The following is a 56537-nucleotide window of genomic DNA, read 5'->3' as shown; positions in this document are numbered from 1 at the left end:
CCACATCGAGACCGAGTTCTCGTTCCGTACCCGCATCCTCGACTACCTCTGGGCGGGGCTGCCCATGGTCGTCACCGAGGGCGACCACTTCGCGGATCTCGTCGAGGCGCGGGGGCTCGGGATCGCCGTCCCCGCCGAGCAGGTCGAGGTGCTCGCCGACGCCCTCGAGCGGATGCTCTTCGACGACGAGCGTCGCACGGCGGCGATCGAGGCGGTCGCGCGCGTCCGCGAGGAGTCCACCTGGGAGCGGGTGCTGCAGCCCCTGCTGCGTTTCGTGGCCGACCCCGCCCCCGCGCGGGACCGGGTCGCGGGCGTCACCCGGCGCGCGGCGCCCACCCGCCGCAAGCGCGCCGGCGTGCGGCACGACCTCTCGCTCGTCGGGTACTACCTGAAGGCGGGCGGGCCCTCGCTCGTCTTCTGGAAGGTGCGCAACCGGCTGCGCCGGAGATCCGGGTGAGCGACGCCCGGGTCGGCGGATCCCGCGACGACGAGGTGTCGGTGGCCATCTGCACCCGCGACGGCGAGCGCTACCTGCCCGCGCAGCTCGACTCGATCCTCGCGGGGAGCGAGCTCCCCGCCGAGGTGGTCGTGATCGACGACACCTCGACCGACGGCACCGTCGCCATCCTCGAGCGGTTCGCCGAAACTGCACGGGCCAGGGGGATCCGCGTGGTGCTCGAGCGCAACCCCGCGCCGCTCGGGGTCACCGCGAACTTCGAGCGCGCCATCCGGGCGACCACGGGCGGGATCGTGGTGCTGTGCGATCAGGACGACGTGTGGCACCCCGAGCGGATCGCCGTCGCGCGCGAGGCGTACCGCGCCGATCCGGAGCTGCTGTTCCTCCACGGGGACGCCGTCGTCGTGGACGGCGCCGGCGACGCCGACGGCACGACCCTCTTCGCGCGCCTCGAGGTCTCGTCGCACGAAGCGGACGCCGTGCGCCGGGGGGACGCGTTCCCGGTCTACCTCCGCCGCAATCTCGCCACCGGAGCGGCCTCGTCGTTCCGGCGGCCGCTGCTCGACGACGCCCTGCCGTTCCCCGCGGGGTGGCTGCACGACGAGTGGCTCGCGACCCTGGCCGCCGCCCGCGGCGGCCTGCGGATCGACGACCGCGCCCTGATCGACTACCGGGTGCACGGCGGCAACCAGGTGGGTGCCGCGGCCCCGACCCTGCGGCACAAGATCTCCCGGGTCGTCGACACCGACGCGGAGCGTAACGCGCTGCTCGCCCAGCGCGCCGACGAGCTCGCCGAGCGCCTGGCGGCGCGCGGCCTCCCCGCGCCGCTCGTCGAGCGCTCCTGGCGGAAGGCCCGGTTCGAGCGGGCGCGGGCCGCGTTGCCCCGACACCGCTGGGCCCGTGCGCCGCGGGTCGTCGGGTGGCTGCTCACGGGCGAGTACCGGGCCCTCGCCAGCCGCGGCTCGTGGGACGCCGTGCGCGATCTGCTGCGCCGATGAGAGCCGGATCGATCACCCGGGCAAGTCAACTACGGTGGAGTCCGACGTCACCGTGACAGGAGGAGACATGACCGCACTCGGAACGGTGCTCGTGACCGGGGGCGCCGGTTTCATCGGATGCGCCCTCGCCCAGCGATTCGGCGACGCGGCGGAGCGGTGGGTGGCGGTCGACTCGCTCCACCCGCAGGTGCACGCGCGGGCCGAGCGCCCCGCCGACCTCCCCGCTGCGGCGGAGCTCGTGGTCGGCGATGTGGCGGTCGCCGAGGTCTGGGACGGACTGCTCGCGGACGTGCGCCCCGACCTCGTCATCCACCTCGCCGCCGAGACCGGCACCGCGCAGTCGCTCAGCGAGGCGACCCGTCACGCGACGGCGAACGTCGTCGGCACGACGGCGATGACCGACGCCTTCACCCGGCACGAGATCCTGCCCGGGCACATCGTGCTGTCGAGCTCCCGCGCCGTGTACGGCGAGGGCCGCTGGCGCGCCGCCGACGGGTCGCTCGTCGACCCGGGTCAGCGGGTCCACGAGCAGCTCGCCGCCGGGCAGTGGGACTTCCCGGGGGCGACCCCGGTGCCGAGCGAGTACGGCGTCACGCCGCCCGCCCCCACGAGCGTCTACGGCGCGACGAAGCTCACCCAGGAGCTGCTGCTGCGGGCGTGGACGGGGGCCTTCGAGGTGCCGCTGACGATCCTGCGCCTGCAGAACGTCTACGGCGACGGCCAGTCGCTCATCAACCCGTACACCGGCATCGTGTCGCTGTTCTCGCAGCTCGCGCGCGACGGCAAGTCGATCCCGGTCTACGAGGACGGCGCGATCGTGCGCGACTTCGTCTACATCGCCGACGTCGCATCCGCCTTCGAGGCCGCGAGCCGCGCCCCGCAGCCCGGTGTGCGCGGCTTCGACGTCGGATCCGGCGTGGGCACGACGATCCTGCAGCTCGCCGAGACGATCGCCGCCTACCACGACGCGCCGGCGCCGCACATCACCGGAGCGTTCCGCGAGGGCGATGTGCGGGCCGCGTCCTGCCTCATCGGACGCACGATCGAGGGGCTCGGCTGGCAGCCCGAGTGGGATCTGGCGCGCGGTGTGGCGGCGTTGCAGGACTGGATCGAGAGCAATCGGTGAGTGACCGGCCTCCCCTGACCCGCGGGGCGAGGATCGCCGCGAGGTACCGGTCGCTCATCGAGCCGACGATCTACGGGCTCCCCAACATCCGGGTGCTCGCGTGGTTCCCCCTGCTCGTCGGGGTGGGCGCCCTCGTGCTGGTCGTGCTGCAGGTGTCGGGCACCTCGTCGGGCGCCTATTGGACGCTGTTCGGCACGGGCGAGGATCCGGACCTGCTGATCGGCGGTCCGCGGATCATCCGCTCGGACGAGTGGATCGTGCACCAGGGGTGGGTGATCTCGCAGTGGCGGCAGGGCTTCCCGGTCGTCAACGAGACGTTCCCCGGCGGGATGGCCACGACGCTCGGCTTCGATCTGCCCGCCTGGGACTGGTCGATGATCCTGCGCCCGCAGCTGTGGGGCTACCTGCTGTTCGGTCCCGATGCCGGCATCGCCTGGGAGTGGTGGACTCCCGCATTCCTGCTCGTGGCCTCGACGTACTCGCTCGTCGTCACCCTGCTGCCGCGTCGGCCGATGATGGCGGCGTTCGTCGCGTGCGCCGTCTTCTTCACCCCGATCTTCCAGTGGTGGTATGGCTCGACCAGCATGTTCGCGGGCGCCTGGCCGATCCTGGCGATCACGGCGACCCTCTGGATGCTGCGCGCCCCGCAGCTCTGGGTGCGGATCCTGTGGGCGGTCGCCGCCGGCTGGTTCGGCGCCTGCCTGGCCGCGACGCTCTACGTGCCGTTCATCCTGCCCGGGGCTGTCGTCTTCCTGTTCTTCTTCGTCGGAGCGGTGCTGCAGGAGCGGGCGCGCACGAAGGCGGCCGTGATCTCGCTGGTGCGCCGCCTGTCGCCGCTCCTCCTCGCCGGGGTGGGGGCGCTCGGGCTGGTGCTCGCGTGGATCGCCGACAACCGCGCCGCCGCGGTCGCGATGACGTCGACGGTGTATCCGGGGCAGCGGTCGGAGAGCACGGGCGCGCTGCTGCTGCAGGATCCGCATGCCATCGGCTTCGCGGGCGCCGTCTGGGGCCAGACCTTCGCGACGACCGATGGTCCGAGCGTGCTCGGCCCCAACGCATCGGAGGCGGCGACGGCTCTGCTCATCGGCGTGTTCCTGCTACCGGGCCTCGTGTGGTTCGTGATCCGCAGCGCGCGGCGCGGGCGCGTCGACTTCGTGCTGCTCATGGTCGGTGCGGTGGTGCTCCTCGTGCTCGCGTACCTGTTCGTCCCCGGCTGGGACCCGCTCGCCCGCCTGCTGATGTTCGACCGGGTCACCGCGAGCCGGTTCCGCATGGCGTTCGCGGTGCTGATCCCCGTGGTGTTCGCGCTCGTCGCGCGCGAGGCGGAACGCCCCGAGGAGCCCGCGTGGGGACCGCGCACCACCCGCTGGGTCGCACTCGGGAGCGTCCTCATGACGGCGGGGATCCACGTCCTGCTGCTGCTCGGCATCATCGCCGCCGACGACGGCGTGCTGGCGGTCGCGGTGCTCTGGCCGGTGGCGCTCGTCGCGTTGCTCGTCGCGATCGGTCTCGTGTTCTTCCGCACCGCCCTCACCGCGGCCGCCGCCGCCCTGCTGGTGGCCGCCACCGTCACGGGTGCCGCGGTCAACCCGCTCTACCTCGGCGCGTTCGACCTCGGCGGCACCGACGTCGGGTCGGCGGTGCTGGCGACCGACGCCGAGGAACCCGGCACCTGGGTGGGCATCGGCTCGGATGTCGTGATGGGGGTGCTCATGGAGACGGGCGTGCGCGCCTACGCGGGCGTGCAGCCGTATCCGCCCACCCGGATGTGGCAGGACATCGATCCGGGCGGCGACCAGGAGCAGGCCTGGAACCGGCTCGCCCACGTGCGGTGGACGTGGGGCGAGGGGGAGCCGCAGCTCTCGAACCCCTACCCGGACGTGGTGCTCGGCACCTTCGACCCCTGCTCGGACTTCGCCCAGCAGCACGTCGACTACGTGCTCGCCGAGGAGACGATCTCAGGAGGCGACTGCCTCGACCCGATCGACGACATCGTGCAGGGCGCGTCCCGCATGCAGCTGTTCCGGGTGGTCGCCCCGGCTGAGGCGGTCGCGGGGTGACCGAGACCGCCGCGCGGCCGTCCGCGAGGGGTGCCACGACGCTCCTCGTGGCGACGCTCGTCGCCGGCGTCGCGGGCTACCTCGTGACGTGGTTCGCGTTCCGCCTGACCGGTCCCGCCGAGTACGCCGGCTTCGCGGTGTTCTGGGCGTCGATCTACCTGGTGGTCGGCGCCCTGGCGGGCGTGCAGCAGGAGATCGCGCGGGCGACGCATCCGGTGCGGGGCGACGAGGCCGTCGGCCCGCGCACCGCCCGCACCTTCGGGCTGGCGCTCGCCGTCGTGGTGGCGCTCGCGATCCTCGGAACGGCCCCGTTGTGGGGGGCGGCGGTGTTCCCCGAGGCGACCTGGGGGTTCGTGCTGCCGCTCGCGCTCGGCGCCGCCTCCTACGCCGTCGTCGCCGTCGTCGCCGGGTCGCTCTACGGGGTGCACCACTGGAACCACCTCGCCCTCATGATGATCGCCGACGCGGTCGTGCGGCTCGTGGCGGTCGTCGTGGGCGGGATGCTGGGCCTCGACGCGCAGGGGCTCGCCTGGCTCATCGCGATCCCCTTCGGGCTCGTGGTGGTCGTGCTCTGGCCGATCCTCCGGGTGGGGCTCGTGAACCGCACCCGGCTCGACGTCGGGATGAGGGCGCTCACCGGCAACATCGCGCGCACGCTCGTGGCCTCCACCGCGACGGCGCTCATGGTGAGCGGATTCCCGCTGCTCATCTCGACGGCGTCCGACGGGGCGCACGCGGCGCTGCTCGGCGAGGTGATCTTCGCGACCACCCTCGTCCGTGCGCCGCTCATCGTCGGGGTGATGTCGCTGCAGAGCTACCTCGTCGTGCGGTTCCGCGCCGACCCGCACGCTCGGCGCTCGATGGTGCTCCTCGCGCTCGTGATCCTCGGTGTCGGCGGGGTGCTGGCCATCCCGGCTGCGCTGCTCGGCACCCCGGTGCTCGCGTTCATCAGCGGTTCGACGCCGATGGTCGAGCCGTGGTTCTACGCCGTGCTGGTGGTCTCGTCCGCCCTCGTGGCCGCCCTCACCGTGACGGGCGCGGAACTGCTCGCGGCATCCCGGCACCTGGCCTACTCGGCGGGATGGGCGGCGGCGGCCGTCGCCACGATCGCGGCGATCGTCGTGGCCGACGGGGTCGTCCAGGCGGTGACGCTGGCGTCGATCGTCGGCCCGATCCTCGGGCTCGTCGTGCACGTCGGGCTCGGGCTGACACCCAGTCGCGACTAGGGGCGGGCGGGCTCGGGCTCCTGGGACCGGCTCAGGACGCCGTACAAGACGCAGCCGACGCAGAAGCCCGCGAAACAGAACGCGCCGATCAACCAGACGTGCATCGGCCCGATCGGCACATCCCACCACCACTCCGCACCGGCGTTCAGATTGATGCCGTGCGCGTCGAGCCCGGTCACGAACCGGCGCAGGGTGACCCACTGGATGGCGGCATCTGCGGCGAGCGCGACGATGGCGATCAGCGTCATCTGCAGACGCGTGAGCCCGGCGCGCACTCCGTCATAGCCCACGAGGCTCATCGTGACGAAGACGATGATCAGGGGGTAGAGGTACCTCGCTTGCACTCCTTGGCCGACGAGGATCTGGTCGCGCATCAGCCAGATCATCGGCAGCGCGGTGAGGAGCAGCGCGATCGCCGCGAGCGAGATCGACTTGCGCCAGTCCAGTCGCCGCAGACCGAAGAACACCAGGCCGCCGACCACGAGGACGACGGGAACCCAGACGATCCCGGGGGCGACCGTGCCCAGCCACAACGCACGGCCCGCGACGGGCGCGCCGAAGGCTCCCGCCCACAGCTCGGGCAGCCGCAGGAGGTTGTCCCACAGCAGTGAGATCCAGGTCTGGTTGTCTTCGGTGGGGGCTGTGATCTCGAAGCCCGGGTTGATCGAGTTGGCCTGCCCCGCGCTCAGGAACCCGATGACCGCGACGACCGCCAGCACCGCCGGCAGCATGGCCATCCTCAGGAACGGGCGGGAGAGATCCCCCTTCAACAGGCTGACGAGACCGATCGCGACGACGGCATACGCGGCCGCGTCGGCGCGGGATCCGACGGCCATGAGGACCGCAGCGCAGGCGAGGACCGCCAGCCCGATCCGGCGGGTGGTCGTCCGAGCCTCGTAGTACCCGAGAAGCGCGATCCACAGCGTCGACGCCGAGATGACACCCCAGCTACTCGGATTGACGCTCGGGATGAGGAACATTCCGAAAGGCGCCATCGTCGCGAGCGACCCCCACACCAGCAGGCCGCGACGTCTCGCCGGGATCAGGAGGAACAGGGCCGACATCATGACCACGTAGAGCAGTGAGTTGAGAACCCGCATCGCGATCACCGAGGCCGAGATGTCCGCGCTCACGAGGAGACCCATGACGGCGTAGAACCCCTGGGGATAGACGCCCGCGAAGTTGCCCCGGTCGGTGTCCATCATGACCGAGGATGGGTAGCCGGGGCAGGCGGCCGACTGCTCGGGCTGGTTGTCGAAGCACTGGTTGGCGGTCAGCAGTTGCCGCGGCACCGTCCGGTGTACGTCCGAAGACCCCTCTTCGCAGTAGCCGTCACGCAGGCCGTCGCCGCACCAGATGCTCGCCAGGTGGAAGTCCTCGTCGGCGCTCGAGGCGACCGGGGACGACACGCTCCACGTGACGAACGCGCCCAGCAGCGCGAGGACGACGGCGCCGAAGGCGAGAACGCGGACGAGTCCGGCGTCCCGACTCATTCCGGCGTCCGAGGGGAGTCGGCGGCGTCCGCGGGAGGTGCGTCGTCGCGCACCTCGAGCTCGAGCAGCGCCACCCGCTCCGCGAGCGCCCGCGTCTTCGACTCGAGTGCCGTCAGCTCGACGCTGTGCTGGATGCACACCAGGAACAGCACGGCGAGGCTCACGAAGAAGACCAGGTTGATGGGCACCTCGACGCCCACGAGCACGGCGGCCCAGGTGAGCACCGTCGGGACGAGGCTCACGACGAGGGCCATGATGCCCGCGACGAGCCACCAGATCGCGTGCCGCTCGCGGAGGCGCCGGCGGCGCAGCAGGTCGACCACGACGACGAGCGTCACGAGCGCCGCGGCGACGCTGAAGAAGTAGGCGGTGAGGCTCATGCGAGCACCTCGCGCGGTTCGAGCGGCACCCGCGGGCGGGTGAGCGCGAAGACGAGCGCCATGCAGGCGCGCCCGAGGTAGGCGGCCGCCTTGAGCGGGTTGTGCGAGGGGCGCCCGCCCGCGCGCGGCCGCATGGCGACCGGCACCTGCTCGATGACGCAGCCGGAGCGGATGGCGATCACGAGCGACTCGATCGTGTCGCCCAGGTACTCGGCCGGGTAGTTCGCCGCGAACAGCGTCACCGCCCGGGGACCGCTCGCCCGGAATCCGGAGGTCGTGTCGGTGAGCGTGGTGCGGGCCATCCGGGTGAGCGCCACCGACAGCACCTTCATCGCCCACTGGCGCGGGCCGCGCACCCGGTACTCGCCCTCGCCGGCGAACCGGGCGCCGAGCACCACATCGGCCGTGGTCAGCCGCTCGAGCAGGAGCGGCACCCCCGCCGGATCGTGCTGACCGTCGGCGTCGACCTGTACGACGTTCTCGTAGCCGTGCTCGACCGCGTAGCGGAAGCCCGTGCGCATCGCGCCGCCGACACCGAGGTTGAACGGCAGGACGGCGACGATCGCGCCCCCCGCCCGGGCCTCCTCCGCCGTGCGGTCGCTCGAGCCGTCGTCGACCACGAGCACCGTCACACCGGGGAGCTTCTCGAGCACCTCGGAGACCACGGAGCGCACCGACTCGGATTCATTGAACGCGGGCATGACCACAAGCGTTCGCTCGATGGCGCTCGACACGGTGCGATAGTACCAATCGGCTCGGAGGTCAGCGGGTGCGCAGCTGGTCGAGGTGCTCCAGGTACCAGGCGTAGGTCTCGGCGATCCCGTCGCGCAGCGCGATCCGGGCGTGCCAGCCGAGGTCGTTGAGGCGCGACACGTCGAGCAGCTTGCGGGGCGTGCCGTCGGGCTTCGTCGCGTCCTGCACGAGGCGCCCCTCGTAGCCCACGACCTCGGCGATGAGCTCCGCGAGGTCGCGGATCGACAGATCCTCGCCGACGCCCACGTTGATGGTCTCGGGGGAGTCGTAGTTCTCCAGCAGGAACACGCTCGCGTCGGCCAGGTCGTCGACGTGCAGGAACTCCCGCAGCGGGGTTCCCGACCCCCAGATCACGACCTCCGGCTCGCCCGCGACCTTCGCCTCGTGGATGCGGCGCATGAGCGCCGGCAGCACGTGCGAGTGCTCGGGGTGGAAGTTGTCGCCCGGCCCGTACAGGTTCGTGGGCATCGCCGAGATCCAGCGGCGTCCGTACTGCTTGCGCGACGCCTGCACCTGCATGATGCCGGCGATCTTGGCGATCGCGTAGGCGTCGTTGGTGGGCTCGAGCTCGCCCGTCAGCAGCGAGGACTCCTTGATGGGCTGCTCCGCGTACTTCGGGTAGATGCACGACGATCCGAGGAACAGCAGCCGCTCGACCCCCGCGGCGTTCGCCGCGTCCATGAGGTTCACCTGGATCTGCAGGTTGTCGCTGAGGAACTCCGCGGAGTAGGTGTCGTTCGCCTGGATGCCGCCGACGCGGGCCGCGGCGTCGACGATCACGTCCGGCTTCTGGTCGCGCACGAACGCGAACACGGCGTCCCGGTCGCGCAGGTCGAGCTCGGACGAGGTGGCGCCGATCAGCTGGTCGTAGCCCTCGGCCTCGAGCCGCCGCCAGATGGCCGAACCGGCGAGCCCGCGATGCCCCGCGATGTAGATGCGGTCGTGCTTGTTCAAAGGGCTCTCCGGACCTGCTCGTGATACTGTCGGCGACTGGCCGCGGCATGCGGGTCCGTGCTCGGATCTCCCGCCGTCAGGCGCCGCCCCACCTCCCCTGAATGCTAGCAATCGAGGAACGCGCATGCCCGATCCCGAGATCCTCGTGGTGCTGCCGACGCTCGGTGACCGGCTGGAGACGCTCGAGGAGACCCTGCACGCCGTCGAGGCCCAGCGGGAGGACGTCGCGCTCACCCTCGTCGTCATCGCGCCGCCCGGTGCGACCGCCGCGCGCGAGCTCGCCGCGCGGTTCGGGGCGGTCGTCGTCGACGATCCGAAGGCGGGCATCTCGACCGCGATCAACCGGGGCCTCGACGCCCGCACGACCGAGGAGTTCTACGCCTGGATCGGCGACGACGACCTGTTCCGCGTCGGCGGCCTCCGGCGCCTGCGCGACATCCTGGGGCGGCGTCCGGATGCCGTGCTCGCGTTCGGCGGCTGCGAGTACATCGACCCCGCGGGTCGCGTGATCGGCACGAGCAACGCGGGCGGGCTCGCGACGTTCCTGCTGCCGTGGGGTCCCGACCTCATCCCGCACCCCGGCACGATGGTGCGCCTCGACGCGCTCGAGGCGATCGGCGGGTTCGACCCCGAGCTGAAGTACGCGATGGATCTCGACGCGTTCCTCTCGCTGCGGGCCTATGGCCGATTCGCCTGGACCCGCGAGGTGGTGTCGGCCTTCCGGTGGCACCCGGACTCGCTCACCGTCGCCAGCCGCATCAACTCGAGCCGGGAGTCGGAGGCGGTCAAGCGCCGTCACCTCCCGCGCGCGCTGCGCGGCATCAGCGTGCTCTGGCAGTACCCGATCCGCTGGGCCTCCGCGTTCGCCGCGAACCGTGTGAGCGCCCGCGCCCGCAAGCTCGCCGCCGGGTGAGGGTCGCCGCGGCTCGCTGCGGTAGGCTTTCGGAGTCTCGGCGCCGTCTGACGCGCCGCGCCTGCCGATGCAGACTCGCACCCACCGGAGCACTTCCATGACCGAAACCACGGCCGCCAAGCGGGCCATCATCACCGGCATCACCGGCCAGGACGGCAGCTACCTCGCCGAGCTCCTGCTGAGCAAGGGCTACGAGGTGCACGGGCTGATCCGTCGATCCTCGACGTTCAACACCGACCGGATCGACCACATCTACGAGGACGCGCACACCGACCACCCGCGCCTGTTCCTGCACTACGCCGACCTCACCGACGGCTCGCGGCTCGTCACCCTGCTCAGCGAGATCCAGCCCGACGAGGTCTACAACCTCGCCGCGCAGTCGCACGTGCGGGTGAGCTTCGACGAGCCCGAGTACACGGGCGACGTGACGGGCCTCGGCACCATCCGTCTGCTCGAGGCGATCCGGGCGATCGGACTCGACACCCGCTTCTACCAGGCCTCGAGCTCGGAGATGTTCGGCGCCACCCCGCCGCCGCAGAACGAGGAGACCCCGTTCTACCCGCGTTCGCCGTACGGCGTCGCGAAGCTCTACTCCTACTGGATCACCCGCAACTACCGCGAGGCGTACGGCATCTTCGCGACCAACGGCATCCTCTTCAACCACGAGTCGCCGCGCCGCGGCGAGACGTTCGTGACCCGCAAGATCACGCGGGCGGTCGCCCGCATCAAGGCCGGGGTGCAGTCGGAGCTCTACATGGGCAACCTCGACGCCGTGCGCGACTGGGGCTACGCCCCCGAATACGTCGAGGCGATGTGGCGCATGCTGCAGCACGACGAGCCGACCGACTTCGTGGTCGCCACCAACACGGCGTACACGGTCAAGGACTTCCTGCAGCTGTCGTTCGAGCACGCCGGCCTCGACTGGGAGAAGTACGTGCGCTTCGACGAGCGCTACCTGCGCCCCACCGAGGTCGACTCGCTCATCGGCGACCCGGCGAAGGCCGAGCAGCTGCTCGGCTGGAAGCCCACCATCCTCACGCCGCGGCTCGCCCAGATCATGGTCGACGCGGACGTCGCCGCGCTCGAGCTCGAGGGCGGGCACTACGTCGACACGGTGCAGACCGCCTGACCATGACCGACGCGCCCGAGGTGGCACTCTCGATGCTCACCCTCGTGCCGGGGGCGATGGGCGGCAGCGAGACCTACGCCCGCGAGCTCACCCGGCAGCTGGCCACGACCGAGCAGGTCGCGGCCACCGCCTACGTGCCGGCCAACGCCGGCGGATTCAGCCGCGGCATCCCGGAGGTCGTGGTGCCCCAGGTGCGCACGGGCGCGTCGACCACCGAGCGCCTGCGCGCCGTGGCGACCGCGACCCTGCGCCGCCCCGCCCTGCCGGCCGGGCTGCGCACCTCGCGCATCGTGCACTACCCGTTCACCATCCCGGTGCCGCGCCCCGCCGCGTCGCAGGCCTTCGTGCAGACGCTGCTCGACGTCCAGCACCTCGACCTGCCGCAGCTGTTCGGCCGCGCGGAGCTCGCCTTCCGTCGCCGCTACTACGAGGGCGCGGCGAAGCGCGCGGACGCGGTGATCACGATCAGCGAGTTCGCCCGCACCCGCATGATCGAGCTGCTCGGCATCCCCGCCGAGCGCATCCGGGTCGCCCACCTCGGCGTCGACGCCGACGACTACACGCCCTATGTCGGGCCGCGCCAGGAGTTCGTGCTCTACCCCGCACGCGGGTGGAAGCACAAGAACCACGCCCGTCTCGTCGAGGCGATGCGCGAGGTGCGTCGCGAGCGCCCCGAACTGCGACTCGTGCTCACGGGGGGCGGGCTCGACACCCTCGGCGAGCTGCCCGAGTGGGTCGACGTGCGCGGTCTCGTCTCGGGCGAGGAGCTGCGCGAGCTGTACCGGAGCGCGTCGGTGCTCGCGTTCCCGAGCCTCTACGAGGGCTTCGGTCTGCCGCCGCTCGAGGCGATGGCGTCCGGATGCCCGGTCGCGGCGACCGACGCGGGCTCCGTGCCCGAGGTGTGCGGTGATGCGGCCGTGCTGTTCGACGCGGGCGACCCCTCGGCGATCGCGGCGGGGATCCTGGAGGCCCTGGGGCGCGCCGACGAGCTGAGCGCGCGCGGGCTCGAGCAGGTGCGGCTGTTCACCTGGCAGCGCTGCCTCGACGCCCACCTCGACGTGTACCGTTCGGTGGCATGAGCAGCCAGCGGCACCTCGTCACCGGGGCGAACGGTCAGGACGGCGGGTATCTCGTCGCGCGGCTGCTCGAGGCGGGGCACGAGGTGCACGCCATGTGCCACAGCCGCGACGGCAGGGAGCGGCTCGCGGTCGAGCAGCCCCGCGTGGTCGGGCACGTCGCCGACCTGGCGGACGCGACCGCGATCGGGCGCCTGATCGCCGACATCGCGCCGAGCCGCATCTACAACCTGGCAGGCAACACCTCGGTCGCGCGCTCCTGGGAGTACCCGGCCGAGACCGCGGACGTGCTGGGTCTCGGGCCCGTGCGGATCCTCGAGGCGGCGTGGCGGCAGGGCCTGGTCGGCTCGCCGGTCCGCATGCTGCAGGCCTCGAGCGCCGAGATCTTCGGCGACGCCTCCGAGGTGCCGCAGACCGAGCAGACGCCGCGCAAGCCCGTCACCCCCTACGGTGCCGCGAAGTCGTTCGCCCACGAGATGGCCTCGATCTACCGCGCGCGGGGCATGCACGTGAGCAACGCGATCCTCTACAACCACGAGTCTCCGCGCCGGCCCGCGACGTTCGTCGCGCGCAAGATCGCGATCGGCGTCGCGCGGATCTCGCTCGGGCTGCAGGACGAGCTCGTGCTCGGCAACATCGACGTGCATCGCGACTGGGGGTACGCCCCCGACTACGTCGAGGCGATGATCCGGATCGTGGAGCAGCCCGAGGGCGGCGACTACATCGTCGCGACCGGCGAATCGCACTCGGTGCGGGAGTTCGTGGCCGAGGCGTTCCGACACGTCGGCATCGAGGACTGGGAGCGCTACGTGCGCACCGACCCCGCCTTCTACCGCCCCGCCGATCCGCAGGAGCTCGTGGGCGACCCGCGTCGGCTGCGCGACATCGGCTGGCAGCCGACGGTCGGATTCACCTCGCTGGTGCACACCATGGTGGGCGCCGAGCTGGTCGCGCTGGGCTCAGCCGTCTGACGGTTCGTGCGGCAGCTCCGCGGGAGCCACGGGCGCGAGCGCGGACCGCCAGCTGAGCTCCCGCGACGCGGTGACGCAGCACACGACGAAGGTGAGCCAGCCGAACTCGCTGAGGATCGCGCTCTCGGCGAGCGAATGCAGCAGCAGCACGACGAGCACGAGGGCCGGCCACGCGTAGATCACGCTGCGGCGTCGGCCCGCGAGCAGCCACGACCGGGTGAAGGCGAGACCGAGCATCCCCACGAACACCACGAGCCCGATGATCCCGAGCTGGAAGAGCACGTCGAGGTAGGCGTTGAGCGCCGACGACGCGGGTCGGCTGCCCGTGGCGGTGAGCGAGAGGAACGGCGGGATGTCGGGGTGCCAGCGTCCGGTCCACCCCCAGCCCTGCACGGTGCTGCCGGGCAGCAGGGCGACGATCTTCTGCCACAGGTGCAGGCGGTAGTCGAGCGCCCCCTGGGCGTTGAACACCGTGACGAGGGGGCTCCGCACGATCCAGGCGACCACGATGAGCACGACCGCCGCCCCGAGCACCACGAACTGCATCGCCTGGCGCCGCTCCGGGCGCACCCGCCGGATCCCGTACAGCACCGCCGCCGCCGCCGCCACGACGGCCGCCGTGCCGACGATGATCGGCGACTGGGTGAGCGCGATGCACAGACCCGCGCCCACGAGCGAGAGCACGCCGACGAGGGGGCGCACGGATCGCGTGCGCAGCTCGGTCGCGAAGCTCACCGCCCCCACCAGGGCGAGCAGTCCGAGCTGGTTGCGGGTCTGCAGCACGCCCGAGATCGGCCCGAGTTCCGCGAGCTTGCCCAGCACGTTGAGGAACGGGATGGGCGCGTCGATCAGGATCCCCGACACCAGCTCGATCGCGAGGGATGCCCCGAGCGCGACGCGGAGCACGTCGCCCCACGCGCGCACGATCTGGATCGTGTCGCGGGTGTAGGCGATGAAGACGCCCACGAACGCGTACACGACGAGGTAGGCGACCCCGCCGAGGGTCACCCACTGGTACGAGCTCCAGACGATCGAGATCCCCGCCCAGCCCACGAACACGAGCAGCGAGATCGGCGGGATCTCCCCGTCGAGCTCGCGCCGCCGTGCGAGCAGCACCACGATCATGAACGCGACCAGACCGACCAGCGCGGCGAGGTACCCCGCCCATCCGATCAGCCGGACGATCGGGTAGCTGAGGGCCGCGATCCCGACGCCCGTGGTGGCGAGCACGGCCGAAAAGCGCGGGCTGCGCAGCAGCCCCAGGAACGCGCGGGCCACCTCGCGCGGCTCGGGGCGCTCGCTCACGCCTCGACCCCCTCCGCGCGCTCGGGGTCGCTCCACCCGGTCTTGACGGCGATGATCACGAGCAGCGCGAACCCGAGCTCGATGATGAGGCGGCTCTCGGCGAGGCTCTGCACGAGCAGGGCGACGAGCAGCAGCAGCGGGGCGGTCGTCTCGGGCCAGCGCAGCTCCGCAGCGGAGTAGCGGATGCGCGTGACCTCGGCGGCCATGCCCCAGCTGCGCACGAGGGCGCCGAGCACCACGAGGCCGAAGATCGCCACGCCGATCGCCCCGAGCTGCAGGAAGACGTCGAGCCACGCGTTGTGGGCCTGCAGGTAGGTGACCCCCTTGATGACGACGAGGTCGTCGAACGGCGGCACCCAGGGCACCCAGTAGCTGACCCATCCCCAGCCGACCACCGGGCGCTGGGCGGCGAGCGCGCCGACGGTCTCCCAGATGTCGAGCCGGTTGGTGAGGTCGGAGCTCTTGCCGAGGAGGGCGAGCAGCGGCTCGCGTGCGAGGAACGCGGCGGTGAGACCGCCGATCGCGACCACGACCCCGGACGCGAACACCGCGAGCCGCGCGGTGCCGGTCGTGCGCCGCACGACCCAGAGGAACGCCGCGACGAGCAGCACCACGACCGCCGCGACCACCACCGTCGACGAGCGGGTCAGCGCGAGGTTCGCCACGGCGACGACGACCCAGAACCAGCCCCAGATGGGCGAGCCCTTGCGCGCCGCGAGGCGCAGCAGGAACACGATGAGCGCGAGCAGCGCCAGCATCCCCAGGATGTTGGCGTTGCCGACGATCCCCTGGATGCGTCCGCCCTCGAAGAGCAGGTCGCGCGACCAGTAGAAGGCCGCGGGGATCTTCTCGAGGTCGCTGTAGTCGACCCAGAGCGGCAGCACGGGCCTGCGGATGAACGCGGCCACCACGAACTCGAACAGCAGCGAGAGCCCGAGGATCCAGCGCAGGGTGTCGCTGAAGGTCTCGAGCACCTCCTCCCAGCTGAGGCAGGTCGCGAGGAAGACCGCGACGGCGGTCGTGGCGAGCGTGAGCGCGACGCCGAGCGCCGAGGCACCAGGATACGCCGACCACGCGATCGACACGGCCGCGAACGCGAGGAAGAGCAGGAGGAACGACGGCAGCCGCCGCACGTCGACCCGGGCGCGCACGAGTTCGAGGATCGAGAGCACGACGACGACGCCCGCCAGCGCGCCCCAGCCCCACCAGCTGAGCAGGTAGCGCCAGAAGTCGCCCGCGGCGAGCACGCCGAAGCTCAGCGTCGCGAGCGCGCGCTGGTAGCTCGTCGCGGCCCTCATGCGTTCAGGCTAGCGGGCGGCGGCGTCCGGACGTCCCGCGTCGCGGCCTAGACGAAGGCGGCCGCGCCCGTGAGGGCGCGACCCACGATCAGGGTGTTCATCTCGCGGGTGCCCTCGTAGGAGTAGAGCGCCTCGGCGTCGTTGAAGAAGCGGGTGACGTCGTAGTCGAGCACGATGCCGTTCCCGCCCATCACCTCGCGCGCGCGGGCGACGGTCTCACGCATGCGCGCCGTCGCATACGCCTTCGCGAGCGCGGCGTGCTCGTCCTTCTGCACGTCCTCGTCGAGCATCTCCGAGACGCGCGTGCACAGCGCGATCGAGGCCGTGATGCCGCCCATCATCTCGGCGAGGTGCTGCTGCACCAGCTGGTGGCCGGCGATCGGCTTGCCGAACTGGATGCGCTCCTTCGTGTAGGCGAGAGCGGCCTCGTAGGCGCCGACGGCGACCCCCACGGCCGCCCACGCGACCTCGGCCCGCGTGAGGCGCAGCACCGCGGCGGTGTCGCGGAACGAGTTCGCGTTCTGCAGCCGCAGGGACTCGGGAACCCGCACGCCGTCCAGCACGATGTCGGCGTTCTGCACGATGCGCAGGGCCTGCTTGCGCTCGATCTTGGTGGCCGTGTACCCGGGCGTCGAGGTCGGCACGATGAAGCCCTTCACCTGGCCGTCGGCGGTGTCCTTCGCCCAGATCACGACGATGTCGCTGAAGGTCGCGTTGCCGATCCAGCGCTTGGATCCGGTGAGCACCCACTCGTCGCCCTCGCGGGTCGCGGTGGTGCGCAGACCCTGAGCGGAGTCGGAACCCGACAGCGGCTCGGTGAGACCGAACGCGCCGATCACGGAGCCGTCGGCGAGCTTCGGCAGCCACTCGGCGCGCTGCTCGTCCGAGCCGCACACCGCGACCGCACCGAGGGCGAGTCCGTTCTGCACACCGACGTAGGTGGCGATCGACGCGTCGACCCGCGCGAGCTCGAGGGCGACCCAGCCTCGGTAGACGGCGGAGTTCTCGAAGCTCTTCGTCTCGTCCCACTGCATCCCGAACACCGGCTGGCGGTGGAAGGCGGGCAGGATCTCGTGCGGGAACTCGGCGCGATCCCAGTGATCGGCGACGACGGGCTTCACGTCGGACTCGAGCCAGGCGCGCAGGCCGCCGAGCGCTTCGCGCTCGGGCTCGGTGAGCTTCGTCTCGAAGCCGTAGAAGTCGCTGGCGAGCTGGGTGAAGGTCATGCGGGTGACTCCCTCGTTCCGGATCTTCGGCATCCGCGCACACGGGCGCGGCGGATGCGGGCATCCGGAGCCTACGACCGGCCGATCCGCCGTCCCAAGCGGTTGGTAGTTTGATCCAATACCGTCCCCCGCAGGAGTGCCCGTGTTCGTCGAGATCGCCAACACCCCGCGCGACTACGCGTGGGGGTCCCGCACCGCCATCGCCGAGCTGCTCGGCACCGAGCCGAGCGGCGGTCCCGAGGCGGAGCTGTGGCTCGGTGCGCACCCGGGGTCGCCCGCCCGCGTCGTGGGCGAGCACCGCACCCTCCTGGAGGTCGTCGAGGGCCGTCTGCCCTTCCTGCTCAAGGTGCTCGCGGCGGCCGCCCCGCTCTCCTTGCAGGCGCATCCGACCCCCCAGCAGGCGCAGGCCGGCTTCGCCCGCGAGGACGCCGCGGGGGTGCCGCTCGACGCGCCCGAGCGCAACTACCGCGACGCGTTCCACAAGCCCGAGATCATCTACGCCCTCTCCGACCCGTTCCGAGCCCTCTCCGGATTCCGTCCGGTCGCCGACACCCGCGAGGTGCTGGCGCCGGTGGCCGCGGATCCGCGGATCGCGCCGCTGCTCGACAGGCTCGTCGACGATGCGGCGCTCGAGCCGGTCTTCGCCTGGCTGATCGGCCGCGGTGACGGCGTCGAGGATCTCGTCGAGGCGGTGGTCGAGGCGGCTGCGACCGTCGACGGCCCCAGCTGGCAGACGGTCCGGCTGCTCGCCGACCACTACCCGGGCGACCCGGGCATCGTCATCTCACTGCTGCTGCACACGGTCGAGCTGCGCCCGGGCGAGGCGCTGTTCCTGCCCGCGGGCAACATCCACGCCTACCTCGACGGCCTCGGCATCGAGCTCATGGCGGCGTCGGACAACGTGCTGCGCGGGGGGCTGACCCCCAAGCACGTCGACGTGCCCGAGCTGCTGCACGTGCTCGACTTCCGTCCCCGGCCCGTGCCGTACCTGGTGCCGCACGAGCCCGAGCCCGGGGTGCGCATCTTCCGCCCCGGGGTGCCCGACTTCCGGCTCACGGTGATCGACCGGGAGGCGACGGCGCGGGGGGTCGAGCTGCGGCTACCCGGAGCGGCGATCGCCCTGTGCACAGCCGGATCGGTCGCCCTCGAGGGCGGTCCGACGCTCGAGCGGGGGCATGCCGTCTACATCGACGACGAGACGTGGCTCGGGGTGCGGGGCGACGGCGTGGTGTTCGTCGCCTCCGGCGACGACGACTGACCGGCTCAGGCCGACGGGCGCAGGATCGCCACGACGTTCCCCGACGACAGCACCACGCGCAGGTCGGGGAAGTGGATGGCCCGGCGGACGGCGCCCGCGGCGATCGCGATCGGTGCCGCGGTGAGGCGGTGGATGCCGTGGATCGGCGAGGTGCGGAACCCCCGGCGGCGGGTGCCGCGGAACTCCACGACCTCGAGGCCGGCCTGCTGCGCGTAGAAGTCGAGCTTGAGCGTGCCGATCGCGTTCACGTGGGTGGGGTCGCCGTTCTGGAACGGGTTGCCGAGCGACGAGTCGGCGTTGGGGAAGCGCAGGATGATCGCGCCCTCGGGCCGCAGGCGACGCGCGAGCGAGCGCAGGAACTCGATGCTGGCCGTCGGATCGATGTGCTCGAAGACGTCGAACGCCGCCACCAGGTCGAAGGCGTGCTCGGGCAGCGTGTCGACCTCGTCGTCCGCCACCGCGGGATAGCCCGTGGCGATCGCCGCCTCCCGCAGCTCGGGGAGGAGCTCCACCCCGGTCACCGCCCATCCGCGCTGTCGGCAGTAGCCGAGGAAGGTGCCGTTTCCGTAGCCGATCTCGACGACGTCCTGGATGCGGGTGCGCTTCTCGATGCTGCGGAGCTCCCGCGTGAACAGATCGTGGTCCCCGGCGTCGGCGACGCCGAACCCGGCGTCGAGCCCCCACCTCTTCCAGTCGGTGTAGGGGCGCTCCTCGTCGTCGCGCGCGCCGCTCATCGTGTGCTCCGGTCCATCGCGGCGAGTCTACGGGGGCGGTCGCGTGGTCGGACCCGCGCCGTCACGCTCAGCCGGCCTCGCGGGCGCCGAATGCGCGTCGGTACGCGGTCGGGGTGGTCTGCAGCACCTTGAGGAAGTGGTGGCGCATCACGGCGGCGGTGCCGAATCCGGTGCGCTGGGCGATCTGCTCGAGCCCGTCGTCGCTCTGCTCGAGCAGCTGTTGCGCCTGCAGGATGCGCTGACGGTTGAGCCAGGCGGCCGGGGTCGTGCCGGTCTCGGCGCGGAACCGCCGCGCGAAGGTGCGGCTCGACATCAGCGCGCGGCGGGCGAGCTGGTCGACCGTGAGGTCCTGGTCGAGATGCTCGAGCATCCACTCGATGACCAGCGCGAAGGTGTCGGTCTTGCACTCGGGCACCGGGGTGGGGATGTACTGCGACTGCCCGCCGTCGCGCTGCGGGGGCACCACCATCCGGCGCGCGATGACGTTGGTGGCGGCGGCGCCGTACTCTTCGCGCACGATGTGCAGGGCGGCGTCGATGCCCGCCGCGGTGCCGGCGCCGGTGACGACCTTGCCGTCCTGCACGAAGAGCACGTCGGGGTCGACCTCGGTGCCCGGGTACTCGCGCGCGAGCCGGTCGGTGTGCATCCAGTGGGTGGTCGCGCGGCGTCCCTCGAGCACGCCCGCCTCGGCGAGCACGAACGCGCCCGAGCAGACGCTCAGCACCCACGCTCCCCGGGCCTCGGCGGCGCGGATCACCTCGAGGTAGCGCTCGTCGACGTGGCCGATGGTGTGAGCCGGGACGGCGACGAGGTCGGCGTCGGCGGCGACGGTGAGGTCGTTCTCGATCGTCATCGTGAAGCCCAGGCTCGTCGGGATGGGGCCGGGATCGGCGGTCGCGATCGCGAAGTCGAAGCTCGGGCCGCCCATCTCGCTGCGGTCGATCCCGAAGACCTCGCAGACCACGCCGAACTCGAACGGCGCGGTGCCCGGCAGGGCCAGGCAGACCACCTTCTTCAACATGGATGCTCCTTGGCGGTTTTTCGATGGATGGTGTCCATCATGCCACTCGTGGCGGAAAACCAGAACTCATAGATTTACTGCCATGATCGCATTCGTCCTCCTCGTGGGCCTCGCCGCCTCCGCGGCGATCGGCTCGCTCGTCGTCACCGCGCGTGACGGATACCGCCGCGTGCCCACGCGTCGCGCCTGAGCGCGCCGCCGCGTCGATCCGGCCCGCTAGCCTGGCAGCATGACGTGGCTCGTGACCGGCGGCGCCGGCTACATCGGCGCGCACGTGGTGCGCGCCCTCACCGAGGCCGGGATCGAGGCCGTCGTGATCGACGACCTGTCGAGCGGTCACCGCGAGTTCGTGACGGGCGGCGTGCGGTTCCTCGAGGGCACGATCCTCGACGGGGAGCTCGTGCTCGAGACCCTGCAGCGGCACCACGTCGAGGGTGTCATCCACGTCGCCGGCTTCAAGTACGCGGGCGTGTCGGTCGAGCGCCCGCTGCACACCTACAGCCAGAACGTCGAGGGCACCCGCGTGCTGCTCGCCGCCATGCAGCAGGCGGGTGTCGGGCGCATCGTGTTCTCCTCGTCGGCGGCCGTCTACGGCAACACGGATCGCGACCTCGTCACCGAGGACACCCCCAAGAACCCGACCTCGCCCTACGGCGAGTCGAAGCTCATCGGCGAGTGGCTGCTGCGCGACCAGGGCGTCGCCGCCGGGCTCGCCCACACCTCGCTGCGCTACTTCAACGTCGTCGGATCGGGGTACCCCGACGTGTACGACACCAGCCCGCACAACCTGTTCCCGCTCGTCTTCGACTCGCTCGTCGCGGGACGCACCCCCCGCATCAACGGCGACGACTACCCGACACCCGACGGCACCAACGTGCGGGACTACCTGCACGTGTCCGATCTCGCCCTCGCCCACGTCGCGGCGGCGCAGGCGCTCGTCGAGGGGCGCCCGCTGGAACCGGCCTACAACCTGGGCAGCGGGGAGGGGGCGTCCGTGCGGCAGATCATGGAGGCGATGGCGCGGGTGACCGGCGTCGACTTCACCCCGGAGATCGCCGCGCGTCGCCCCGGCGACCCGGCGCGCATCGTCGCGTCGGGCGAGCTGGCCGCGCGCGATCTGGGGTGGCGGATGCGCCACAGCCTCGACGAGATGGTCGCGAGCGCGTGGTCCGCGCGCACGGCGGCAGCCGAGTCCTGACTGAGACCTCGGTGCTCGGCGCGTCGCGACACGCCCGGGCCGCCCGCGGGTACTATCCCGCGACTTGACGCGGACGAATGACACGAGTGTAATTAGCTCCAATGCAGCGACCGGCCGGGGTCGCCGAGGGGAGGATGCGATGACGAGGAACGACTATCGTCCGTCGGTCCCCGAGGACTGGTTCGTCGATCCGGTCCGACTCGGGATGCCCGGGCTGCGGCCCGCCACCGTCGAGGACGACGACAGCCAGCTCTCCTGGCAGACCGACGCCCTCTGCGCGCAGACCGACCCCGAGGCGTTCTTCCCCGAGAAGGGCGGCTCCACCCGCGACGCCAAGCGCATCTGCACCGGATGCTCCGTGCGGGCCCAGTGCCTCGAGTACGCCCTCGACAACGACGAGCGCTTCGGCATCTGGGGCGGGCTCTCCGAGCGCGAGCGCCGCAAGCTGCGCCGCGGTCGCACCGCCTGAGCCCTCGCCCGCTGATCGAGGAGCGCCGTGGGCGCCCCTCCCGCTGATCGAGTAGCGCCGGAGGCGCGTGTCGAGATCACCCGCCCGGGCGCCCGCACCTAGCGTGGGAGGGATGCCCAGAGTCACCGCGATCCTCGTCGTCCAGGACGGCGACCGGTGGCTCGACCGTACCCTCGCCGCCCTCGCCAGCCAGACCCGGCGACCCGAGGGGCTCGTCGTCGTCGCGGAGCCCACGACCTCCTTCGAGCCGGAGGTGCTCGAAGCCGCGGGCGTGACGCAGGTGGTGACCGCGACCGGAGGCACCTTCGGCGTGGGGATCGCGCGGGCGCTGCGCGCGGCGCCCCCGCAGGAGTCGGCCGACGAGTGGCTCTGGCTGCTCCGCGCCGACTCGGCTCCGGAGCCCGACGCCCTGCAGGCCCTGCTCGCGGCCGTCGAGGTGGCGCCCTCCGTCGCCGTCGCCGGACCCAAGCTCGTCGACCCCGACGACCACGCCCGCCTGCGCTCCTACGGCGAGACGATGTCGCGCGGCGGCGCGACCGTGCTGCTCGTCGACGACGAGCTCGATCAGGCCCAGTACGACACGGTCACCGACGTGCTGGCCGTCGCCGTCGACGGCGCCATCGTGCGACGCGTCGTCTGGCACGCGGTCGACGGCCTCGACGCCGGGCTGCCCTCCGCCGACGCGGGGCTCGACCTCGGCGTGCGGGTGCGACTCGCGGGCCACCGCGTCGTGCGCGTCCCGGCCGCCCGCGTCGAGCGCGGCCGACGCCCCGAGGACGTCGCGCGCCGCCGTCCGGCATCCGTGCGCCTGCGCCGTCGCATCGCGCGCACGGCGCAGCTGCATCGCCGATTCGTCTACGCGCCGGGCGTGCTGCTGCCCGTGCACTGGGTCAGCCTGCTGCCGCTCGCGATCCTGCGCATCCTCGGGCAGCTGCTCGCGAAGCGCCCCGGCGCCGTACCCGGTGAGGTCTCGGCGGCGTTCCGGGGCGCCTTCGACCCGACGGTGCCGGGCGCGCGCGCCCGCCTGCGCCGCGCACGGACGGTCGGATGGCGTGCGGTCGCCCCGCTCCGCATGGACGGCCCCGCGCTGCGCGAGCACCGCGCCCACGAGCGCGATCAGGCCGACGAACGCGCCGGGCGCGAGCCCGACCTGGTGCGGGCCTCCTTCCTCGGCGGCGGGATCTGGGTCGTCGCGGTCGCCATCGCGGTCGGGGTGCTGACGTTCTGGCGCCTGCTCGGCGCCACGACCCTCGAGGGCGGCGGACTGATCCCGCTGACCTCCGACCCGACCGCGCTGTGGTCGCGCCTCGGGTGGGGGTGGCGCGAGATCGGCGTCGGATTCCTCGGCGCCGCCGATCCCGCCTCGCTGCTGTGGGCGCTGCTCGGCTCGGCGACCTGGTGGGACCCCTCCTACGCGATCGTGCTGCTGTGGCTCGTCGCGCTGCCGTTCGCGGCGCTCGGCGCCTGGTGGGCGGCCACCCGGCTGAGCGAGCGAAGCTGGCCGCCCGTCGCCGCCGCGATCCTCTGGGCTGCGGCGCCGGCCTTCCTCGGCGCGCTCGGCGAGGGGCGGGTGGGCGCCGTGCTCGTCCACCTGCTGCTGCCGTGGTTCGCGCTCGCGCTCATCGAGGGCGCACGCTCCTGGAGTGCCGCCGCGGTCGCGGCGCTGCTGTTCGCGGGCATCGCCGCCGGCTCGCCGGTGCTCGCCCCGGTGCTGCTGCTGGCCGTCGTGGCCTGGGCGTTCGCCCGTCCGCGGGGGTTCGCCCGGATCATCGGGGTGCCGATCCCCGCGATCGTGCTCTTCGCGCCGCTCGTCGCCGACGCGTTCCGCCGGGGCTCCCCGCTCGCGGTGCTCGCCGACCCGGGGGTCGTGCAGCCCTACGAGCCGACCAGCGGGTGGGGCCTGCTGATCGGACGCCCGGATGCCGATGTCGCCGGCTGGGAGGGCATCCTGAACGCCCTCGGGCTGTCGGGCGCCGCGTGGGGCACCCTGCTGCCGGCGGTGCTGCTCGCGCCCGTCGCCGCCCTCGCCCTGCTCGCGCTGTTCCTGCCGGGTGCCCGTCGCTCGATCCCCGCGCTCGGGCTCGCGGCCGGCGGGCTCGCCACTGCCTGGGTGGCCGGGCACCTGCAGGTCACGACGCTCGGGCTCGCCACCACCGGCCCGTGGCCGGGTGCCGCCCTGAGCCTCTACTGGCTGGGTCTCGTCGGGGCGGCGGTGGTCGCCCTCGAGTCGGTCGCCCGGGTCGCGGTGCCGCTCGGTTCGATCGCCGTGGCGGCCGCCCTGGTGGCCGTCGTCCCGCTGCTCGGCGCGCCGATCCTCGGGACCTCGCCCGTGCATCCGGGTGACGGGCGCATCCTGCCCGCGCTCGCCGCGGCGGCGGCGCAGAACGAGCCGGGGGTCGGCACCCTCGTGCTCACGCCGCAGCCCGACGGCTCGCTCGGGGCGGTGCTGCAGCGCGGCGAGGGGGCGACGCTCGACGACCAGTCGGCCCTCTCCGCGGGGCGCACCGCCATCTCGGACGACGAGCAGGCGCTCGCCGAACTGGCGGGCAACCTCGCCTCCCGCGGCGGATACGACCCGGTACCCGAGCTGCAGGACTTCCAGATCGGGTTCGTGCTCGTGACGCCGCTCGGCGACGATCCGGAGCCGGCCGCGGCCGCCGTGCGCGCACGGGCGCTCGAGTCGCTCGACGCCTCCTCGGCCCTCGCCGCGGAGAGCGACAGCGGCTACGGCACCCTGTGGGCGTACACCGAGCTCGCGCGCACGCCCGAGGCCCAGGCGTCCCGCGGCGGCTACGGTCTCGGCGTGCTCGCCCTGCAGGGCGCGGTGCTGCTCGCGGCCCTGCTGCTCGCCATCCCCACGCGGCGGCGCAGGCGCGTCGTGCAGACGCGCTCCTCGCTCGACGAGCCCGCCGCCACGACCTTCGACGAGGACTCCGATGGCTGACGACGAGCGCCCCGAGCCGACCCCCGTTCCGGACGAGCCGGAGGAGCGGACGGAGGCCGATCAGGAACCCACGCCCGTCCGGCAGCCGCGCGACGGGCGCGGCATCGGGCGCACCGTGACGGTGGTCTCGTTGCGGGTGGTGCGCGGACTCGTCGGAACCGCCGCCGCCGTGGTCGTCGTGCTCGCCGTGGGTCTCGTACCGCTGCCGAGCATCGGCGTCGAGCCCCTCGGCACGACGGTCGACCCCGAGCCCGCCGATCTGCTGTCGGTGTGCGCGGGTGCCGCGCTCCGTCTCGGCGACGACACCGGCGCGAACGCCTCGCAGCCGTACGCCATCGGGGTGCCCACGATCACCGACACGGCATCCGGGACGGTCGAGCAGACTCCGCTCTCGCTGAGCGACGCGGGCAGCGGCGGAACGGACCAGGCGCCGACGGCGCTGCGCGTCGCGGCGGCCGCGGATGCCGTGCTCGCCGGCGCCCAAGCGGAGAGCCTCGACGGCAAGGGCGACCTGCGGGGGCTCGCGGCCTCCGGCTGCGCCGAGGCGACCAGCTCGGCCTGGCTCGTCGGCGGATCGACGACCGTCGGCCGCACCACGCTGCTGCTGCTCGCGAACCCCACCGAGGTCGCCGCCGAGGTGAGCGTCGAGATGTGGGGCGAGAGCGGACGGGTCACCGCCCCCGGAATGTCGGGGATCACCGTCCCCGCGGGCGGCCAGCGGGTGCTCCCTCTCTCGGGCTTCGCTCCGGACCTCACCTCGCCCGTCGTGCACGTCGAGGCGCGCGGCGGTCAGGTGGTCGCCGCCCTGCAGACATCCGTCATCCGGGTGCTGGACCCGGGCGGCATCGACCTCGTCTCGGCGGGCGCGGCCCCGGCGCGCGATGTCGTGATCCCCGCCGTGCGGATCTTCGACGAGCACGGGGTGGCGAGCTCGCTCGGGCTCGAGGATCACGAGGACCTGCAGGCCGTCGTGCGCGTCGGCAACCCGGGGGAGACCACGGCGAGCGTCGAGGTGAGCGTCACCCCGACCGTCGAGGGCGGATCGGCGACCTCGTTCCAGCTCGAGGTGGGCGCCGGCCAGGTGCTCGAGACCCCGCTCGCCGCCGCCCTGGAGCTCGGCGCCGACCCGTTCCAGGACGGCAGCTACACGGTCGCCCTCAGCTCGGACGAGCCGGTGGTGGCGGGCGTGCGCACCTCGACGATCCCCGACCCCACGACCGACGCCGACGGGGCCGTGCAGCCCGGACCCGCGGATCTCGCCTGGGCGGCGTCGGCCACGACGCTGCGCGGATCGGTCGCCGTCGCGATCGCCGACGGGCCCGACCCGGTGCTGGTCGTCGCGGCCGTCGACGGGGTCGCGCGCACCCTCACCCTCACCCCGATGGACGGGGGAGCGGATGTCGTCGTCGAGGTGCCGGCCGTGGGTTCGACCGCGGTGGCCGTGGACGCCGGCACCGGGTACCTGATGGCGGATGCCGACGGCCTGGCCGTCGCGGTCGGCTTCGCCGGTCGCGGAGAGCTCGCCTCCTACCCCGTGACGGCGCCGCGGCAGGCGGACAGCCCGATCGTGATCCGCCCCTAGTGGGGAACCCGCTCAGAAGTGGCGGTAGCGCTCCGGCGCGATGTCCCAGGGGTCCTTGCCGAGCAGCTCCGCCACCGCGCGGAACACGCAGCTCTCGATGTAGGAACGGCGGTGCCAGTCGTCGTCGCGGTGCAGCTGCACGAGCCGCTCGATCGGGACGCGGTACAGGGTGACGCGCCTGCGCCGGGGATCCGTGCTCCAACGATCCACGCCATCCGGGCCGGCGGCGCCGGGCGGGAACGCCGCGATGTCGAAGCGCACCCCGACCAGCTCCTCCGGCCAGAGGGTGCGCAGGTACTCGACGGCCGAGGCGACGCAGACGTCGAAGAAGTCGAGCCGGGTGCGCAGCGGGGGCAGGTGCGGTCCCGTCACCGCGGAGCGCATCCCGCGTCCGTGGCGATCCCGGTAGCCGGTCCTCGTCGAGGCGCGACGCGCGGATCGGGGCATGTCGCCAGTCTACGGTCCCGCCCCGGGCGTAGGCTCGGCTCGATGAGCGCGCGATCGTGCAGCAAGGTGGCATGCGGCCGCGACGCCGTCGCGACCCTCACCTACGACTACGCCGACGCCATGGCCGTGCTCGGCCCGCTCGCGATCCGCCGGGAACCGCACAGCTACGACCTGTGCGAGCGGCACGCGGAGCGCCTGTCGGCGCCGCAGGGGTGGCAGATCGTGCGGCACGTGACCGTGGGTGAACTACAGTCGTAGTCCGTGACGACACCTGATCTCTCCGCCTTCGTCAAGGCCTATGACGTCCGCGGGCTCGTCGGGAGCCAGCTCACCCCCGAGGTCGTCGAGGCGCTGGCCGCCGGCTTCGTGGACGAGCTCGACGCGGCGGGTTCGACCGTCGTGGTGGGTCACGACATGCGCGACTCCAGTCCCGAGTTCGCCGCCGCGTTCGCCCGCGGCGCCTCGGCGCGCGGCGCCGACGTCGTGAGCATCGGACTGTGCTCGACCGACGAGACCTACTTCGCGTCCGGATGGCTCGACGCCCCCGCGGCGATGTTCACCGCGAGCCACAACCCGGCCCGCTACAACGGTATCAAGTTCAGCCGCGCCGGCGCGCAGGGCATCTCGCTCTCGACGGGCCTCGCGGCGATCCGCGACCGCGCCCAGGCCTACCTCGCCGAGGGCGCGGTGCCGCGCGCCGACGCGGTCGGCACGGTCGCCGTGCGCGACGTGCTCGCCGACTACGCCGCGCACCTGCGGTCCCTCGTCGACCTGTCGGGCATCCGCCGGCTGCGCATCGTGGTGGATGCCGGCAACGGCATGGGCGGCATGACGGTCCCCGCCGTGCTCGGCACCGCCGCCGGGCTGGCCGAGCTGCCGCTCGAGATCATCCCGCTCTACTTCGAGCTCGACGGCACGTTCCCCAACCACGAGGCCAACCCGCTCGAGCCCGAGAACCTGCGCGACCTGCAGCGGGCCGTCGTCGAGCACGGCGCCGACCTCGGCCTCGCCTTCGACGGCGACGCCGACCGCTGCTTCGTGGTGGACGAGAAGGGCGACCCGGTCAGCCCGAGCGCGGTCGCCGCCATCGTCGCGCAGCGCGAGGTGGCACGCGTCCGCGCGGCCGGGGAGACCGGCGAGGTGCGGGTGATCCACAACCTCATCACCTCGCGGTTCGTGCCCGAGGCGATCGAGGCGGCCGGCGCCATCCCGGTGCGCACCAACGTCGGACACTCGCTCATCAAGGACCGGATGCGCGAGACGAACGCGGTGTTCGGTGGCGAGCACTCGGCGCACTACTACTTCCGCGACTTCTGGGGCGCCGACAACGGCATGCTCGCGGCGATGCACCTGCTCGCCGAGTTCGGCGGTCAGGCGGAGCCGCTGTCGGCGTTCGCCGCGGCGTTCGACCCCTACTCCCTCTCGGGCGAGATCAACTCGACGGTGCAGGACGTGCCGGCCGCCTACACCCGGATCGTCGACGCCTTCGCCGGCCGCGGCGAGTTCGACGAGCTCGACGGGCTGACGGTGACCGGGGCTCCCGACCTCGGCTTCTGGTGGTTCAACGTGCGGCCCTCGAACACGGAGCCGCTGCTGCGCCTCAACGTGGAGGCGGCGACGCCCGAGCAGATGGAGCTCATCCGCGACGAGGTGCTGGCGCTCATCAGGTCCTAGGCGTCACACACCGCTCGGCCCTGCGAGAATGGGGTGCATGAGCACCGTCACGCCCGCCACCGCCGTCCCGTTCCAGGTCGCCGAGCTGTCGCTCGCCGAGGCGGGTCGCCACCAGATCCGACTCGCCGAGAACGAGATGCCGGGCCTCATGGCCCTCCGCGAGGAGTACGGGGCGTCGAAGCCGCTCACCGGGGCCCGGATCGCGGGCTCGCTGCACATGACCGTGCAGACGGCGGTGCTCATCGAGACGCTCGTCGCGCTCGGCGCCCAGGTGCGCTGGGCCAGCTGCAACATCTTCTCTACCCAGGACGAGGCCGCAGCCGCCGTCGCCGTCGGGCCGACCGGCACCGTGGAGCAGCCCGCCGGTGTGCCGGTCTTCGCCTGGAAGGGCGAGACGCTCGAGCAGTACTGGTGGGCCACCTCGCAGATCTTCGACTGGTCGGCCGAGGCGGCCGCCGCGGGCGCCGAATGGACCGGCCCCAACCTGATCCTCGACGACGGGGGCGACGCGACGCTGCTCGTGCACACCGGTCGCGAGTACGAGCTCGCCGGCGCGGTGCCCGCGACGCCCGCCGGTGCGAGCCACGAGTGGAGCATCGTGCTCGACACGCTGCGCGCCTCGCTCGCCGCGGACCCGCAGCGCTGGACGCGCATCGCCGCCGACATCCAGGGCGTCACCGAGGAGACCACGACCGGCGTGCACCGCCTGTACGAGCTGCACCGCGAGGGTCGCCTGCTGTTCCCGGCGATCAACGTGAACGACTCGGTCACGAAGTCGAAGTTCGACAACAAGTACGGCATCCGCCACTCGCTGCCCGACGGCCTCAACCGCGCCACCGACATGCTCATGGGCGGCAAGGTCGCCTTCGTCTGCGGCTACGGGGATGTCGGCAAGGGGTCCGCCGAGGCGCTGCGCGGTCAGGGCGCCCGGGTGATCGTCTCCGAGATCGACCCCATCAACGCCCTGCAGGCGGCCATGGACGGCTACCAGGTGGCGCGGCTCGACTCGGTGATCGACCAGGTCGACTTCGTGATCACGACCACCGGCAACAAGGACGTCGTGACGCTCGACCACATCCTGGGCCTCAAGCACCAGGCCGTCGTGGCGAACGTCGGCCACTTCGACAACGAGATCGACATGGCCGGCCTCGAGTCGCTGCCCGGCGCCGAGCGCGTCGAGATCAAGCCGCAGGTGCACGAGTGGCGGCTGCCGAACGGACGCAGCGTGCTGGTGCTCTCCGAGGGACGGCTCATGAACCTCGGCAACGCGACCGGGCACCCCAGCTTCGTCATGAGCAACTCCTTCACGAACCAGGTGCTCGCGCAGCTCGAGCTGTGGGTCAACCGCGCCGCCTACGAGGACCGCGTGTACGTGCTGCCGAAGATCCTCGACGAGAAGGTCGCGCGACTGCACCTGGCGGCGCTCGGCGTGGAGCTCACCGAGCTCACGCCCGAGCAGGCGTCGTACATCGGCGTGCCGGTGGAGGGGCCGTACAAGGTCGACCACTACCGCTACTGAGGCGGGCGCGTCAGCGCGGCGCGAGCACCGGTGCGAGCCGGGCGAGGCGCTCCGCCTCGAGCGCCAGCGCGCGCGCCTCGCGGTCGCGCCGGGCGACCGTGACGCCCGCGAGGAACAGCTCGGGCTCCACCGCCGGCAGCGGTGAGACGTACTGCGACACCTCGTAGGCGAGCTGCTGGGCGAGGTAGCCGCGTCGGGTCGGATCGAGCTCGCGGGCCGAGGCGAGGAAGTTCGCGACGCGGCGGGCGAGCGGATCCGGCATCCGGGCCACGTCGGCGACGTGCGCCCACGCGGTGAGCTCGAGCGGCATGCCGAAGATCGGTGTGGCCACCCGCGGTGCCCGCTCGTACTGCGCGTAGGTGCCCGCCAGGTGGTCGCCGAGGCGCTTGGACCGCGGCGACAGGATGCCGACCAGCGCCGCGAGCCCGCCGAGCGTCAGCAGGAAGTCGACCACGCCCGCGAGCGCCCGGATGGCCGCGTGCCGCAGCCCCGCGGCCCCGCCGTCGTCGCGCACGATGCGCGCCCCGACGGCGAGGCGCCCGAGCGACTTGCCGCGGGTGAGGGTCTCGACCAGGCACGGCGCGATCACGAAGGCGATCACGAGGCTCCCGATGGTGAACACGCCGGCCCACGCCGACTCGAGTCCGGCCCATCCGGCCGGCACGAAGAACGCGAAGATCAGCACCACGAACAGCACGAGCGACGCGGCGAAGTCGATGACGGCCCCGCCCGCGCGGAGCGCGAATCCGGCGGGCCGCAGGTCGAGGGCGACGGCCTCGCCCGTGAGGAGCGCGTCGTCGTCGGCGAGGGTGTCGACCCAGTCCGCGTCGGGATCCGCCGCCATGCGTATCATTCAAGCAGATGGACCTCGACGCCTACGCGGCCGCCCACGGTGCGGAGTGGGAACGTCTCGCCCAGTTGGCGCGGGTCCGGCGCCCGAGCGGCGCCCAGGCCGATGAGCTCATCGAGCGCTACCAGACCGGGGCGGCGCAGCTCGCGACCATCCGCACCACCGTCGGCGGCTCCGCGCAGGGCGAGCACCTCTCGCTCGCGCTCTGGCGCGCGCGCCTGCTGTTCACCGGGGTGCGGCGCAATCCGCTGCGCTCGCTCACCGTGTTCGCGGCGGTCCGGCTGCCGGCGGCCCTGTACCGGGTGCGCTGGCTCACCCTCGCCGTCGCCGCCGTGACCGCCGTCGTCGCGGCCGCCTACTTCGTGTGGCTGTCGACGGATCCTCGCGCGTTCGCGGCGCTCGGGCTGCCCTCGGACCTGCAGCGCTACGCCGAGAAGGACTTCGTGGGCTACTACTCCGAGTACTCCGAGGCGGGCTTCGCGGCGCAGGTGTGGACCAACAACGCCTGGATCGCCGCGCAGTGCGTCGTCTTCGGCGTCCTCGGCATCTGGGTGCCCTACGTGGTCTTCCAGAACGCCCAGAACCTCGGCGTCTCCGCGGCGGTGATGAACCACTACGACCGCCTCGACCAGTACTTCCTCTACATCAGCCCGCACGGCCAGCTCGAGCTGTACGCGATCTTCCTCGCGGCGGCGGCGGGGCTCATGATCTTCTGGGCGTGGATCGCCCCCGGCGCCCGGACCCGGGCCGAGGCGCTCGCGCAGGACGGCCGCGCGTTCTTCACCCTCGTGGTCGGCCTCACCGTCGCCCTGCTCATCTCGGGCGTGATCGAGGGTTTCGTGACGCGCCAGGATTGGCCGTGGCCCGTGAAGATCGGCATCGGCACCCTCGCTCTCGCGGCGGTGCTGGTGTACCAGTGGGTCGTCGGCCGCCGCGCGGTGCGGGCGGGGGAGACGGGCGACCTCGAGGAGTTCGAGACGGGGGCGCGCCGCATCGTCTCCGTCTGAGATGACAGAGCTCTCATGAAACCCGTTCGTCCCTCTCATGGCCGCCCGCGAGGCTGAAGGGGATGAAAGGGAGGCTTCCATCATGAAGCGCACGGGAATCTTCGCACTCGCCGCGGGCTGCGCCATCGGCGTCACGGCCCTCGTCGGAGGTGTCGGGTACGCATCCGCACTCGACGTCGCCGAGCAGGCGGGTCAGACCCTCGACGTGAGCGGTGTCAGCACCGTCGACCCGAGCTCGAAGCAGCTCGCCGAGTCGACCACGCTCGACGACTCCACGACCGAGCCGACCGCCGAGCCCACCGACGACCCGACGCCCGACGACTCCGCGACCGACGACGCGACCTCCGACGAAGGCACGGCCGATCAGGGATCGGGTGACGCGGTCGACGAGGTCGACCCCTCCGACCCGGTCGTGATCAAGGACGACGGCGACAAGAACTGCCGCTCCGACAATGCGGGCGAGCGCGTCAAGCGCGTTGCGGACCGTGAGGCATGGCTGGCCGCGCAGAAGGCCGCCGAGGAGGCCGCTGCCGGCGACGACTCCGACCCCGACTCGTCGGGTAAGGACTGGTCCGACAAGGACGACGACGGCTGGGATCACGACGGCTGGAACCACGACGGCGACCGCGGCGGCGACTGGGGCAGCCGGGACGGCGACCGCTCCGGCAGCTGGGGTGGCGGACACCACGGCGGTGGCGGCTGGGGTGGCGGCCACCACTGACGTCGCTCGATGAGCCGGATGCCGCGGGGTGCAGGGCCCCGCGGCATCCGTCTGTCCGCGGTCAGTCCGGCGCGCCGGTGAAGCGGTAGCCCATTCCGCGCACCGTCTTGAGGTGGTCGGCGCCGATCTTGCGGCGCAGATAGCGCACGTAGACGTCGACCACGTTCGACCCCGGATCGAAGTCGAGCCCCCACACCCGGCTCAGCAGCTGTTCGCGGCTCAGCACCTGCTCCGGGTTGCGCATGAACTCCTCGGCGAGCGCGTACTCGCGCGCCGACAGGTCGAAGGTGCCTGCCTCGGAGGTGATGCGGCGCGTGCGCAGGTCGAGACTGACGCGCCCGCAGTCGAGCGTCTGCGCCGCCGCGGGCTGCGCCTGCTGCTGTCGCGCATCCTGCAGGCGCACCCGCACCCGCGCGAGCAGCTCGTCGAAGCGGAACGGCTTCGCGATGTAGTCGTTCGCGCCGCCCTCGAACCCGGCGACGGTGTCGGCCGCCGAGTCGCGCGCCGTGAGGATCACGACCGGCAGAGGGTTGGCGCCCTCGCGGAGGCGGCGCAGCACCTCGAAGCCGTCGATGCCCGGCAGGCCGATGTCGAGCAGCAGCAGATCGAACTCGCCGCTGCGGGCGAGGGCGAGCGCGTCGACGCCGTCGGCGACGGTCTCCACGCCGTAGCCGGCCGACTTCAGGCCCTTCTCGATGAACGACGAGATGCGCGCCTCGTCCTCAGCCACCAGGATGCGCGGCATCCGGAACCTCCTCGGGGGTGTCGACGGGGATCGTGATCGCCACGCGGGCGCCCGACCCGGGGTTGCGGGCGTAGGCGCGGCCCCCGTGCGCGGCGGCGATCGCGGCGACGATCGAGAGGCCCAGGCCCGAGCCCTCGACCCCGCGTCCGACCTCGACGCGGGCGAAGCGGTCGAAGATCCAGTCGAGCTGCTCCTGGGGGATGCCGGGGCCGTGGTCGCGCACCCAGAGCTCCAGCTGCTCGGCGCCGCCCTCGTGCTCGACGACGCTGCCGATCTCGATGACGGTGCCCGCGGGTGCGTACTTGGCGGCGTTCTCGGCGAGCTGCAGCCACGCCTGCGTGATGCGGTCGGGGTCGAGCGAGGCGACGAGGTGCGCCATGCCGGCGCTGCGCCACTCGTGGTCGGCGCTCAGGGCGCGCGCCTTCGCGAGCACCTGCTCGGTCAGCTCGGCCACGTCGACGAGCTGCGGCCGCAGGAAGTCGGGGCGGCTGGTCTTGGCGAGCAGGGCGATGTCGTCGACGAGCCCGTTCATGCGGTCGAGCTCGTCGATCGCGAGCTCGCGCGTCGCGTCGACCTCGCCGGCGTCGGCGACGTCGAGCAGCTCGAGATGCCCCCGCACGATCGTGATCGGGGTGCGCAGCTCGTGGCTCACGTCGTCGAGCAGCCGCCGCTGCGAGTCGAACGAGCGCTGCAGGCGGTCGAGCATCGCGTTGAAGGCGTGCGACAGCTCCGAGACGTCGTCGGTGCCCGTCACCGGGATGCGCGTCGTCAGGTCGTCCTCGCCGATGCCGGTGGCGGTGTCCTGCAGCAGGCGCAGCGGCCGCAGGATGCGGCCCGAGACGAACCAGCCGACCAGCCCGACGATCACGAGCGCGATCGCGGCGACGTAGGCGTAGGTGCGGAACGCCTCCGTGATCTCGTCGAGAGCGGCGTCGAGGTCGTAGGCCGAGACGTAGAGCCCCTCGGCGGGGTCGCCCTCGATGGTCACCGGGATGATGGCGTAGCGCAGCGTGCCGAAGCTCGTGGCCGCGGTGCCGCGCACCACCTTCTCGGCATCCGCCTCCTCGAGGATGCGCGCCACGAAGTCCGGGTCGTCGTCGATCGCGAAGCTGATACCGCTCGAGGGGCGCAGCCGCGGCACGCCGTCGATGATGCCGAGCGTCGACTCGTTGTGGTCGGGCAGCACGCGGGTCATCGCCTCGTTGAGGAAGCCGAGCACCGAGGTGGGGGCCTGGCGGCCGTCGCACCCGTCGGCGATGCACTGCAGGCCCTCGACGGATGCCGTGAGCCGGTCGTCGATCTGGGTCAGCACCCGTTCGCGCTGGATGAGGTAGGCGGTCACGCCCGCGGCGGTCATGCCGATCGCGGCGACGAGCAGCATCGAGGCGAGGATGCGCACGCGCGCCGAGCGCGCGATGCTGCGCCAACGAGTCGCCATGCCCCGATCATCCCAGGCGGCGCCCGGCGGCCCCGGGCGCGCCGGATGAGCAAGCTCTCATCATCCGATCTGCGCCTAGACATGTCTCGGGTCCGGTGGACACCCGCACGCGGGTGTCCACCGGACCCGAGCGCTGTCTTACTTGCCGCCGAAGAGCGGGCGGTAGACGGCGCCCGCGATCAGGCCGCCGACGAGCGGGGCGACGAGGAACACCCAGAGCTGCGCGAGGGCGTCCGGCCCGCCGAGCACCGCCGTCGCGATGGAACGAGCGGGGTTCAGCGAGGCGTTGCTGACCGGGATCATCACGAGGTGGAACATCGTGAGCGACAGGCCGATCGCCAGCGGGGCGAAGCCCGAGGTGGTCGAACCGGCCGCCGTGACGCCGAGGATGATGAGCACGAACAGCATGGTCGCCACGATCTCGGCCACCAGCACCGCCCAGAGACCGAAGCCGAGGGGGGAGTGGGCGTCGAATCCGTTGGAGGCGCCGCCGAAGTCGAGGCTCTTGTCGCTCAGCACGCCGAAGAGTCCGAGGGTGAGCGTCGCGAGCAGACCGCCGACGATCTGCGCGATCCAGTAGGGGATCACGTCGACCCAGCGCGAACGACCGGCGGTCGCTGCGCCCAGGGTGACGGCGGGGTTGAAGTGCCCGCCCGAGATGGATCCGACCGCGTAGGCCGCGGTCAGCACCGCGAGGCCCACGGCGAGCGCCACAGGGAGTGCGCCGTTGTCGGGCGCGAAGAACAGCGCGGCGCCGATGACGCCGAACACCAGCATGTACGTGCCGAACGTCTCGGCGATGAGACGACGCAGAAGCGACGCGGGGAGGGGGGAGTCAGCCATGTCCAGATCCTTTCGTGGCGGTGGACATGCTCAGGGTATCCCCCGGCTCAGGCGTCGTAGTCGAGGCTGAGCTTGCGCAGCAGCGTGGCGAGCCGCTCCTGGTCGGATGCGGACAGCGCGCCGAGAAGCTGCGCTTCGCGCGCGACCAGGTCGCGCATGGCGCCGTCGACGGCGGCGCGGCCGGCATCCGTCATGGCCACGAGCACCCCGCGGCCGTCGTGCGGGTCGGTGCGGCGCTCGACGAGGCCGCGCTCGGCGAGCCGGTCGATGCGGTTGGTCATGGTGCCGCTCGAGACGAGGGTCTGCTGCAGCAGCGCCTTCGGGCTCGACTGGTAGGGCGCGCCCGCGCGGCGGAGTGCTGCGAGCACGTCGAACTCCCACGGCTCGAGGCCCGTGGTGGCGAAGGCGTCCCGGCGCGCGCGATCGAGGTGCTTCGCGAGCCGTCCGACGCGCGACAGCACCTGCAGCGGCGAGAAGTCGAGCTCCGGATGCGCGCGCTCCCAGGCGGCGACGATCCGGTCGACCTCGTCGTTATCGGGCATCCCCCCATTGTGGTCGACAGAGACATGTCTCGGGCTCGTTGGATACCCGCGCGCCGGTGTCCGACGGCGCGGAATGATGTCCACCGGCAGGATGGGGGCATGCCCACCCCGATCGTGCTCGACGTCGACACCGGCGTCGACGACGCCCTCGCCCTGCTGTTCGCCGCCGCGCACCCGGAGCTCGAGCTGCTCGGCGTGAGCTGCGTGGCCGGCAACGCCGGTCTCGAACGGGTGGTCGACAACACGCTGCGGGTGCTCGCGCTCGCGGGCGCGGATCACGTGCCCGTGGCGGCGGGGGCCGTCAGGCCCCTCATCGAACCGGCCCGGGATGCCGGACATGTGCACGGTGCCGACGGACTGGGCGGCCTCGTGCTGCCGCCCGCGACCCGGGCCGCCGAGCCCGACCGCGCGATCGAGCTGCTGCGGCGGGTGATCCTGGAGCACCCCGTGCCGGTGACCCTCGTGGCCCTCGCGCCGCAGACCAACCTCGCCCTGCTGCTGCGCACGCATCCGGAGGTGGCCGACAACCTCGCCCGCATCGTGTTCATGGGCGGGTCGGCGTCGGGCGGCAACGCGACCGCCGTCGCCGAGTTCAACGTGTGGCACGACCCGGAGGCGGCGTCCGTGGTGCTCGGGGCGGGGGTGCCGCTCGCCATGTACGGCCTCGACGTGTTCGAGCGGGTCTCGGTGGCGGAGCACGTCGCGGCGCGACTGGCGGCCTCCACGGATGCGCGCACCGCCGCGGTCGGCCGGCTGCTCGGCACCCGCATCCGCACGCCCGACGGCGAGCTGCCGCACCTCGGCTGGATCGGCGACGCCGGCGCGGTGTGCGGCATCGTCGCGCCCGAGCTGCTGCGCGTGGAGCGCCTGCCGGTGCGGGTCGAGCTCGGCGGGCACGCGCGCGGGCAGACCGTGGTCGACCGCCGCGCGCACCCCGGTGAGGACGCGTTCCACGGCACGGCGCCCGGTTGGGTGGAGGTCGACGTGGCGCTCGAGGTGGACGCCGAGCGGATGGTGGAGCTGTTCCTCGGCACGGTCGCGGTGCGCTGACCTGGCAGACTTGACGGGCGCTCCGGCGCGATCCGCTGTGGTGTAACGGCAGCACGTCGGCCTTTGGAGCCGTACAGTCCAGGTTCGAATCCTGGCGGCGGAGCCGGGAGCGTTCCGCCGGCACCCCGATGCGCGTCGGGCTCGTGGTGTGGTGCACCCTCTACCTGCCGACATCGGCCGCGTACTTCCTCGTCGCCCAGGTCGTGCTGAGATCCGTCCTCGCATCCGGGGGCAGCCACGCGCTCGGTTCGCCTGGGTTCCGGGGATCATGTACGCCGCGATCCAGGTCGCCGTCTCCCGCTGGGTGCCCGACCTGAGCGCGTTCTCGTTCCTCTGGGGCGACGGGCCCGTCGGGACCTTCTGACCCGTGGTGTCGAGTCCGGTGGCGCCTCACCGCACCCCGCGCATGAGCGCGAGCACCGGCCGCGAGGCGAGCCAGAGTGCGACGCCGAGCGCCACGGCGATGAGGCCGAGCACCAGGAAGTACGGCACCTCGTCGCTCGGGTCGTAGAAGCCGGCCAGCCACCCGGCGATCGAGGTGCCGAGCGACACCGACAGGAAGTACAGCGCCACCATCTGCGTGTGGAACGCGGCCGGGGCGAGCTTCGTGGTCACCGACAGGCCGGGCGGGGAGATGAAGAGCTCCGCCACCGTGAACACGAGCAGGATGCCGACGACCGCGAGCAGCGGCGTGGAGTTGGGGGCCCCGTTCGCCCACGGCAGGAACAGCAGGAACGCCCCGCCCATCACGATCGCCCCGAGCGCGAACTTGACCGGGGCCGACGGCTGCCTCCGGCCGAGCCGCGTCCAGATCGCCGCGAACACCCCCGACAGGATGATCACGAAGATCGGGTTGATCGAGTTCACCCACGACACCGGCATCTCCCATCCGAGGATGCTGCGGTTCAGCCGCTGGTCGGAGTAGATCGTGAGCACCGTGAACTGCTGCTGGTACAGCGACCAGAATCCGACGTTCACGACGAACAGGGGGATGAAGCCGATCACGCGCGAGCGGTCGTCGGCGCTGATGCGCTTCGACGAGATGATGAGCGCGAAGTAGGCGATCGCTGCCCCGAGCACGATCACGATCACCACGCCGGCGAGGTTGTCGGCCCGGATCACGCCCAGCAGCACCAGCGCGACGATCACCAGCAGGGCGGCCGCCGCGATCCCCGCCATCGGCGCGTAGCGGTTGCGGGGGAGCGGGTTGGCCACGACTCGGGACTCGGGCGGCAGCGCGCGACGGCCGAAGGAGTACTGGATGAGCCCGACCGCCATCCCGATCGCGGCCGCACCGAAGCCCCAGTGGAATCCGACGTCGCTCTGCAGGAAGCCGGTGACGAGCGGCCCGAGGAAGGCTCCGAGGTTGATGCCCAGGTAGAACAGCGAGAAGCCGGCGTCGCGCCGCGGGTCGCCGGGTGCGTAGAGCGTGCCGACGACCGCGGTCGCGTTGGCCTTCAGGCCGCCCGAACCCACCGCCACCAGCACGAGACCCACGCCGAGCCCCGACACGCCGGGCAGCAGGGCGAGGGCGACGTGCCCCGACATGATGACGATCGCACTGACGAACAGCACGCGCTCGGAGCCGAACAGGCGGTCGGCCAGCCAAGCGCCCACGATCGTGCACAGGTAGACGGTGCCGCCGTAGGCGCCGACGATGCCGGCCGCGACGGTCTGGTCGATCCCGAGCCCGCCGTCGGCGACCGAGTAGTACATGTAGATGAGCAGGATGCCCTGCATGCCGTAGAAGCTGAAGCGCTCCCACATCTCCACCCCGAAGATGTGCACGAGCTCCCACGGCTGCCCGAAGAAGCGCGTGTCGCGGCTCCCGTGCGGGCCGTCGTCCCGCTCGTCCGACGTGGAACCCCGCTTCGCGACGTCGTCGTCCATGCCGGTCACGCTAGTCCCGGGGTCCGCCGCGGTACAGGGGCGCGACCGTGCGCCCCGCCTACCTCGAGGCGCGCGCCCGCCCCATCACCCGCAGCACGAGACGCTGGGCGAGCGGGGTCAGCAGCATCACGAACATCGCGTAGTAGCCGACGCGGGGGATCAGCAGCCCGAGCGTGAGCGCGATCGCGAACAGCACGGCCATCGCGATGTCGACGGCGACGCCCGTGTTCAGCGAACCGCTCGGCGCGTGGTGGAGCTCCGGATGCCGCCACAGGTAGAGGCGGATCGCGAGCGAGAACAGCGAGGTGGCGATCATGCTGCCGACGTACAGGACTTTCGCCCAGGGGTCGTCGGCGTCCATCGCGCCCGAGATGGCGGTCGCGACCGGCAGCCAGACGATCGTCGCCAGCCACCCGACGAGGATCCACATGAGCGGGCTCGTCACGGCCTCGACCGCGCGGAACATCCGGTGGTGGATCATCCAGAACATCGCGATGAGCACGAAGCTCACGACGAAGCTCACCAGCTGCTGGTCGTGCTGGCCGACCCAGTGCAGGGTGTCCTCGCCCGCACCGGCCACCTCGCCCACGCTCTCCATGAGCGGCAGGATCAGCAGCGTCATCGCGATCGCGGCGACCGCGTCGATGAACGCACCCACCCGCTCCACCTGGAACGGGGCGCGGGCGTGCAGCGTCTCCTCGTCGGCCTGCTCGGATGACATGACACCGAGCATGGCAGGTGCGGTCCGTCGCGTCACCGAGAACGCACGGAACGCGCGGACCGCACCCGACCTCAGGCGGCCTCGGACTCCGGCAGCCCCGTCTCGACGATCGGGATGGTGCGGGCCCGCGGGCGGCGGGGACGCACCTCGAGCAGCCGCAGCGGCACCACGGCGCCGACCGCGGTGAGCGAGGCGCCGACCGCGAACGCGGCGATGTAGCCGGCCTCCGTCGGCGCGCCGCCCACGATGCTCGCACCGACCACCGTCGTGAAGATCGTGGTGCCGAGGGCGCCGCCGATCGTGCGGATGTTGGCGTTGATGCCGGTGGCGATGCCGGTCTGCGAGGCGGGAACCGACTGCACGATCAGGTTCGGGGTGACGGCGACCGTGAGGCCCGTGCCGATCCCGAGACCACCCGCGGCCATCGCGAGCTGCCACGCGGAGTCGTGGAACAGGGCGATCGACAGGATCGACAGCGCGGAGATCGCGGCGCCGGTCGCCAGCAGCGCCGGGAACGGAACGCGGCGGCTGAGCGGGCCGACCACGAACCCGACGGTGGCCATCGTCACGAGCATCGGCAGCATGATGAGGCCGGTCAGGCTCACCGTGGCGCCTATCCCGAATCCGGATGCGGCGGGCGTCTCCGCGAGGCGCGGCAGGAACGCCCACACCCCGAACATGCCGGCACCGGTGACGAGCGCCGTGAGGTTGGTGGTCCAGACGCCGGGGATGCGCATCATCCGCATGTCGACGAGGGGTGTGCGCGAGCGCAGCTCCACCGTGATCCACGCGACCAGCAGCACGGTCGCCGTGCCGAGCAGCACCCACACGAGCGGGGAGTCCCAGCCCCACTGGTTGCCGGCGCTCAGCGGCAGCAGCAGCGCGACGAGCCAGCCGGAGAGCAGCACGGCGGCGGCAACGTTGATGCCCCCGCGGGCGCGCTCGGCCGTGTCGGCGACGCCGAGCGCGGCGAGCGCCGCGGCGCCGACGGCGAGCACGAGGGGGAGCGCGAAGAGGGTGCGCCATCCGAAGTTCTCGGCGATGGGGCCCGAGATCACGGTACCGAGCCCCGAGCCGACGGCCATGATCGCCGACAGCGCACCGATCACCGATGGCACGCGATGAGCCGGGAAGGTGTCGCGCGCGATGCCGAAGCCGAGCGGGAAGATCGCGCCGCCGAGCCCCTGCAGCACCCGGGCGAGCAGCATCACGGTGAGGTTCGGGGCGAACGCCGCGACGACGGTGCCGACGCCGACGGCGGCGATCGCGGCGGGGAAGACCCGGCGGCGCCCCACGAGGTCGCCCGCACGGCCGAGCAGCGGGGTGGCGACCGCGGCGGTGATCAGCCAGCTCGTGATGATCCAGGTCTGGCCGACCGCGTCGGCGCCGAGGTCGGCGCCGATCTGGGACAGGGCGGGGATCAGGAACGACTGCAGCGACGACACCACGGCGAACGCGGTGGCGATCGCGGCGAAGGCGAGGCGGGGGTGGGGAACGCGAGGCATGGTGGCCTTTCGGTGGGGATCCGGATGCGCGGGTGGCGCGGATGCGGCGTCGACGACGCGGCGCTAGAATGGAGGTCGGCTCCGTTCGGAGGGGGCCTCCGTTTAAACCTTAGCGGAGGCAGCCTCCGTTTCGCAAGCGCGACGGCGCGCGGGCGGTGGAGCGACAGGAGGACCCATGATCTCGAGTGCCCAGCAGCTGCTCGGCGAGCGCCGGCCGGCGCGCGCCGACGCTCGGCGCAACTTCGACGCGCTGCTCACCGCGGCTCGCGACGCGTTCGCCGACGACGGCATCGACGCCTCCCTCGAAGACATCGCGCGCCGTGCCGAGGTCGGAATCGGCACGCTGTACCGCAACTTCCCCACCCGCGACGCGCTCGTCGAGACGGTCTATCTCGGGGAGGTCGCGGCCATCGCCGGGTACGCCGACGATCTCGGCGGGCTCGAGCCGTTCCCGGCCTTCGTCGCCTGGCTGCAGCGCTACGCGGCGTTCGCCGCCACCAAGCGGGTGCTGCTCGACGGGATCAACCGCGACTCGCCCACGCTCGGGGCGTGCCGCGGGGTGCTCTTCGACGCGGGCGAACCGCTGCTGCAGCGCGCGCAGCGGGCGGGCGCGGTGCGCGCCGACGTGACGATCGAGGACACGGTGCGGCTCATCTCGAGCGTCGCGGGGGCGGTCTACGCCGACCCCGCACAGCGCGAGCGCATCATCGGTGTCGCCGTCGACGGGCTGCGCGCGAGCGCCTGAGGCGACAGCCCTTCACCCGCATCGGGTCTCGTGTCGAGCCCATCCGGTGGTGGGCTCGTGGCATCGACACGAGGAGCACCCCCATGGCCGACGATGCCGCCTTCCCCGCCGCGACGACGCCCGGCATCCTGCCGCGCCCCGACTTCCGCTTCGCCGGCGAGGTGGGCCGCACCTTCCAGGACTCCGACGCGCCCACCTTCCCCCAGCCCGTGCAGCCGCCCGCGGGTGCACCCAACATCGTGCTGATCCTGCTCGACGACGCGGGGTTCGGTCAGTTCGAGACCTTCGGAGGCGGCGTCCCGTCGCCCACCATGGACCGCCTCGAGCGCGAGGGCATCCGCTTCAACCGCTTCCACACGACGGCGCTCTGCTCACCCACGCGGGCCGCGCTCATCACCGGGCGCAACCACCACTCCACGAGTTTCGCCGGCATCACCGAGATCGCCACCGGCTACGACGGCTACGCCTGCATCCTGCCGAAGTCGTGCGGCACGATCGGCGAGGTGCTGCGTCAGAACGGCTACATGACCGCCTGGATCGGCAAGAACCACAACACCCCCACCTGGGAGACGAGCGTCGCCGGCCCCTACGACCGGTGGGTCAACGGCATGGGCTTCGACTACTTCTACGGGTTCAACGCGGGCGACATGAACCACTGGAATCCGATCCTGTTCGAGAACCACGACTACGTGCCGATGGCGAACGAGCCCGGCTACCACCTCACCGAGGACCTCGCGGATCACGCCATCGACTGGGTGCGCAAGGTGAAGTCGATCGCGCCCGACAAGCCCTACTTCCTCTACGTCGCGACCGGCGCCACCCACGCCCCGCACCACGTGCCCGAGGAGTGGATCGAACGGTTCCGCGGGCGGTTCGACGAAGGCTGGGACGCCTACCGCGCGCAGACGATCGAGCGGCAGAAGGCGCGCGGGGTGATCCCCACCGACACCGACCTCACCGAGCGCTCGCACGGCCTGCCCGCCTGGGACGAGCTGAACGACGACCAGAAACGCCTCTACGCGCGGATGATGGAGGTCTTCGCCGCCTACGGTGCGCACGTCGACCACCACATGGGGCGCGTGATCGACGCGGTCAAGGCGCTGCCCGACGCCGACAACACGATCATCATCTACATCGCGGGCGACAACGGCTCGAGCGCCGAAGGCGGGCTCGAGGGGTCGCTGTGCGAGAACCTGTTCTTCAACGGCATCAGCGAGCACTGGGAGGACAACATCCTCGCCATCGACGAGCTCGGCGGGCCGAAGCACTTCAACCACTTCCCGTCCGCGTGGGCGCACGCGATGAACACCCCGTTCCAGTGGACGAAGCAGGTCGCCAGCCACTTCGGCGGCACCCGCAACCCGATGATCATCTCCTGGCCCGAGCGCATCACGGATGGCGGCGGCCTGCGCGAGCAGTTCCTGCACGTGATCGACATCGTGCCGACCCTCTACGAGGTGTGCGGTGTCACGCCGCCGACCGAGCTGAACGGGGTGGTGCAGAAGCCGATCGAGGGACGCAGCTTCGCCGCCGCCCTGCTCGCATCCGACGCCCCCGAGACCCGCACCACGCAGTACTTCGAGCTCGCCTGCAACCGCGGGCTCTACCACGACGGCTGGATGGCGTCCGCCCCGTCGTTCGTGCCGTGGGATCCGAACCGTCAGGAGTGGGACCCCGACAAGGCCGTCTGGGAGCTCTACAACGTCGACGAGGACTTCTCGCAGGCGCACGACCTCGCGGCCGAGCATCCGGAGCTGCTGCGGCAGCTGCAGGACCTGTGGTGGGTCGAGGCCGCGAAGTACAGCGTGCTGCCTCTCGACTGGCGCGCCTCGCAGCGTATGAACGCGGAGGCGATGGGCCGACCGAGCCTCGTCGGCCACCGCACCTCGGCCACCTACTACCCGGGCATGATCGCCCTGCCCGACGCGGCGTGCCTGCCGATGCTCAACAAGTCGTGGTCGATCACCGCCGACATCGTGGTGCCCGACGGCGACGCCTCGGGCATGATCATCACGCACGGCGGGCTCGAGGGCGGCTACGGGCTGTACCTGCGCGACGGGCGGCCGACGTTCGTCTACAACTTCCTCGCGCTGGACCGGCCCACGATCACGGCGGATGCACCGCTGGCTCCCGGCAGGACACGCCTCGAGGTGCGGCTCGACTACGACGGCGGCGGCATCGGCAAGGGCGCGAACGTGACGATGCGCGCGAACGGAACCGAGGTCGCCGCCGGCCGCCTCGAACGGACGGTGCCCGTGCAGTTCTCGCTCGGCGAGGGACTCGACATCGGCATGGACACCGGATCGCCCATCGACTTCACCTACGAGCTGCCGTTCGCCTACACGGGGTCGATCGAGCAGGTGACGGTCGACATCTCCTGAGGCGCCGCACGCGAGCATGCTGCGAGAATGAGCGCATGACCGACCCCCGACTCGCCGTGATCGTGCTCGCCGCCGGCGAAGGCACCCGGATGAGGTCCCGTCGCGCGAAGGTGCTGCACCCGATCGCGGGACTGCCCATGGTGGCGCATGTTCTCACCACCGCGCGGCACCTCGAGCCCGCGTACGTGGCGGTCGTCGTGCGGCATCAGCGCGACGACGTCGCCGCCGCCGTGCTCGAGTACGCCGACACGGCGATCGTCGTCGACCAGGACGAGGTGCCGGGTACGGGCCGGGCCGTCGAGCTCGCCGTCGCGGCGCTGCCCGACGACTTCGACGGCGAGGTCGTCGTCGTCTCGGGCGACGTTCCGCTGCTCGACGCCGTCACCCTCGGCGCGCTGGTCGAACAGCACCGCGCGGCGACGGCATCCGCCACGATCCTCTCGGCCGTGCTCGACGACGCCACCGGATACGGACGCATCGTGCGGGATGCGGGCGGAGCCGTTACCGCCATCGTCGAGCACAAGGACGCCGACGAGCAGGTGCTCGCGATCACCGAGGTCAACTCCGGCAGCTACGTGTTCGCCGCATCCGCTCTGCGCGAACTGCTGCCGCGCATCGGCACCTCCAACGCGCAGGGCGAGAAGTACCTGACGGATGTCGTGGCGCTGCTGCGCCAGGCATCCGCGCCGGTGGCGGCGGTGCCGGTGGCCGAGAACTGGCGCGTCGCCGGGGTCAACGACCGCGCGCAGCTCGCCGAGCAGGCGGCGCGGCTGAACGCGATGATCGTGCGCGGTCACCAGCTGAACGGCGTGAGCATCGTCGACCCGTCGACCACCTGGATCGACCTGACCGTCTCGATCGGGCAGGACGCCGAGATCCTGCCCAACACCCGCCTCGCCGGCGCCACGACCATCGAGCGCGACGCCGTGATCGGGCCCGACACCACCCTCGTCGACTGCGAGATCGGCGAGGGCGCCGTCGTGAAGCGCGCGGATGCGACGCTCGCGGTCGTGCGCGCGTTCGCCGAGGTGGGGCCGTTCGCCTACCTGCGCCCCGGAACCGAGCTTTCGGGCGGCGGCAAGATCGGCACCTTCGTCGAGACGAAGAACGCCAAGATCGGGCGCGGCTCGAAGGTGCCGCACCTCTCCTACATCGGCGACACCGAGGTGGGGGAGGGGTCGAACATCGGCGCCGGCACCATCACCGCCAACTACGACGGGGTGAACAAGCACCGCACCACCGTCGGATCGCACGTGCGCACCGGATCGCACAACGTCTTCGTCGCGCCGGTCACGATCGGCGACGGCGCCTACACGGGGGCGGGCACGGTCGTGCGCAAGCCTGTGCCGCCGGGGGCGCTCGCCGTCAACGTCGCGCCGCAGCGCAACATGGAGCGCTGGGTGGCCGCCAACCGACCCGGTTCCGCGGCGGCGGAGGCCGCAGCCGCCGCGATCGCCGAGCGGGCCCTCGGTGCCGACTCGGATCCGGCGGGGGCCGAGTAGGAGCGGCGCCGCCTCCTTCTCGTCGGTCGCGTATCGCGTCGCCGCGCCCTCTCGTCGGTCGAGGAGCGCGCCGCTGCGCCCTTTCGTCGGTCGAGTAGCGGGCCGCCGCGCCCTTTGGTCGGTCGAGTAGCGGGCCGCCGCGAAGCGACGGCGCGCGTGTCGAGACCCTCCGCACGTTCGCCGACCCGAGCCTCGCCCCCTCCCCCCTCGGGTGGGGTGGTGACTTCTCCACCAATACGCTTCCGAGTCTCGAACATTCGTTCGAGTCGTGGGAGGATCGGGTATGGCTTCGATCACCGACTCCCTCACCCGTCTGGGTGACCTGTCGGTGCCGTTCGCACCGGTATCGGTGGGTGGTCTTGCCGATGCGGAGCTGCTGGTGTCGCAGCGTTGGATCGCGGAGGTGCGGCGTCGCTTGGATGCGGTGGCGGCGACGGTGGCGGGTGAGATCGCGCACCGTTCCCGCCGCGAGCTCGGGCATGCGGGGCTGGCGCAGTCGGAGGGCGTGCGGACCGCTGAAGAGTTGATCGCGAAGGTCTCCGGCACCTCCGCCCGGGATGCCCGCACGCTCGTGAAGGCAGCAGAGCTGCTGTCCGTCGAGCGACCGACGATGCCCGAGGCGCCGCCGGTGCCGCGGTGGCAGAGCCTGATCGGCGACGCGGTCGCCGCCGCGAGTATCTCGGTGGAGGCGGCGGAACTGATCCGCGCCCGCCTGACCGCGGCAGCCGAGGGCACCACGGACGATGTGCTGGAAGAAGCAGTCGGACAGTTGCTCCGCGAGGCGCCGGGACTGACGATCGAGCAACTCGCGATCCGTGCGGGCCGCGTGCGTGACGAACTGGACCTGGCCGGTGTCGCCGCCCGGGAGCATGAGCTCCGGGCGAAGCGGTTCCTGCGGGTGACGCCGCAACTAGATGGGATGACGCGGGTGACGGGGTTGTTGGATCCGGAGTCGGCGGCGATCGTGGTGCCGATCCTCGATGCCGCCACCTCGCCCCGCCGCGGCGGGCCCCGGTTCGTGGATCCGCACGCTATCGAGCGTGCGGAAGACATCGTGCGGGACGAGCGCACGACGGAGCAGCTCGCCCTCGACACCCTCGTCGACCTGGTCCGTGCCGGTGCGCAGGTCGACCCCTCAAAGCTGCTCGGGGATCGGAAGCCCGCCGTCCGGATCCTCGTCACGAAGACCGACCTCGACACCCGGGTGGGTGCCGCGTTCTTCGAAGGGCAGACCGAGGCGGTGTCGATCGACACGGCGGAGCGGTTCATCTGCGCATCCGGCGCCGTCCCGATCCTGTTCGACGGAGACGGCAAAGCGCTCAACCTGGGGCGGGAACTGCGGCTGTTCACGGAGAAGCAACGGATCGCGATGGCTGCCCGGGATGGGGGGTGCCTGATGTGCGGCAGACCGCCGTCCTGGTGCGAAGCGCACCACATCGACCACTGGGACGAACACGGCGGCAGGACAGATGTCGACGACGGCGTTCTCCTCTGCAGGTTCTGCCACCTCACCGTGCACAACAACCGGTGGCGCATCCGACGTGACGGCGGCGACTACCTGCTCGAGAAACCCGACCGGGACGGAACCCTCCGACACACACCGCTGCCCTCCCGCAGCCCCGCACTCGAGCGACTCCTCGCCGGGTGACCGGGCCGGGTGATGGGGGTCTCGAGACGCGTGCCGCTCGGCGGCGCGCTCCTCGACCACCTGCAGGGGCGGCGGTCCGGAGAGCGACCGCGCCGCGGATCCGCCCCGAGACCACCGACCCGCGTATCCGGTCCCGCGGGCACCGCGATGTCACTCGGGCGACACCCGGGCGACACACTAGACTCGGAGTCGAGTCGCCAACGGAGAGCGGGTATCGGGGACAGTGTCCGGCATCAAGATCAGCGGAGAGAAGCGGCTCGTCATCGTCTCAGGGCGGGCACACCCGCAACTGGCCGTCGACATCGCCGAAGAACTCGGAACCGAACTCGTCGAGACGGATGCGCGCACCTTCGCCAACGGAGAGATCTACGCGCGGTTCGGCGAGTCGATCCGCGGCGCCGACGTGTTCATCGTGCAGTCGCACACCGCGCCCATCAACGAGTGGCTCATGGAGCAGCTCATCATGTGCGACGCGGCGAAGCGCGCCAGCGCCAAGCGCATCACCGTCGTCGCCCCCTTCTACCCCTACGCCCGGCAAGACAAGAAGGGCCGCGGCCGCGAGCCCATCTCGGCGCGACTCGTCGCCGACCTGTTCAAAGCCGCCGGCGCCGACCGCATCATGAGCGTCGACCTGCACGCCGCCCAGATCCAGGGCTTCTTCGACGGCCCCGTCGACCACCTCTTCGCCATGCCGGTGCTGCTCGACTACTTCCAGTCGCGACTCGACCCCAAGAGCCTCACCGTCGTCAGCCCCGACATGGGCCGCGTGCGGGTCGCCGACATCTGGTCCGACAAGCTCGGCGCACCCCTCGCCATCATCCACAAGCGCCGCGACCCGCGCGTGCCCAACCAGGTGAGCGTGCACGAAATCGTCGGCGAGGTCGACGGGCGCGTGTGCCTCATCGTCGACGACCTCATCGACACCGGGCGCACCATCGTCAAAGCCGCCGAAGCACTCAAGGCCCACGGCGCGACCGGCGTCATCGTCGGCGCCACCCACGCCGTGTTCTCCGACCCCGCGACCGAGATCCTGCAGTCCGACGTCATCGACCAGGTGGTGGTCACCGACACCCTCCCGCTCGCGGACGAGAAGCGCTGGGACAAGCTCACCGTGCTGCCGATCGCGCCGCTCATCGCCCGCGCCATCCACGAGGTGTTCGACGACGGATCGGTCACCTCGATGTTCGACGGCGCCGCCTAGACCCGCACGCCGGGCGACACCACCTTCACCTCGGGGATGAACCCCAGGAACCGCAGCTGGATCTCGCGCCCCCCGAACTCGGTGGCGTAGCAGTACCAGCCCGGACCCTCCTCGCCCGACCACTCCCAGCGCGCCTCGAGGAAGATCGCATCCGGTGCGGAGGTCGAGCCGACGACCTGGCAGGCGAGGGCGGCGGTGCGACTCGCCGTCGAGACGCCGATGAGCACCCCCGGCAGCACGAGCGCCGCCACCGCCACCAGCACGACGATCCGCGTCACCCGCCGCATCCGCGGGCCGCGCAGCGCCCCCACCTCGCCCGGTTCGTACCCGGCGAGCTCGGGCGGGATCTCGTCGTCCTGCTCCACGGCCCCAGTCTCGCACCCGGCGGTGGTCCCGAGCTGCGTACCGCCGAGGGCGCGGTCCTCGACCACCCGGTCGAATGCGGCCCTTCCGGCGAGAGGTGCCCCGGCGTAGCGTCGGGGCATGGCGGGATCGGCCGACGCGCAGCTGCGAGAGCGGATGGGTCGATCCCTCGGCGTCGACGTCGCCGCCGCGAACGTGACCGGGACCGCCACCCTCGAGTCGCCCTATCCGGTCTCCGACCTCGCGGCCGCATCGGTCGCGGCCGCCGGCTCGGCTCTCGCCGCCCTGCTCGACGCGGGCGGCATCCCGGGCGCCGCCGTCACGGTGCGCCGTGAGCGTGCGGACGCCTGGTTCCGCTCCGGCGTGCGACCCGTCGGCTGGGTCGCCCCGTCGCCCTGGGATCCGATCGCGGGCGACTATGCCGCCGTCGACGGCTGGGTGCGCCTGCACACGAACGCACCGCACCACCGACAGGCCGCGCTGCGCGTGCTCGGCGTCGAGGCCGATCGCGACGCGGTCGCCCGTGCGGTGGCGGCGTGGCACGCCGACGAGCTCGAGACCGCCGTCGTCGAGCAGGGCGGGTGCGCCGCCACCATGCGCCGCCCCGAGCAGTGGCGACGGCATCCGCAGGGCGCGGCGGTCGCCGAGGAGCCTCTGGTGGCGCGCGAGTCCACCGGCGTCGGCGACGCCGACTCGGAGTGGCGACCCACCCGGGAGCGGCCGCTCGCGGGGTTGCGCGTGCTCGACCTGACGCGCGTGCTCGCCGGGCCGGTGGCCACCCGGCTGCTCGCGGGGCTCGGCGCGCAGGTGCTGCGGATCGACCCGCCGAGCTGGGACGAGCCCGCCCTCTGGGAGATGACGCTCGGCAAGCGCACCTCGCGCCTCGACGCGCACGACCCGGCGGGACTCGCGCAGCTCACCCGCCTGCTGTCGGAGGCCGACGTGCTCGTGCACGGCTACCGTTCCGGCGCGCTCGACGGGCTCGGGCTCGGCGCCGAGGTGCGGCGAGCGACCCGGCCGGGACTCGTCGACGTCCGCCTCGACGCCTACGGATTCACAGGCCCGTGGGCGGGCCGCCGCGGCTTCGACAGCCTCGTGCAGATGTCGGCGGGGATCGCGGATGCCGGCATGCGCACCGCCGCCGCCGAACAGCCCGTGCCGTTGCCCGTGCAGGCCCTCGACCAGGCGACCGGCTACCTGATGGCCGCCGCCGTGCTCGTCGGTCTGCGCGATCGGCTGCGCGACGGCGTCGGTTCCGAGGCGCGCCTCTCGCTCGCACGCACCGCGGTCGAGCTCGAGGACGCGCGCGGCCTGCCCCGCGCCGCCCGGTTCGCCGTCGACGAGCCGGGTGACGGCGAGCTGCTGCAGACCGGATGGGGCCCGGTGCGGGTGCTGCCGCCCCCGCTCGAGGTCGCCGGGGTGCGGCTCGGCTGGGACCGCGCGCCGCGCCCGTTCGGGGTCGACAACCCGATCTGGTGACTCAGTGCGTGTCCTGCGCCTCGATCTCGGTGCGGTCGCCCGACCACTGCGTGTGGAAGGTGCCGTCGCGGTCGACGCGCTTGTAGGTGTGGGCGCCGAAGAAGTCGCGCTGACCCTGCACGAGCGCGGCCGGCAGCCGGTCGGCGCGCAGGCCGTCGTAGTACGCGAGCGACGACGAGAACGCCGGGCTCGGGATGCCGGCCTGCGCCGCCGCCACGACCACGCGCCGCCACGACTCCTGGCTCGCCGCGAGCGCGTCGCGGAAGTAGGGGGCGGTCAGCAGCGCCACGAGCGACGGGTCGTCGGCGTACGCCTCGGTGATGCGGTTGAGGAACTGGGCGCGGATGATGCAGCCGCCGCGCCAGATCTTGGCGATCTCGCCCTTCTGGATGCTCCAGCCGTACTCGGCCGCACCCGCCACGATCTCGTCGAAGCCCTGCGAGTAGGCGACGATCTTCGAGGCGTAGAGCGCGCGGCGCACGTCCTCGACGAAGGCGTCCGGGTCGTCGACGGTCCAGGCGGCCGACGGTCCCGGGAGCGTCGCCGCGGCGGCGCGCTGCGCCGGCTTCGACGACAGCGAGCGGGCGAACACGGCCTCCGCGATGCCCGACACCGGGATGCCGAGATCGAGGGCGGTCTGCACGGTCCAGGCGCCGGTGCCCTTGGCGCCGGCCTGGTCGAGGATCACGTCGACGAGCGGCTCGCCGGTGGCGGCGTCGACCTGGCGCAGCACCTCGGCGGTGATCTCGATCAGGTAGCTCTCGAGCTCGCCGCGGTTCCACTCGGCGAAGATGTCGGCGATCTCGGCGGGGCTCTTGCCGGTGCCGCGCCGGATGAGGTCGTACGCCTCGGCGATGAGCTGCATGTCGGCGTACTCGATGCCGTTGTGGATCATCTTCACGAAGTGCCCGGCGCCGTCGTGGCCGACGTGCGTGACGCACGGCTCGCCCTCGGCGACCGCCGCGATCGACTTGAGGATCGGGCCGAGCGTGACCCACGACTCGTCGGAGCCGCCGGGCATGATCGAGGGGCCGTTGAGCGCGCCCTCCTCGCCGCCCGAGATGCCGGCGCCGACGAAGTTGATGCCGGTCTCGCGCACCGCCTTCTCGCGGCGGATGGTGTCGGTGAAGAGCGCGTTGCCGCCGTCGACGATGATGTCGCCCGGCTCGAAGACCTTGACCAGCTCGTCGATGACGGCATCCGTTCCGGCGCCCGCCTTCACCATGATGATGGCGGTGCGCGGCTTCGCGAGGGTGTCCGCGAACTCCCGGTAGGTCTCCGCGGGCAGGAACCCGGCCTCGGGGTGCGCGTCGAGCACGCCCCGGGTCTTCTCGTAGCTGCGGTTGAAGATCGCGACCGTGTTGCCGTCGCGGCTGGCGAGGTTGCGGGCGAGGTTCGAACCCATCACCGCCAGACCGACGACACCGATGTTGGCCTGGGCTTCGTTTCCGGACACGGGGGATCCTTCCGAATCTGCTGGGGAGTGCTCCCAGGCTATCGGGTCGCGCATTCCCCGTCCGGCCCCGGGCGACGGCGGTAGCGTGGAGCACGTGAGCAGCGGACCGGTCGTCGTGATGGGCGTCTCGGGTTCCGGCAAGTCGACCGTGGGGGCGCTGCTCGCCGGCCGCCTGGGGTGGGTGTTCGTCGACGGCGACGAGCTGCATCCCTCGGCGAACGTCGCGAAGATGGCCGCCGGCATCCCGCTCGACGACGACGACCGGTGGCCGTGGCTCGACGCGGTGGGGGAGCGCCTCGCGGCGGGGCCGGTGGTGGTCGCATGCTCCGCGCTGCGCCGCGCCTACCGCGACCGCCTGCGGGCGGCGGCGCCCGGCGTGCGCTTCGTGCTGCTCGACGGCACGCGCGAGCTGCTCGCGGCGCGCATGTCGTCGCGTCACCACTTCATGCCCGAGACTCTGCTCGACTCGCAGCTGGCGACACTCGAGCGTCCCGACCCCGACGAGCACGTGCTCGTCTACGACATCGCCGCCGCCCCCGCCCGGATCGCGGATGCGGCCGCCCGAGACCTGGAGGGCGCATGACCCGACTCCGTGTCGTGATCGCGACGCCGCTGACCCGCGAGCTCGTCGAGCTGATCGCACGCGACGATCGGCTCGAGGTGGTGTGGGAGCCGGAGCTGCTGGCCGACCCCGAGATCGACTGGATGGCGGGGCCGAAGCAGCGCACCCCCGAGCAGCAGGCCCGCTACGAGGCGCTGCTCGACTCCGCCGAGGTGCTCTTCGGGGTGCCCGATCAGTCGGGTCGCGCGCTCGGTCGCACGGTCGCCGCGAACCCCGGCCTGCGCTGGGTGCACACGATCCCGGCGGGCGGAGGGCAGCAGGTGAAGGCCGCCCGGCTGTCGGATGCCGACCTCGAGCGGGTGCTGTTCACGACCTCCGCGGGCGTCCACGCTGCACCGCTCGCCGAGTTCGCGGTGTTCGGCGTGCTCGCCGGGGCCAAGCGGATGCCGTGGCTGCTCGGTCTGCAGCGCGCGAAGCGGTGGGGGCCGCGGGAGCCGCTCCGGCTGCTCTCCGAGACGACGGTGCTCGTCGTGGGGCTCGGGCAGATCGGCCGCCTCACCGCGACGATGCTGAGCGATCTCGGCTGCCACGTGGTCGGCGTGCACCGCCGCGAGGTGGAGGCCGACGTGGAGCGGATCGTGCCCGTCGAGCAGTTCGCGGGCGCCGCATCCGAGGCGGATGCCGTCGTGCTCGCGCTGCCCGGCACCGACGAGACCCGCGGGATGCTGTCGGCCGAGGTGCTCGCCGCGATCAAGCCCGGCGCGACGGTCGTGAACGTCGGCCGCGGCACGACCGTCGACGAGCCCGCCCTCGTCGAGGCGCTGCGCGACGGCCGGGTCGGCATGGCCGTGCTCGATGTGACGGCCGTCGAGCCGCTTCCCGAGGACAGCCCGCTCTGGGAGCTGCCGAACGTGCTGCTCGCCCCGCACACGGCCGCGATCAGCTCGCACGAGCCCCGGCTGATCGCCGAGCTCTTCGCCGAGAACGCCCGGCGTTTCCTCGACGGCGAGACCCTGCTCAACGTCGTCAACACCCGGGAGTTCTACTGACCATGGCGCGCGCACTCGGCATCGTCGTCGCCCTCTCCGGGTCGCTCGCCGGCACCGCGCTGCTGTGGTACGGCGGCGGCAACACGGTGCTGCGGATGTCGCAGTACGGGGTCGACGGCGGTTCGGGGGGCTTCCCGGCGCTCGCCGGCCTCGGCGCCGTGCTGCTCGGGGTGGCGGCGTTCAGCGTGCGCTGGTCGTCGCTCGGCGTGCTGATCGCCGGCGGCGCGCACCTCGCGTTCTCGCTCCTCGCGCTGCTGGTCCCCACCTCGACGGGCGGCGCCGGCTCGCCCGCGATCGCGCTGCTCGACGCGCTCGTCGCCGTCGACCCGGGGCTCGCATCCGGGGGGTTCTACGTGGTCGCCTTCGGTGCGTCGCTGCTGATCGGCGCGGCGCTCCTCGGCGTGGGTGCGGTGGCGCGGCGCCGTGCGCCGAACCTCGGCTGGCGCATCGCGTCGGGGGTCGGCGGGGTGCTGGCGATCGGGGCGGCGGTGTGGGCGTTCACCGCAGGCGGCTCCTTCTACCGGAGTGTGTTCCAACTGCTCGACTGGCAACTGGGGCCGGCGCTCGCGGTGACGCTCGCGGGCGCGGTGTTCGGGTTGGCGCTGCTGCCGGCGGGCCGCAGCCCGATCGGCGCCTGGCTCGCCGGGCCGGTGCTCGCGCTCGTGGGCGTCGTGCTGCTGGTGGTCGACTCCGACGCCTACGCGGATGCGCCGAACGGCGTGCTGGCGACGCTCCCCGTGCTCGGGTGGAGCGGGGCGATCCTCGCGGTCGGGCTGAGCGTGACGGGCCTCGCCCTCGGGGTGACGCTGCGTCCCGTGCGGTCGGCGGGGGCCGTCCAGGATCGCGGGTCCGCGGCGGTGTAGACTGCCCGCTGAACTTCGGCGAGGGATGCCGCGCCCGCGAGAGCGAGGCGGCATCCGTGATCGACGCGGTGGGTTAGGCCTCAGTCTTTCCTCACGCTGTTGCGCGTTCGAGTTGAAACCATTTCCAGACGGGGCCGCGAGCCCCACCAGAAGGAGTCACCATGTCCGACGACAACAAGCTCGTCGCGGAGGTCCGCGACCAGTTCGGCAAGGGCGCGGCCCGCAAGATCCGCGCCGCCGGCAAGATCCCGGCCGTCATCTACGGCCACGGCACCGAGCCGCAGCACGTCACCCTGCCGGGCCACGAGGTCAGCCTCATCCTGCGCAAGGCGAACGCCGTGCTCGACCTCGACATCGCCGGCAAGAGCGAGCTCGCGCTCGTGAAGGACGTGCAGAAGGATCCGGTGCGCCAGATCATCGAGCACGTCGACCTCATCGTCGTGAAGAAGGGCGAGAAGGTCACCATCGACGTGCCCGTGCACGTCGAGGGCGAGTCGTTCGCCGGCACCATCGTCGCGCTCGACGCGGCGACGCTGACGATCGAGGCCGAGGCCACCCACATCCCGGAGCGCCTCGTCGTGAACGTCGAGGGCGCCGAGGAGGGCACCCACGTGCTCGCCGGCGACGTCGAGCTCCCGAAGGGCGCCTCGCTCGTCTCCGACCCCGAGACTCTCGTCGTGAACGTCACCCTGCCGGCCAAGGTCGACCTGGGCGAGGAGACCGCCGAGGCCGAGGGCGCCGAGGAGGCCGCTGCCGAGGCTCCGGCCGAGGAGGCCGCCGCCGACGAGGCCGCCGAGTAACTCCCCATCGGGTTGAGTAGGGTCACATCGTGACCCGCGACGACACCTGGCTCGTAGCCGGGCTCGGGAATCCCGGGCCCGGCTACGCCGCTCACCGCCACAACGTCGGCCAGATGGCGCTCGACGTGCTGGCCGAGCGCATCGGCGCGCGTTTCTCGCGCCACAAGACGAACACCCAGCTCGCCGAGGGACGCCTCGGTCCCGGCCTGCCGAAGCTCGTGCTCGTCAAGCCGAACTCGTTCATGAACCTCTCGGGCGGCCCCGTCTCATCCGCCGCCAAGTTCTTCGACCTCGGCGCCGACCGCGTGATCGTGCTGCACGACGAGCTCGACATCCCGTTCGACACGGTCAAGCTGAAGGTCGGCGGGGGTCACGGGGGGCACAACGGGCTGCGCGACATCCAGTCAGCGCTCGGCACCCCCGACTTCGCCCGCGTGCGCATCGGCATCGGGCGGCCGCCCGGCCGTCAGGACGCGGCCGATTTCGTGCTGTCGCCGTTCGCGAAGGTCGAGCGCGAGGCGCTGCCCTCGTTGCTCTCGGACGCCGCGGACGCGACCGAGGATCTGGTGCGCCTCGGGCTCCTCGACGCGCAGCAGCGCTGGCACAGCCCCCGGGTCTAGCGGACCCGGGCCTCCGCCTCCGCGAGCACCTCGCGCAGGGCCGCCGGGTCGTGGGCGAAGCGGCCGAGGAAGAGCCCGTCGACGTCGTCGCCGAGCCGCGCGAGCAGTCCCGGTCCGGCGGAGCCCCCGTAGATGACGGCGCTGCCGTCGCGCCCCGGCAGCTCGGCGAGGAGCGCCTGCAGGCCGGAGGTCACCGCCCGGATGTGGTCGGCGCCTGCCGGTTCGGGGGCGCCGATCGCCCAGACGGGTTCGTAGGCGACGACGAGGCGGCCCGCGGGGGCGCCGGCGACCGCCGACCGCACCTGGGTGCGGGCGACCTCGAGCGCATCCGGCGCCGCGACCGGG

52 protein-coding genes and 1 tRNA gene (1 of these 53 only partly in view) are annotated in these 56537 nt (G+C 72.2%); 32 read left to right on the top strand and 21 right to left on the bottom strand.

Going from position 1 to position 56537, the window contains the following annotated elements; translation table 11 throughout:
* The 5 genes from NUH29_RS07910 to NUH29_RS07890 form a co-directional block, all read left to right on the top strand.
* A protein-coding gene (locus NUH29_RS07910; protein WP_258798519.1) for a glycosyltransferase crosses the window boundary here: on the top strand, window positions 1–457 show its final stretch. It extends 2006 nt beyond the left edge of the window; 457 of the gene's 2463 nt are visible here — the last part of the coding sequence; its start codon lies off the left edge, out of view; it ends in the stop codon at window positions 455–457.
* Window positions 454–1455, top strand: coding sequence for a glycosyltransferase family 2 protein (locus NUH29_RS07905; RefSeq protein ID WP_258798518.1), 1002 nt, complete (start codon window positions 454–456; stop codon window positions 1453–1455). Before NUH29_RS07910 ends, NUH29_RS07905 begins: the two co-directional genes overlap by 4 nt.
* A gap of 67 nt (window positions 1456–1522) precedes the next feature.
* A complete protein-coding gene (locus tag NUH29_RS07900) occupies window positions 1523–2581 on the top strand; it encodes an NAD-dependent epimerase/dehydratase family protein (RefSeq protein WP_258798517.1) in 1059 nt (352 codons plus the stop codon).
* A complete protein-coding gene (locus NUH29_RS07895; protein ID WP_258798516.1) occupies window positions 2578–4641 on the top strand; it encodes a DUF7657 domain-containing protein in 2064 nt (687 codons plus the stop codon). Before NUH29_RS07900 ends, NUH29_RS07895 begins: the two co-directional genes overlap by 4 nt.
* A complete protein-coding gene (locus NUH29_RS07890; protein WP_258798515.1) occupies window positions 4638–5867 on the top strand; it encodes a hypothetical protein in 1230 nt (409 codons plus the stop codon). Before NUH29_RS07895 ends, NUH29_RS07890 begins: the two co-directional genes overlap by 4 nt.
* Here the strand turns inward: NUH29_RS07890 and NUH29_RS07885 are convergent.
* The 4 genes from NUH29_RS07885 to NUH29_RS07870 all read right to left on the bottom strand — a co-directional run bounded on the left by NUH29_RS07885 (window position 5864) and on the right by NUH29_RS07870 (window position 9447).
* Window positions 5864–7360, bottom strand: coding sequence for a DUF2142 domain-containing protein (locus NUH29_RS07885; RefSeq protein ID WP_258798514.1), 1497 nt, complete (start codon window positions 7358–7360; stop codon window positions 5864–5866). The genes NUH29_RS07890 and NUH29_RS07885 overlap by 4 nt on opposite strands.
* Complete coding sequence (locus NUH29_RS07880) at window positions 7357–7740, bottom strand: DUF2304 domain-containing protein (RefSeq protein WP_258798513.1); 384 nt, start codon at window positions 7738–7740, stop codon at window positions 7357–7359. The genes NUH29_RS07885 and NUH29_RS07880 overlap by 4 nt, the downstream gene beginning before the upstream one ends.
* A complete protein-coding gene (locus tag NUH29_RS07875) occupies window positions 7737–8441 on the bottom strand; it encodes a glycosyltransferase family 2 protein (protein ID WP_258798512.1) in 705 nt (234 codons plus the stop codon). The genes NUH29_RS07880 and NUH29_RS07875 overlap by 4 nt, the downstream gene beginning before the upstream one ends.
* A gap of 61 nt (window positions 8442–8502) precedes the next feature.
* Window positions 8503–9447, bottom strand: coding sequence for a GDP-L-fucose synthase family protein (locus tag NUH29_RS07870; protein ID WP_258798511.1), 945 nt, complete (start codon window positions 9445–9447; stop codon window positions 8503–8505).
* A 124-nt stretch (window positions 9448–9571) separates the two neighbouring features.
* Here NUH29_RS07870 and NUH29_RS07865 point away from each other — a divergent pair, with 124 nt between their 5' ends.
* From NUH29_RS07865 to NUH29_RS07850, 4 genes are all read left to right on the top strand, one after another.
* Window positions 9572–10360, top strand: a complete 789-nt coding sequence (locus NUH29_RS07865) for a glycosyltransferase family protein (protein WP_258798510.1) — start codon at window positions 9572–9574, stop codon at window positions 10358–10360.
* A gap of 97 nt (window positions 10361–10457) precedes the next feature.
* On the top strand, window positions 10458–11489 hold the full coding sequence (gmd, locus tag NUH29_RS07860; RefSeq protein WP_258798509.1) for a GDP-mannose 4,6-dehydratase: 1032 nt from the start codon (window positions 10458–10460) through the stop codon (window positions 11487–11489).
* A gap of 2 nt (window positions 11490–11491) precedes the next feature.
* Entirely contained in the window at window positions 11492–12568 is a 1077-nt protein-coding gene (locus tag NUH29_RS07855) for a glycosyltransferase family 4 protein (RefSeq protein ID WP_258798508.1), read from the top strand.
* Window positions 12565–13536, top strand: coding sequence for a GDP-mannose 4,6-dehydratase (locus NUH29_RS07850; RefSeq protein WP_258798507.1), 972 nt, complete (start codon window positions 12565–12567; stop codon window positions 13534–13536). The genes NUH29_RS07855 and NUH29_RS07850 overlap by 4 nt, the downstream gene beginning before the upstream one ends.
* On the opposite strand, the gene NUH29_RS07845 is transcribed toward NUH29_RS07850, so the two are convergent.
* Genes NUH29_RS07845 through NUH29_RS07835 form a run of 3 tightly spaced genes read right to left on the bottom strand, consistent with a single transcriptional unit; the run spans window position 13525 to window position 17365 of the window.
* A complete protein-coding gene (locus NUH29_RS07845) occupies window positions 13525–14841 on the bottom strand; it encodes an O-antigen ligase family protein (protein ID WP_258798506.1) in 1317 nt (438 codons plus the stop codon). The two genes, NUH29_RS07850 and NUH29_RS07845, sit on opposite strands and share 12 nt — an antisense overlap.
* Window positions 14838–16139 (bottom strand): O-antigen ligase family protein, encoded by a 1302-nt coding sequence (locus NUH29_RS07840; RefSeq protein WP_258798505.1) that lies wholly within the window; start codon window positions 16137–16139, stop codon window positions 14838–14840. Before NUH29_RS07840 ends, NUH29_RS07845 begins: the two co-directional genes overlap by 4 nt.
* Window positions 16140–16186: 47 nt before the next feature.
* Window positions 16187–17365, bottom strand: coding sequence for an acyl-CoA dehydrogenase family protein (locus NUH29_RS07835; protein ID WP_258798504.1), 1179 nt, complete (start codon window positions 17363–17365; stop codon window positions 16187–16189).
* Between the two features lie 142 nt (window positions 17366–17507).
* On the opposite strand from NUH29_RS07835, the gene manA reads away from it, so the two are divergent.
* Complete coding sequence (gene manA, locus NUH29_RS07830) at window positions 17508–18623, top strand: mannose-6-phosphate isomerase, class I (RefSeq protein ID WP_258798503.1); 1116 nt, start codon at window positions 17508–17510, stop codon at window positions 18621–18623.
* A 5-nt stretch (window positions 18624–18628) separates the two neighbouring features.
* Here manA and NUH29_RS07825 read toward each other — a convergent pair whose 3' ends face one another.
* Together NUH29_RS07825 and NUH29_RS07820 are read right to left on the bottom strand one after the other, a co-directional pair.
* Complete coding sequence (locus NUH29_RS07825; RefSeq protein ID WP_258798502.1) at window positions 18629–19357, bottom strand: class I SAM-dependent methyltransferase; 729 nt, start codon at window positions 19355–19357, stop codon at window positions 18629–18631.
* A gap of 67 nt (window positions 19358–19424) precedes the next feature.
* Window positions 19425–20378 carry a GlxA family transcriptional regulator gene (locus tag NUH29_RS07820; protein ID WP_258798501.1) on the bottom strand — a complete coding sequence of 318 codons (954 nt, stop codon included), beginning with the start codon at window positions 20376–20378 and terminating at the stop codon, window positions 19425–19427.
* Between the two features lie 229 nt (window positions 20379–20607).
* On the opposite strand from NUH29_RS07820, the gene galE reads away from it, so the two are divergent.
* The 4 genes from galE to NUH29_RS07800 all read left to right on the top strand — a co-directional run bounded on the left by galE (window position 20608) and on the right by NUH29_RS07800 (window position 26571).
* On the top strand, window positions 20608–21576 hold the full coding sequence (gene galE, locus NUH29_RS07815) for a UDP-glucose 4-epimerase GalE (protein WP_258798500.1): 969 nt from the start codon (window positions 20608–20610) through the stop codon (window positions 21574–21576).
* Between the two features lie 139 nt (window positions 21577–21715).
* Window positions 21716–22045 (top strand): WhiB family transcriptional regulator, encoded by a 330-nt coding sequence (locus NUH29_RS07810; RefSeq protein WP_258798499.1) that lies wholly within the window; start codon window positions 21716–21718, stop codon window positions 22043–22045.
* Window positions 22046–22157: 112 nt separating this feature from the next.
* Complete coding sequence (locus NUH29_RS07805; RefSeq protein ID WP_258798498.1) at window positions 22158–24989, top strand: glycosyltransferase family 2 protein; 2832 nt, start codon at window positions 22158–22160, stop codon at window positions 24987–24989.
* Window positions 24982–26571, top strand: a complete 1590-nt coding sequence (locus tag NUH29_RS07800; RefSeq protein ID WP_258798497.1) for a DUF5719 family protein — start codon at window positions 24982–24984, stop codon at window positions 26569–26571. Before NUH29_RS07805 ends, NUH29_RS07800 begins: the two co-directional genes overlap by 8 nt.
* A 12-nt stretch (window positions 26572–26583) precedes the next feature.
* Here NUH29_RS07800 and NUH29_RS07795 read toward each other — a convergent pair whose 3' ends face one another.
* The gene (locus NUH29_RS07795; RefSeq protein ID WP_258798496.1) at window positions 26584–27018 is read right to left on the bottom strand and encodes a metallopeptidase family protein; all 435 of its coding nucleotides are present in this window, start codon (window positions 27016–27018) and stop codon (window positions 26584–26586) included.
* A gap of 42 nt (window positions 27019–27060) precedes the next feature.
* On the opposite strand from NUH29_RS07795, the gene NUH29_RS07790 reads away from it, so the two are divergent.
* From NUH29_RS07790 to ahcY, 3 genes are read left to right on the top strand one after another with little or no spacing between them, the layout of a single operon-like run.
* Complete coding sequence (locus tag NUH29_RS07790) at window positions 27061–27276, top strand: DUF3499 family protein (RefSeq protein ID WP_258798495.1); 216 nt, start codon at window positions 27061–27063, stop codon at window positions 27274–27276.
* A gap of 3 nt (window positions 27277–27279) precedes the next feature.
* A complete protein-coding gene (locus NUH29_RS07785) occupies window positions 27280–28692 on the top strand; it encodes a phosphomannomutase/phosphoglucomutase (RefSeq protein WP_258798494.1) in 1413 nt (470 codons plus the stop codon).
* Window positions 28693–28729: 37 nt separating this feature from the next.
* Window positions 28730–30211: an adenosylhomocysteinase gene (ahcY, locus tag NUH29_RS07780; RefSeq protein ID WP_258798493.1), complete on the top strand. Its 1482-nt coding sequence runs from the start codon at window positions 28730–28732 to the stop codon at window positions 30209–30211.
* A gap of 10 nt (window positions 30212–30221) precedes the next feature.
* Here ahcY and NUH29_RS07775 read toward each other — a convergent pair whose 3' ends face one another.
* Entirely contained in the window at window positions 30222–31055 is an 834-nt protein-coding gene (locus NUH29_RS07775) for an RDD family protein (RefSeq protein WP_258798491.1), read from the bottom strand.
* Between the two features lie 17 nt (window positions 31056–31072).
* On the opposite strand from NUH29_RS07775, the gene NUH29_RS07770 reads away from it, so the two are divergent.
* Both NUH29_RS07770 and NUH29_RS07765 read left to right on the top strand, forming a co-directional pair.
* Complete coding sequence (locus NUH29_RS07770; RefSeq protein WP_258798489.1) at window positions 31073–32068, top strand: stage II sporulation protein M; 996 nt, start codon at window positions 31073–31075, stop codon at window positions 32066–32068.
* 82 nt (window positions 32069–32150) lie between these two features.
* Window positions 32151–32789 (top strand): hypothetical protein, encoded by a 639-nt coding sequence (locus NUH29_RS07765; RefSeq protein WP_258798488.1) that lies wholly within the window; start codon window positions 32151–32153, stop codon window positions 32787–32789.
* Between the two features lie 61 nt (window positions 32790–32850).
* Here the strand turns inward: NUH29_RS07765 and NUH29_RS07760 are convergent, their stop codons facing one another.
* The 4 genes from NUH29_RS07760 to NUH29_RS07745 all read right to left on the bottom strand — a co-directional run bounded on the left by NUH29_RS07760 (window position 32851) and on the right by NUH29_RS07745 (window position 36357).
* A complete protein-coding gene (locus NUH29_RS07760; protein ID WP_258798487.1) occupies window positions 32851–33534 on the bottom strand; it encodes a response regulator transcription factor in 684 nt (227 codons plus the stop codon).
* Window positions 33512–34972, bottom strand: a complete 1461-nt coding sequence (locus NUH29_RS07755) for a sensor histidine kinase (protein ID WP_258798486.1) — start codon at window positions 34970–34972, stop codon at window positions 33512–33514. Before NUH29_RS07755 ends, NUH29_RS07760 begins: the two co-directional genes overlap by 23 nt.
* 138 nt (window positions 34973–35110) lie before the next feature.
* Window positions 35111–35815 (bottom strand): aquaporin, encoded by a 705-nt coding sequence (locus NUH29_RS07750; RefSeq protein WP_258798485.1) that lies wholly within the window; start codon window positions 35813–35815, stop codon window positions 35111–35113.
* Between the two features lie 47 nt (window positions 35816–35862).
* Complete coding sequence (locus tag NUH29_RS07745; protein WP_258798484.1) at window positions 35863–36357, bottom strand: MarR family winged helix-turn-helix transcriptional regulator; 495 nt, start codon at window positions 36355–36357, stop codon at window positions 35863–35865.
* A gap of 99 nt (window positions 36358–36456) precedes the next feature.
* Between NUH29_RS07745 and NUH29_RS07740 the strand changes: the two genes are divergently transcribed.
* Together NUH29_RS07740 and NUH29_RS07735 are read left to right on the top strand one after the other, a co-directional pair.
* Entirely contained in the window at window positions 36457–37407 is a 951-nt protein-coding gene (locus NUH29_RS07740; RefSeq protein ID WP_258798483.1) for a nucleoside hydrolase, read from the top strand.
* Between the two features lie 31 nt (window positions 37408–37438).
* A tRNA-Gln gene (locus NUH29_RS07735) sits at window positions 37439–37510 on the top strand.
* 287 nt (window positions 37511–37797) lie between these two features.
* On the opposite strand, the gene NUH29_RS07730 is transcribed toward NUH29_RS07735, so the two are convergent.
* From NUH29_RS07730 to NUH29_RS07720, 3 genes are all read right to left on the bottom strand, one after another.
* Window positions 37798–39297, bottom strand: a complete 1500-nt coding sequence (locus NUH29_RS07730) for a peptide MFS transporter (RefSeq protein WP_258798482.1) — start codon at window positions 39295–39297, stop codon at window positions 37798–37800.
* Window positions 39298–39355: 58 nt separating this feature from the next.
* Entirely contained in the window at window positions 39356–40018 is a 663-nt protein-coding gene (locus NUH29_RS07725) for a TMEM175 family protein (protein WP_258798481.1), read from the bottom strand.
* A gap of 71 nt (window positions 40019–40089) precedes the next feature.
* On the bottom strand, window positions 40090–41523 hold the full coding sequence (locus tag NUH29_RS07720) for an MFS transporter (protein WP_258798479.1): 1434 nt from the start codon (window positions 41521–41523) through the stop codon (window positions 40090–40092).
* 175 nt (window positions 41524–41698) lie between these two features.
* Between NUH29_RS07720 and NUH29_RS07715 the strand changes: the two genes are divergently transcribed.
* The 5 genes from NUH29_RS07715 (at window position 41699) to NUH29_RS07695 (ending at window position 49000) form a co-directional block, all read left to right on the top strand.
* Window positions 41699–42268, top strand: coding sequence for a TetR/AcrR family transcriptional regulator (locus tag NUH29_RS07715; protein ID WP_258798478.1), 570 nt, complete (start codon window positions 41699–41701; stop codon window positions 42266–42268).
* An 83-nt stretch (window positions 42269–42351) separates the two neighbouring features.
* Window positions 42352–44649 (top strand): arylsulfatase, encoded by a 2298-nt coding sequence (locus NUH29_RS07710; protein ID WP_258798477.1) that lies wholly within the window; start codon window positions 42352–42354, stop codon window positions 44647–44649.
* Window positions 44650–44684: 35 nt separating this feature from the next.
* Window positions 44685–46151, top strand: a complete 1467-nt coding sequence (gene glmU, locus NUH29_RS07705; protein ID WP_258798476.1) for a bifunctional UDP-N-acetylglucosamine diphosphorylase/glucosamine-1-phosphate N-acetyltransferase GlmU — start codon at window positions 44685–44687, stop codon at window positions 46149–46151.
* A gap of 283 nt (window positions 46152–46434) precedes the next feature.
* Window positions 46435–47799, top strand: coding sequence for an HNH endonuclease signature motif containing protein (locus NUH29_RS07700; RefSeq protein ID WP_258798475.1), 1365 nt, complete (start codon window positions 46435–46437; stop codon window positions 47797–47799).
* A 223-nt stretch (window positions 47800–48022) separates the two neighbouring features.
* Window positions 48023–49000 carry a ribose-phosphate diphosphokinase gene (locus NUH29_RS07695; RefSeq protein WP_258798474.1) on the top strand — a complete coding sequence of 326 codons (978 nt, stop codon included), beginning with the start codon at window positions 48023–48025 and terminating at the stop codon, window positions 48998–49000.
* Here NUH29_RS07695 and NUH29_RS07690 read toward each other — a convergent pair.
* A complete protein-coding gene (locus NUH29_RS07690; protein WP_258798473.1) occupies window positions 48997–49365 on the bottom strand; it encodes a hypothetical protein in 369 nt (122 codons plus the stop codon). The two genes, NUH29_RS07695 and NUH29_RS07690, sit on opposite strands and share 4 nt — an antisense overlap.
* Before the next feature lie 118 nt (window positions 49366–49483).
* Between NUH29_RS07690 and NUH29_RS07685 the strand changes: the two genes are divergently transcribed.
* Window positions 49484–50842 (top strand): CoA transferase, encoded by a 1359-nt coding sequence (locus tag NUH29_RS07685; RefSeq protein WP_258798472.1) that lies wholly within the window; start codon window positions 49484–49486, stop codon window positions 50840–50842.
* Window position 50843: 1 nt separating this feature from the next.
* Here NUH29_RS07685 and gnd read toward each other — a convergent pair whose 3' ends face one another.
* Window positions 50844–52298 carry an NADP-dependent phosphogluconate dehydrogenase gene (gnd, locus tag NUH29_RS07680; RefSeq protein ID WP_258798471.1) on the bottom strand — a complete coding sequence of 485 codons (1455 nt, stop codon included), beginning with the start codon at window positions 52296–52298 and terminating at the stop codon, window positions 50844–50846.
* A gap of 94 nt (window positions 52299–52392) precedes the next feature.
* Between gnd and NUH29_RS07675 the strand changes: the two genes are divergently transcribed.
* The 5 genes from NUH29_RS07675 to pth all read left to right on the top strand — a co-directional run bounded on the left by NUH29_RS07675 (window position 52393) and on the right by pth (window position 56192).
* Window positions 52393–52881, top strand: a complete 489-nt coding sequence (locus NUH29_RS07675; RefSeq protein WP_258798470.1) for a gluconokinase — start codon at window positions 52393–52395, stop codon at window positions 52879–52881.
* A complete protein-coding gene (locus NUH29_RS07670; protein ID WP_258798469.1) occupies window positions 52878–53909 on the top strand; it encodes a D-2-hydroxyacid dehydrogenase in 1032 nt (343 codons plus the stop codon). Before NUH29_RS07675 ends, NUH29_RS07670 begins: the two co-directional genes overlap by 4 nt.
* A 2-nt stretch (window positions 53910–53911) precedes the next feature.
* The gene (locus tag NUH29_RS07665) at window positions 53912–54772 is read left to right on the top strand and encodes a hypothetical protein (protein ID WP_258798468.1); all 861 of its coding nucleotides are present in this window, start codon (window positions 53912–53914) and stop codon (window positions 54770–54772) included.
* A 161-nt stretch (window positions 54773–54933) separates the two neighbouring features.
* Window positions 54934–55572 carry a 50S ribosomal protein L25/general stress protein Ctc gene (locus NUH29_RS07660; protein ID WP_258798467.1) on the top strand — a complete coding sequence of 213 codons (639 nt, stop codon included), beginning with the start codon at window positions 54934–54936 and terminating at the stop codon, window positions 55570–55572.
* A gap of 29 nt (window positions 55573–55601) precedes the next feature.
* Entirely contained in the window at window positions 55602–56192 is a 591-nt protein-coding gene (pth, locus tag NUH29_RS07655; RefSeq protein WP_258798466.1) for an aminoacyl-tRNA hydrolase, read from the top strand.
* Here pth and NUH29_RS07650 read toward each other — a convergent pair.
* Window positions 56189–56537, bottom strand: a 349-nt coding sequence (locus NUH29_RS07650; RefSeq protein WP_258798465.1) for a triose-phosphate isomerase, incomplete at its 5' end; no start/stop codon positions are given. The two genes, pth and NUH29_RS07650, sit on opposite strands and share 4 nt — an antisense overlap.

Source organism: Protaetiibacter mangrovi, assembly GCF_024752305.1.
Lineage (GTDB): Bacteria > Actinomycetota > Actinomycetes > Actinomycetales > Microbacteriaceae > Homoserinibacter > Homoserinibacter mangrovi.
This window is presented reverse-complemented; position numbering and strand designations above follow the sequence as displayed.

Bases quoted from the DNA above. Each gene is read 5' to 3' on its own strand.
- NUH29_RS07885 (WP_258798514.1), bottom strand. From the start codon at position 7,360: ATGAGTCGGGACGCCGGACTCGTCCGCGTTCTCGCCTTCGGCGCCGTC.
- NUH29_RS07660 (WP_258798467.1), top strand. From the start codon at position 54,934: ATGTCCGACGACAACAAGCTCGTCGCGGAGGTCCGCGACCAGTTCGGC.
- NUH29_RS07805 (WP_258798498.1), top strand. From the start codon at position 22,158: ATGCCCAGAGTCACCGCGATCCTCGTCGTCCAGGACGGCGACCGGTGG.
- NUH29_RS07765 (WP_258798488.1), top strand. From the start codon at position 32,151: ATGAAGCGCACGGGAATCTTCGCACTCGCCGCGGGCTGCGCCATCGGC.
- NUH29_RS07700 (WP_258798475.1), top strand. From the start codon at position 46,435: ATGGCTTCGATCACCGACTCCCTCACCCGTCTGGGTGACCTGTCGGTG.
- NUH29_RS07790 (WP_258798495.1), top strand. From the start codon at position 27,061: ATGAGCGCGCGATCGTGCAGCAAGGTGGCATGCGGCCGCGACGCCGTC.
- NUH29_RS07770 (WP_258798489.1), top strand. From the start codon at position 31,073: ATGGACCTCGACGCCTACGCGGCCGCCCACGGTGCGGAGTGGGAACGT.
- NUH29_RS07715 (WP_258798478.1), top strand. From the start codon at position 41,699: ATGATCTCGAGTGCCCAGCAGCTGCTCGGCGAGCGCCGGCCGGCGCGC.
- NUH29_RS07665 (WP_258798468.1), top strand. From the start codon at position 53,912: ATGGCGCGCGCACTCGGCATCGTCGTCGCCCTCTCCGGGTCGCTCGCC.
- NUH29_RS07855 (WP_258798508.1), top strand. From the start codon at position 11,492: ATGACCGACGCGCCCGAGGTGGCACTCTCGATGCTCACCCTCGTGCCG.
- NUH29_RS07725 (WP_258798481.1), bottom strand. From the start codon at position 40,018: ATGTCATCCGAGCAGGCCGACGAGGAGACGCTGCACGCCCGCGCCCCG.
- ahcY (WP_258798493.1), top strand. From the start codon at position 28,730: ATGAGCACCGTCACGCCCGCCACCGCCGTCCCGTTCCAGGTCGCCGAG.
- NUH29_RS07745 (WP_258798484.1), bottom strand. From the start codon at position 36,357: ATGCCCGATAACGACGAGGTCGACCGGATCGTCGCCGCCTGGGAGCGC.
- NUH29_RS07750 (WP_258798485.1), bottom strand. From the start codon at position 35,815: ATGGCTGACTCCCCCCTCCCCGCGTCGCTTCTGCGTCGTCTCATCGCC.
- NUH29_RS07795 (WP_258798496.1), bottom strand. From the start codon at position 27,018: ATGCCCCGATCCGCGCGTCGCGCCTCGACGAGGACCGGCTACCGGGAT.
- gmd (WP_258798509.1), top strand. From the start codon at position 10,458: ATGACCGAAACCACGGCCGCCAAGCGGGCCATCATCACCGGCATCACC.
- NUH29_RS07840 (WP_258798505.1), bottom strand. From the start codon at position 16,139: ATGAGGGCCGCGACGAGCTACCAGCGCGCGCTCGCGACGCTGAGCTTC.
- glmU (WP_258798476.1), top strand. From the start codon at position 44,685: ATGACCGACCCCCGACTCGCCGTGATCGTGCTCGCCGCCGGCGAAGGC.
- NUH29_RS07835 (WP_258798504.1), bottom strand. From the start codon at position 17,365: ATGACCTTCACCCAGCTCGCCAGCGACTTCTACGGCTTCGAGACGAAG.
- NUH29_RS07670 (WP_258798469.1), top strand. From the start codon at position 52,878: ATGACCCGACTCCGTGTCGTGATCGCGACGCCGCTGACCCGCGAGCTC.
- galE (WP_258798500.1), top strand. From the start codon at position 20,608: ATGACGTGGCTCGTGACCGGCGGCGCCGGCTACATCGGCGCGCACGTG.
- NUH29_RS07710 (WP_258798477.1), top strand. From the start codon at position 42,352: ATGGCCGACGATGCCGCCTTCCCCGCCGCGACGACGCCCGGCATCCTG.
- NUH29_RS07825 (WP_258798502.1), bottom strand. From the start codon at position 19,357: ATGAGCGGCGCGCGCGACGACGAGGAGCGCCCCTACACCGACTGGAAG.
- NUH29_RS07740 (WP_258798483.1), top strand. From the start codon at position 36,457: ATGCCCACCCCGATCGTGCTCGACGTCGACACCGGCGTCGACGACGCC.
- NUH29_RS07875 (WP_258798512.1), bottom strand. From the start codon at position 8,441: ATGCCCGCGTTCAATGAATCCGAGTCGGTGCGCTCCGTGGTCTCCGAG.
- NUH29_RS07850 (WP_258798507.1), top strand. From the start codon at position 12,565: ATGAGCAGCCAGCGGCACCTCGTCACCGGGGCGAACGGTCAGGACGGC.
- NUH29_RS07755 (WP_258798486.1), bottom strand. From the start codon at position 34,972: ATGGCGACTCGTTGGCGCAGCATCGCGCGCTCGGCGCGCGTGCGCATC.
- NUH29_RS07720 (WP_258798479.1), bottom strand. From the start codon at position 41,523: ATGCCTCGCGTTCCCCACCCCCGCCTCGCCTTCGCCGCGATCGCCACC.
- NUH29_RS07900 (WP_258798517.1), top strand. From the start codon at position 1,523: ATGACCGCACTCGGAACGGTGCTCGTGACCGGGGGCGCCGGTTTCATC.
- NUH29_RS07810 (WP_258798499.1), top strand. From the start codon at position 21,716: ATGACGAGGAACGACTATCGTCCGTCGGTCCCCGAGGACTGGTTCGTC.
- NUH29_RS07685 (WP_258798472.1), top strand. From the start codon at position 49,484: ATGGCGGGATCGGCCGACGCGCAGCTGCGAGAGCGGATGGGTCGATCC.
- NUH29_RS07865 (WP_258798510.1), top strand. From the start codon at position 9,572: ATGCCCGATCCCGAGATCCTCGTGGTGCTGCCGACGCTCGGTGACCGG.
- NUH29_RS07730 (WP_258798482.1), bottom strand. From the start codon at position 39,297: ATGGACGACGACGTCGCGAAGCGGGGTTCCACGTCGGACGAGCGGGAC.
- NUH29_RS07880 (WP_258798513.1), bottom strand. From the start codon at position 7,740: ATGAGCCTCACCGCCTACTTCTTCAGCGTCGCCGCGGCGCTCGTGACG.
- NUH29_RS07760 (WP_258798487.1), bottom strand. From the start codon at position 33,534: ATGCCGCGCATCCTGGTGGCTGAGGACGAGGCGCGCATCTCGTCGTTC.
- NUH29_RS07800 (WP_258798497.1), top strand. From the start codon at position 24,982: ATGGCTGACGACGAGCGCCCCGAGCCGACCCCCGTTCCGGACGAGCCG.
- NUH29_RS07820 (WP_258798501.1), bottom strand. From the start codon at position 20,378: ATGTTGAAGAAGGTGGTCTGCCTGGCCCTGCCGGGCACCGCGCCGTTC.
- NUH29_RS07775 (WP_258798491.1), bottom strand. From the start codon at position 31,055: ATGGCGGCGGATCCCGACGCGGACTGGGTCGACACCCTCGCCGACGAC.